The sequence below is a fragment of the Collinsella aerofaciens genome, assembly GCF_032584215.1.
Classification (GTDB): Bacteria; Actinomycetota; Coriobacteriia; order Coriobacteriales; family Coriobacteriaceae; genus Collinsella.
The window spans coordinates 1-57,671 of sequence record NZ_JAWHPN010000011.1 but is presented as its reverse complement, the minus strand read 5'-3'; the positions used below and the strand labels follow the sequence as shown (position 1 = coordinate 57,671).

The following is a 57,671-nucleotide window of genomic DNA, read 5'->3' as shown; positions in this document are numbered from 1 at the left end:
ACAGCATGTAGGGATCTTCATTATTTTGGTTGGCAACTTCCCGTGACATCGAATCGGGATTCAGGAAATTCCGCATGAGGACAAGCTGACGCTCGGGAAGCCCCGCTTCAATAAACTTGTTCCGCATGAACTCACTCGGGCAGATGATGCGATCGAGACGTGAATAGGTTTTGTGCCGTTTAAGCCACTCCGCCTCAGCCACCGCTAACGCGCTTTTTGCGATCGAACCCTTTACGCACTTCTTCTTAAGGCAATTGCCAAAATGACCCCCGAGACACGAATCGCAAACGTTGCCCTCGGAATCAAGCATAAGATAGCTCGGGCAAGCAAGAATCAAGTCGTGCGAGGTATACACAACCGGCGTTGGATGCTGCTTTAGCCAAGGAGCGTCCAAGATGGAAAACGTAATCTGCCTATGAGTGAGATTGAGATGGATTACATCGGGCTGGAATTCACGGCACAGCGCATCGAACTTCTCGCGCGCCTCTTTGGAATACACAAGTGCCTGCGCGGCCTTCGCCTTATCGACAATAGAGCTCGGTCCGTTATAGTCGCGATTCGTTACAAAGTAACGCGACCACTCAGTCGGCTCATTACGCTCATCCTCCATGCTGAAGAAGGCAACTTCATGCCCAAGAGCGCGAAGACCATCGGCAAGAGCAAAGTAGTACGTCTCGCTTCCACCCTTGCGCCAATGAAACTTATTTACAAGAAGGATCTTCATTACGCAACACCCTCATACAAAGCAAGCGTCCTTTGGACGACGCTGTTCCAGTCATAGCCATTAATCGCGCGGTCACGTGCCATGGCGCCCAGCCTCTCCGCTTGGGCAGAATCCGCTATCAGGCCTTCAAGCACGTCGCGCAGCGCCCCCGCGTCTCCGTGTGGGAACGTGAGCCCGCAACCCTGCAGAACATCCGCGCACTCGGGAATATCCGAGGTAACGCATGCCGCACCGTGAGACATGGCCTCCAGCAAGCTCATGGGCAGGCCCTCAACGTCGGAGGGGAGCGCGTAGCAATACGCGTTGGAGTACAGCTCGGAGAGCAGGTTGCCCTCAACGTGGCCGGTAAAGAGCGCGCGGGGGTCGGACGCGGCAGCCTCTTTGAGCGCCACGGCGTAGTCGTCCGTATCGGAGGAGTCGCCCGCGATAACCAGGCGCTTATCCGTCTTTACCTGCTTGTACGCCTCCACCAACAGTTCCGGTCGCTTCTCGGGCACAATGCGACCGAGGTAGAGGACATAGGAGCCCTGGGTGAGCCCCAAGCGCTCGGAGATCTCCTTCGCGGGAAGATCCGCCTCGGGAGTGATGCCGTTGGGAATGAGCGTAGCCTCGCGGCCGTAAGCCTCCTTGAAGTACTCCTGATTGCCCCGGGAAAGCACGATGAGCGCATCCGCGCACTTGGCCGCCGTCGCCTCACCGAACTTGATGTACTTGGAAGCCAAGCCGCCCCATTTTGCACGCTGCCAGTCCAGGCCGTGGATCGTTGCCACGGTCCTGATGTCCGCGGAACGCGCAAAACGAAGGGGGACACACGGCCCCTCTGCGTGATAGTGAATTACGTCTGCCCCGTCTTTGATGGCGGCCCTTGTTGCGGCAAAGCTGCTCGTGAGCGCAGAGAGCCCCTTGATGTCCAGAGCCTTTACGGGAACGATGCGGTAACCATCCTTCTCGTAGGGCTCGGAAGGAGCTCCTTCGCCCATACGGTCGTAGCAGGTTACTTGGTGACCAAGGTCTGCCATACGGCGAGCAAGCTCGCCTACCACCACTTCTACGCCGCCCTCGCGCGAACCCGTTCTCTTTTGGCCTATCATGGCGATGCGCATGCTACACGGCACCTTCCCCAGAGAACATCGTCTTCAGCGTGCCGAATATCAACCGCAGGTCCTGGCGCAGGCTGCGATTCTCTATATAGCGAAGATCCAGCTCAACCATTTCGTTGAAGCCCAGGTAGCTGCGGCCCATTACCTGCCAAGGACCGCTGCAGCCGGGTTTTACCGCCAGGCGCTTCATGTCGTGCTCGCTGTACAGGGCAACCTCGCGCGGCAGGCCGGGGCGCGGGCCAATGAGGTTCATTTGGCCCAAGAACACGTTGATGAGCTGGGGCAGCTCGTCGATGCTGTGCTTGCGAATGAAGTTACCCACACCGGGAATAATGCGCGGGTCGTGCTTCATTTTAAACATGGGGCCAGTGGCCTCGTTTTGGGCCTGCAAGTCCTTGAGCATTTGGTCTGCGTTGGGAACCATGCTGCGGAACTTGTAGATCTTAAACAGGTAGAACGTGCCGTCTTTGCGCACGCGGCCCACGCGCCACTGTGAATATAGGGGGCTGGCGCCCGGGCTCTTTATGCAAATGACCACGCTCAGAATTACCCCGGGAATAAAGAGCAACACCAGGGCTCCGCCGGCGGCGACAATGTCCACCGTACGCTTAACAACGCGGTAGAGCCTGTGCCCAAGCTCGGGCTTCACGCCGGAGTTGGCACCGCGCAGCATCTTGTACGCTTCTTCGTTTGTAAGGTAATCCCCCGCAGCACCGGCTGCGGCAGTGACGGAATTCGCCGTGGCGGCCGTGCGCGTCTCCCGCGCGCCCTGTGCCATGGTCATCATCGTAGGCTCCATGAGCTCCTTCCCCGATACTTTTTGCCTTCGGTTGTCCGCTTGCGAGCTTGCAGCTAGGCGATCGCTCTTCTGTGATTGCGCATAACGCGCTGCTCTTTTGAAAGCACCGCAAGGCCAACGCGGGTGGTTACGCGTCGGCCGCACAAGTCGAGCTCCAAAAAGGCAGTGCTCTTGCGTCTGTTAATGGTTTTGATAAGGGCCTCGTGCCCCAGCAGCGGGCCTGCCGTTACTACGACCTGGTCTCCATCCTTTAGAGCCTCGCTCATGGGCACCACGCGGTCTCCCCTATTGGTAAAACTGCCAATGAGCTGGGTCTCTTCTTTTGCCAGCGGCACAAACCGACCGTCCTGGGAAAGCACCCGGGCAAAGTCGTCCATGCGCAGCAAATACTGTTGCACGGTGCGCGGATCCGCCGTATCGCAAATGAGATAACCGGGAAAGAGCGGCTTGGTCGTGCTGACCCATTCGTGGTGTAGCTTGATCTCGGTTTGATATTGGGGATAAAAGAGCTCCTGCATGACGCCAGCCGGCACCATGCGCTCGATGCGCTCGCGCATTACGTCTTCGCGACCGTTAATGACCTGGATCACATACCACACGAGCACCACCCCCTTGCTGTCTTACATGTGGCTCACGGGGTTTGGGTATGGCTTCGCCAGGGCGCTTGTGCGCGAAGGCGCTCCATATTCAAACCCTGAGCCCAGTTAGACAAGCACGTGGCTCTGCCCCACCGTGAACGGTATGTATAAGTGCAGTTACTAGAGACGCGGACGTGTATCGCAAAAAGACCGCATCCCCAGCTGACTGCGTGCGAGCCAGTCAAGCGGGTACAAAACTGGACCGCACGCAGTCAGCTGCAGAACTGCTGTGGGTTGCCGTGGCAATTCATTGCACCATCTAATGCAAACTTAAAAGTAGCCATAAAAGCAAGTGCAAAATCGCGCATGACAATCGATATTGGAGCTCGTGGTTTTTCTAACACCGCCGTTACGACCGGATGCTGATCAACCCCGTGCTATGTGGCCTATTAGAGCCGTGAGCACAGTTGAACTCATGTAACGTTACGTATACTAGCACAAGCTGTTAGCGAAACTGATTTGGGCTGCGTTGGACAACATATCGCTCATTTGACGTGCTAAAGGGGGTTGTTTTGGGAACTTGTTCACGTTGGCGCAGGTTATTGGGACGCTAGCGGTGATTAGAGGCGTTCCTGAAGCCCAAATGGAACGGCGATCTACACTGATAATCGCGTTTGGCTAACAAACTGTGTACAGAAATGGGAAAAAATTTGTGCAACTTTTTGTTGCGTAGGTGGGGTTTGTAGCGCATGGTGTTTTGACATGAAAAAAGGCCTTCAGAATTCCGAAGGCCTTTGCATTCACGATGGTGGAGACGAGGGGAATCGAACCCCTGACCTCTTGACTGCCAGTCAAGCGCTCTCCCAGCTGAGCTACGCCCCCGTGACGAAGTAATACTATAGGGGAAGTTGGCGCGACGTGCAAGGACTTTTTTGGTCAGACTCTAAATGCCTAATGATATAGGTAAGCGATGGCGGTGCCGGTGTGAACTTGGATCTTGGCCGTTTTTCTAACGACATTAGAGATGCCGGTGTCGGCCAACAGGCCCAGGGAGCTGTGGTCTAGCTCCCATTCTAGGCCGTGTTCGCTTACCACGGTGTTGGGGGCAATGGCGATGATGGAGAACGTCTTGCCCTCGACACCCTCGATGGTCCAGGATTCGCCTTCGTGCAGGATGCGGGCCGTGGTCTCGTCCTCGGCAATCCAGACTGGGGCATCCTCGTAGCCTGCGAGCAAGCCCAGTACGGAAAGCGCCATGTCCGGGCGGCCGCCGGTGGCGCAGGTCGCAACCACTTCGGCACCCGGCCAGCGACGGCGGACGGAATCGAGCGCCAGCGCCAGATCGGTATAGTCCTTGTACGGGTCGTGGCGCTCAACTTCAAAGTCGGTGGCGGCATCGACCAGCGCGCGACCCGCGTCGCTCACCGTGTCGGCATCCCCCACATACACGTCGCAGCCCAGAGCGGCACCCAAAAGGGCATCAAGGCCGCGGTCCACGGCGACAACGTGATCGCACTCCCCCGCTAGCCTACGCAACAGATCCACGCTCGCCACCACCGGTGAGCCGCAGACTACAAGTACTTTGCAAGCCACAGTCCTCGCCTATCCCTCAAACGAAAGCACGTGGGCCAGGTCAAGCTCCTCATAGCTGTCGATAAAGATATCGCAGTTGTCGCGCACATCGTCGCGCTTCATGCGGCCGTGCGGGTCATAGATGCCCACGCGCTTAAAGCCGGCGCCCCCAGAGCTCTTAAGGCCAAAGACGGCGTCCTCAAACACCCACGAGCGCTCAAACTTGTGCCCATGGCGCTCCTCCAGTCGACGCAGCGCCAGCTCGTACACATCAGGGAACCGCTTGGAGCGCCCGGCCTCGCCCGTGGTGGTAACAAACTCCATGTAGGCATCGAGCCCGGCGCCAGCAAGGGCGGACTGCACCAGCTCGGCCGGCGTGGACGTGGCAACGCACATGGCAATGCCCGCCGCCTTCGCCTGCTCCAGGAACGCCAGAAGCCCCTCGCGCGGCGGCACCTTGGAGTACCCATCGATCAGGATGTCGCTCAGCTCACGGTAGAGCTCCTCGCCATTCGCGCCAATGCCCCACGTGTCGTGGTAGGCCTGGCACTCGTCCTCCAGTGACAGGTGCTCAAATTGGGCAAAGTCATTCACGGTTACGTCAATCCCGCGGCGGTGCAATAACTCGGGCTGAGCATAAGCCCAAACGGGGGTGCTGTTAACCAGCGTGCCATCGCAATCGAAAATAAAAGCAACCTTGGGAGTGGCGGAATGGGGCATAAACGAACCTTTCGATATAAAATGGTAAACATCCTGCTAAAAACGTTTTACCAAACGTCAGATAGACAATTTTGAAACCCAAATTGATAAAACTGTCAAGAGTTTTACCACGGTAATTCTGCCAGTGGTATAAACATGTCGCTTACCGATTAAACGCCCCCGCAAATCCGCTTTCGTCCATAAAACTAACGCACAGGTGTTATCGTAGTTTCTGCCGAAAGTTCCACCGAGCACGCGAGGTGGAACGAATCACAGAAACTTCGCCGTCCCTTCGATTCGTGCAGCCTTGGACCTTTCGCATCTAGTCACCAAGGCAACACGCTGCCGCGTCATGATGGGATCAAACGTGAGCGATACAAAGCTAAAGCCAACGGCTAAAAAGCCCGCAACCCGCAAACCGGCTCCGCACGCACCGGAGCTCACCAAGGACGATGTCTATCTGTTTGGCATCGGCACGTGGGAGCGCAGCTGGGAAAAGATGGGCGCGCATCCCGACACGCAGCAGCGCACGCGCGGCTGGCGCTTTTGCGTTTGGGCGCCCGACGTAAAGAGTGTCCATGTCATTGGCGAATTTAACGACTGGGATGAGGAAGCCAACCCGCTGGTGCCCGTGCATACGAGCGCTATCTGGGAAGGCTTTATTCCTGGCGCCGAGCAGGGCCAGCTCTATAAATATCTCATCGAGACCAACGAGGGCGAAAAGCTCTACAAGGCCGATCCGTATGCCATTAAGGCCGAGTGCCCTCCGGGTACCGCCAGCGTGCTGTGGACCCTCGATGGCTATAAGTGGAACGATGCCGCGTGGCTCAAGCGCCGTGCCGGCCACAACCACATGTCGCAGCCGCTCAACATCTACGAGGTGCATATTGGCTCGTGGAAGCGCCACGGCGACGCGCCGCAGGGCGAGCCGGACGAGTACGGCAACTACCCAGGTCCCATGGATCCCTTCCCCGCGCAACGCGGTGAGTTTTACACCTACGACGACCTGTCGGTGGAGCTCGTTGACTACGTGCGCGACATGGGCTACACGCATATCGAGGTCATGCCGCTTATGGAGCATCCCTTCGACGGCTCCTGGGGCTACCAGACGACCGGCTACTATGCCGCCACGTCGCGCTACGGCAACCCGCAGCAGCTCATGCACTTTATCGATGCGTGCCACGAGGCGGGCATCGGTGTGATCATGGACTGGGTACCCGGCGGTTTTTGCGCCGACTCCCACGGCCTTGCCACCTTTAACGGCCACATGCTGTTTGAGCACGAGATTCACCCCAACTGGGGCACGCACAAGTTTGACTTCGCCCGCGGCGAGGTCCGCTCCTTCCTGGTCTCTAACGTGCTGTATTGGCTCGAGAACTTCCACGTGGACGGCATTCGCATGGACGGCGTGTCCAGCATGCTGTATCTGAACTTTGGCATCGACGATCCGGGCCAAAAGAAGTTCAACAAGTACGGTACTGAGGAGGACCTGGACGCCAGCGCGTTTATCCGCCAGGTCAACTGCGCCGTGGAGGCTCACCACCCCGACGTGATGATGATGGCCGAGGAGTCCACCGCGTGGCCGCTCGTGACCTATCCGCCGCAGGACGGCGGTCTGGGCTTCCACTACAAGTGGGACATGGGCTGGATGAACGACACCCTGCACTACATGCAGACTGATTTTCCGTGGCGCCCCGGCAACCACGGTCTGCTCACGTTCTCCATTATGTATGCCTTTACCGAGAACTTTATTTGCCCGCTCAGCCACGACGAGGTCGTGCACGGCAAGTGCTCGCTGATCGGCCGCATGCCGGGCGACTGGTGGCGCCAGTTTGCCGGCCTGCGCACGCTGGCCTTCTACCAGATGACGCACCCCGGTGCCAAGCTCAACTTTATGGGCAACGAGATCGGCCAGTTTATTGAGTGGCGCTACTACGAGTCCATCCAATGGTTCCTGACCGAGGAGTACGAGACCCACAGGCATCATCAGGCGTTTATCAAGGCGCTTAACCACCTTTACACCGCCGAGCCCGCCCTGTACGAGCGCGGCTACACCGACGACGGCTTCACTTGGATCGACGCAGACAACTCCAAGCAGTCCATCGTGAGCTTTGTGCGTCAGGGCGAGGACGTCGATGACGACCTGGTGATCCTGATCAATTTTGACCCGGCGAGCTACGAGAGCTTCCGCGTGGGCGTGCCGCGCGAGGGTGACTGGGAGGTCATCTTTGATTCCGACCGTCCCGAGTTTGGCGGCAGCGGCTATGCCGGCGAGGAGCCCTACACCTGCTCGAGCGAGCCCTATCCCTGGAACGGGCAGATGGACTCCATCGAGATTAAGGTGCCCGGTCTGGCTGGCGTGGTGCTTAAGCGCCGCGGTCCCAGTAGCTATAAACCGCCCGTGGTCGAGGCTCCCAAGAAGGCAACGCGCAAGCGTGCGTCCTCGGTGAAGCCCAAGGCCGCGGCTGCTAAGAAGGCTCCGACCAAGGCGAAGGCTGCCAAGCCCGCTGCCAAGGCTTCTGCCAAGTCCTCCACGGCTAAGAAGGCAGCCACTAAAAAGGCCGCTACCAAGGCCAAGGCAGCTGCTGTTAAGGCTCCCGCCAAGAAAGCGTAACAAAGGCGTTACCGCTGTAATCACCCGCCCCGCGGGGGCGTAGGATACAAGTCATAACCGTTCCGGGAGAAACATCCCCGGGGGAAAGGAACGTATGAATAAGATCTTCGACAACAAGCAGGAGTTTACCGAGCTCTATCGCGATGCCGTCATGAGCATTAGCGGCAAAAGCGTCGAGGCCGCCAGCGACCTCGACCGCTTTAACGCCCTGGCCAAGCTCGTGGCCGAGAAGGCACGCACCGTTGCCACCAAGAGTGACGCCCGCGCCACCGCCGAGGGCAAAAAGCGCGTGTACTACTTCTCGATCGAGTTTTTGATCGGCCGCCTGCTCGACAACTACCTGCTCAACTTTGGCGTGCGCGACATGGTCGCCGAGGCGCTTGACGACATGGGCTTCGACCTGTCCGTCATCGAGAACCAGGAGCCCGATCCGGCTCTGGGCAACGGTGGCCTGGGCCGTCTGGCCGCATGCTTCCTGGATTCCATGGCAGCCGAGGGCATTGCCGGCTACGGCAACGGCATGCGCTACCGCTACGGCCTGTTTAAACAGGAGATTGTCAACGGCAGCCAGGTCGAGGCCACCGACGAGTGGCTCACCCACGGCTATCCTTGGGAGGTCCGTCGTCAGGACAAGGCCGTGACCATTAAGTTTGGTGGCCGCGTCGAGGGCTTTGAGGAGAACGGCCGCACGTTCTACCGCACGGTGGACACGCAGGATATCCTGGCCGTCCCTTATGACATCCCCGTCGTGGGCTATGCCGGCGAGACCGTCAACAAGCTGCGTGTATGGGCCGCCGAGCCGGTCGAGGAGCACTTCGATCTGGAGGCCTTCAACCGCGGCGACTACGCCCTGGCAGACGCCGAGCGCGCCGAGGCCGAGGCCATCAGCGCCATCCTCTACCCCAATGACGCCGGCGAGCACGGCCGTCTTCTGCGCCTGAAGCAGGAGTACCTGTTTGTATCGGCAGGTATCTACAGCCTGCTCGACACCTTTGAGAAGGAGCACGGCGCTAACTGGGAGCTGCTGCCGCAGTTTGTGGCCATCCACACCAACGACACGCACCCTGCCATGTGCGGCCCCGAGCTCATGCGCATCCTCATCGACGAGAAGAAGCTCGAGTGGGATGACGCCTGGAGCATTGTGACGCAGGTCGTGAGCTACACCAACCACACCATCCTGCCCGAGGCTCTGGAGAAGTGGCCCATCGGCACGTTCTCCAAGCTCCTCCCCCGCGTGTACCAGATCATCGACGAGATCAGCCGTCGTTGGCATGAGTCGTTCGACACCACGCAGGAGGGCTGGCAGGAGCGTCTGCGCCAGACCGCCATCCTGTGGGACGGCGAGATTCGCATGGCCAACCTGTCCGTGATCTGCAGCCATAGCGTTAACGGCGTGGCCAAGATCCACTCCGACATCATCAAGAACATCGTGCTCAAGGACTTCTATGCCCTGACGCCCGAGAAGTTCAACAACAAGACCAACGGCATCTCGCACCGTCGCTTCTTTGCCGAGGCCAACCCCACCTACGCAAAGCTCGTGACCGAGGCCATTGGCGACGGCTGGCTCAAGGACGCCTTTGAGCTGGAGAAGCTTAAAAGTTTCCAGAACGACACCGAGTTCCTGAAGGCCGTGGGTGCTTCCAAGCGCGCCAACAAGGAGCGCCTGGCCGTCTACGTTAAGGCCGAGACCGGTTTGGTCATCGACCCCAACACCGTCTTCGATGTTCAGGTAAAGCGCTTCCACGCCTACAAGCGCCAGCTCATGAACATCATGAAGGTGATGGACATCTACAACCGTCGCATCGCCGATCCTAACTTCCACGTGACGCCGACGACCTTCATCTTTAGCGGCAAGGCTGCCTCGAGCTACACCTTTGCCAAGGAGACCATCCGCCTCATTAACTCCGTCGCCGAGGTCATCAACAACGACGCCCGCGTCAACGAGGTCATGAAGGTCTGCTTTATCCCCAACTTCCGCGTGAGCAACGCCCAGCTCATCTACCCTGCCGCCGAGATCTCGGAGCAGATCTCCACGGCCGGCAAGGAGGCCTCGGGCACGTCCAACATGAAGCTCATGATGAACGGTGCCATTACGCTGGGCACTCTCGACGGCGCCAACATCGAGATTGCCGACCTGGCCGGTCGCGAGAACGAGGCCATCTTTGGCCTGACCGCTCCCGAGGTCGAGCAGCTCTGGGCATCCAACAGCTATTTTGCATGGGATACCCTCAACGGCGACCGCGAGCGTCTGGGCCGCGTGATGGACGAGCTCAAGGACAACACCTTTGCGGGCCTTTCGGGCAACTTCGAGAGCATTTACAACGAGCTTATGAACAACAACGACCCCGACCTGGTCATGGCAGACTTCCGCAGCTACGTGGATGCGTGGGAGAAGCTCACCGGCAGCTACGGCGACCAGGAGACCTGGAACCGCAAGGCGCTGCTCAACACCGCCTCCTCGGGCTGGTTCTCGAGCGACCGCACCATTCGCGAGTACCGCGACGAGATCTGGCACGCTTAAAGGCGCGCGAGTTCCCTTATGCCAGCACGGCATTACTCGACGGGCGCGACCGAGTGCCGCGCCCGTCGCTAATGGGTTTAGGAACATCGATGACAGAAGGAGAAATCGATGAGTAAGAAAGAATGCATCGCGATGCTCCTCGCAGGAGGACAGGGCAGCCGATTGGGGGCACTCACCCAAAAGATCGCCAAGCCGGCGGTTAGCTTTGGTGGCAAGTTCCGCATTATCGACTTTTCGCTCTCCAACTGCTCCAACTCGGGCATCGACACGGTGGGCGTTCTGACGCAGTATCGCCCCTACCTGCTGCATGCCTATGTGGGCTCCGGCGAGGCGTGGGATCTGGACAGCCGCGACGGCGGCGTGTCGATCCTGCCGCCGTACGAGACGCAGACCGGCGGCGCCTGGTATGCGGGCACGGCCGACGCCATTACGCAGAACCTGGACTACATCAAGGCCAACGACCCCAAGTACGTCCTGATTCTTTCGGGCGATCACCTGTATCGCATGGACTACCGCAAGATGCTCAAGACGCACATTGAGAACAACGCCGACCTCACGGTGAGCGTTATGCCCGTGCCTTGGGAGGAGGCTAGCCGCTTTGGCATCCTGACCACTGACCCCGAGGACGGCCGCATCACCAAGTTCACCGAGAAGCCCGATAAGCCCGATTCGAACCTCGCGTCCATGGGCATCTACATCTTCTCGGCCGACGTGCTGATCGAGGCGCTCGAGGAGGACGCTCTGGACCAGCGCTCGAGCCACGACTTTGGCAAGGACATCATCCCCAAGCTGCTCGGCGAGGGCAAGCGCCTGTACAGCTACGAGTTCCACGGCTTTTGGAAGGACGTCGGCACCATCGCCAGCTTCCACGAGACCTCGATGGACCTGCTGGGCAACAACCCCGAGTTCGATCTGTTTGACAAGCACTTCCCCATCATGTCCAACATCACCACGCGTCCGCCGCACTACATTGGCCCGGATGGTCGCCTGGACGACTGCCTGGTCTCCAACGGCTGCAAGATCTACGGCACCGCTCGCCACTCGATCCTTTCGACCGATGTCATCATCGAGGAGCGCGCCGTGGTCGAGGACTCCGTGCTGCTGCCGGGTGCGCACGTTAAGAGCGGCGCGCACATCTGCCGTGCAATTTTGGGCGAGAACTCCACGGTCGAAGAGGGCGTGAAGCTCGGCTCTGTCGATACCACCAAGGATACGGCCGTCGTTGGAAATGACGTCGTTATCGGGAAGGGGGAATGATCCGATGATCAATCGCAAGGCCATCGGTTATATCACCGCTAACTACTCTTCGACCTACGGCAGCGTGCTGCTCAAGGACCGCCCCATCGCGTCCGTTCCGTTTTTGGGCCGCTACCGCCTGATCGACTTCCCGCTGTCCAACATGATGAATGCCGGCATTAAGACCGTCGGTGTCGTCATGCCGGGCAACTACCGTTCCCTGATCGACCACGTGGGCTCGGGCAAGGACTGGGGCCTGGACCGCAAGAAGGGCGGTCTGTTCATGGTGCCCGGTAATGCGTATGGCACCACCAAGGGCGGCATGCGCTTCTTGCTGCGCGACATCATCTCCAACAAGACGTTGTTCCAGCGCTCGGACAAGCCCTATGTCGTGATGATGGGCACCAACATCATCTTTAACATGGACCTCAACACCATCATCGACGCGCACGAGAACTCCGGCGCCCAGATGACCGTGGTGTACTGCAAGGCCACGCGCAACGTCGATGACGAGACCAAGCTGCAGATCAACGAGAACGGCCGCCTGACGGGCGTGAGCGCCGGCGTCGTGTATGGCGACAACGCCTCTATGGACTGCTGCATTGTCAACCGCGAGACGCTGCTCGAGATCATCGACCACTACCAGGCTGCCGACTATCTGGACCCGCTTGAGGCACTCCAGGGCGACTTTGGCAACATCGACGTGTGCAGCTACGAGTACAAGGGCGAGGTCGTGGGCGTGTTTAGCGAGAAGTCGCTGTATCGCCGCAGCATGGACCTGCTCGACCAGACCGTGGCCGACCAGCTCTTTGACCCCGAGCTCCCGATCCTGACCAAGGCTCACGACGTGCCGCCTTCGCGCTACGCGACCGGCAGCCACGCCTGCAACTCGATCATCTCGGCCGGCTGCATCATCAAGGGCACCGTGCGCAACTCGATCCTGTCGCGCGGCGTCGTGGTCGAGGAAGGCGCCTCGGTGACCAACTCGATCATCAACCAGAGCTGCATCATCAAGAGCGGCGCCCGCGTTGAGAACGCCATCCTGGACAAGAACAACGTGGTTCCCACCAACACCGAGCTTCGCGGCACGCCCGAGAACATCTTGGTGCTGGGCAAGGCTCCGTTAACTTCCGACACCACCATCGTACGTTAACGTTGGCACCGCAACATCACTCGTAACATGCAGAATAGCCGCCCGGTTAGCGCCAGGCGGCTATTCTCGAATTGCAACATGGGAGACAATATGGCTGATTCCAGCAAAAAGATGCAGATCGTGTTTGCCTCGGCCGAGTGCGCGCCGTTTGTAAAGACCGGTGGCCTGGGCGACGTGGCGGGTTCGCTGCCTGCGGCGCTTGTGCGCGCCGGCGCCGAAGTCATCGTGATGGTGCCCAAGTACGCCACCATCAAAGACGAGTACAAGGCGCAGATGGAGCACTTCTCCGACTTTTACGTGAGCCTGGGCTGGCGCAATGAGTACTGCGGACTCGAGAAGCTCGAGCACGACGGCGTCACCTATATGTTCATCGACAACGAGCGCTACTTTGCGCGCGACTATCCGTACGGCTTCTTTGACGACGGCGAGCGCTTTGCGTTCTTCTCCAAGGCCATCACCGAGAGCCTGCAGCACCTGCCCGAGGGCTTTGAGTGCGACATCCTGCACTGCAACGACTGGCAGACAGCGCTGGCGCCTGTGTTCTTGCGCGAGTTCTACCAGGGCTTACCGCTGTATGACCGCGTAAAGACCGTGTTCTCGATCCACAACGTGGCGTTCCAGGGCCAGTTTAGCGACACCGTGATGGAGGACATCCTGGGTGTGGCGCATATTCCGGCGGCCGCCTCGCAGCTGCGTTGCGACGCCTGCAGCATCAACTACATGCTGGGCGCCCTGCGCTATGCCGATGCCATCACTACGGTGAGCCCCACCTATGCCAACGAGATCCAGACGCCCGAGTTTGGCGAGGGCCTGGACGGCGTTCTGCGCGAGCGTTCGTACGCGCTGCAGGGCATTTTAAATGGCATCGACGTCGCGGGCTTTGACCCGGCGACCGACAAGCGCATTGCCGCCAACTACACCGTCGAGGACCGTTCCGGCAAGGCCGTGTGCAAGGCCAAGCTGCAGGAAGAGCTGGGGCTCGAGGTTCGCGACGACCGCCCGCTTATGGTGATGGTCACGCGCCTGACGCGCCAGAAGGGCATGGACCTGGTCATGTACGCGCTCGACCGCATCCTGGCCGGCGGTGTGCAGGTGGCGGTGCTGGGCACCGGCGACCGCGACTACGAGGACGGCCTGCGATATTTCCAGGACAAGTACCCCGGCACCATGGCCGCACGCATCGAGTTCGATCCGGCGCTGTCACAGCGCATGTATGCTGCCGCCGACATGTTCCTGATGCCTTCGAAGTTTGAGCCCTGTGGCCTGTCGCAGATCATCGCCATGCGCTACGGCACCCTGCCCATCGTGCGCGAGACCGGTGGCCTGAAGGACACCGTGATCCCGTATAACGAGTTTACCGGCGAGGGCACCGGATTCTCGTTTAGTAACTTTAACGGTGACGAGATGGGCGATGCGGTATTCCGCGCGGCGCGCCTGTTCTGGGATAACCGCGACGCCTGGAACCAGCTGGTCACGCAGGCCATGAGCCAGGACTTTAGCTGGACGCGTTCGGCCGATAAGTATCTGGACTTGTACTTCTTTATGCATCCGGAGATTGAGAGGCCGGCGGCTGTTGTCGACGAGCCTGAGGTTGTTGCTGAGAAGACTGCGGCCGAGCCCAAGGCTGAGCCGGTTGTTGAGGCGCCCGCTGCTGCTGAGGAGAAGCCAGTTGAGGCAGCTCCCGAGCCTGAGGCTAAGCCGGCTGCCGAGGCCGAGGTTAAGCCCGCGGCGAAGCCTGCCGCCAAGAAGACCACGACGCGCAAGACGACGGCCAAGAAGGCCACAGCGACCAAGGCGGCGGCAACAAAGACCACCGCAGCAAAGACGACTGCTGCCAAGGCAACGACCACGCGCAAGCGCACGACCGCCGCTGCCAAGAAGGCCGCCGAAGCCGAGGCTGCTCCCGAGGTAAAGGACGAGGCCGCCGCCGAGACTAAGCCCGCGGCAAAGGTTCCGGCCAAGGCCGCTGCCAAGAAGACGGCTGCGTCCAAGACCACGACCGCCAAGAAGACCATGGCTACGAAGTCGACGACGACCAAGGCTGCTACGAAGAAGACCGCTGCGAAGACGACCCCGAAGGCAGCCGCGAAGCCGGCCGGCAAAGTCGAGGAGACGCACGTCGAGCCCAAGGCCGAGACAGCTGCCGAGGCAAAGCCGGCCGCCAAGACCACCACACGCAAGCGCGCCACAACGACAGCCAAAAAGGCCACGACCAAGGCTGCTGCTCCCAAGGCAGAGGCTAAGGCCGAGCCCACCAAGGAGGCCCCGGTCTCCCCCGCCACTCCGGCCGAGGAAAAGGCTCCGACCAAGAAGACGTCCGTCCGCAAGGCAACGGCCACCCGCAAGCGCCGCTAGCCCACAGACGATCCAAAACCTAATCAAACCCTATGCAAGGGGCGCTCCAACCGGGCGCCCCTTCTCTGTAGGTAGTTGGTAAAACGATTTTCTAGGACAACCGTTCGCCGATGGTAAACGGATGTTGTTTATACAGCCTGTGTACAACAGATATACTTACATCCTGTGCGTAAAGCCCATGGCCAGCATGCCATGATTCTATTGAACTGGACCGTACTATGAGATTGATACACAACAGCCGTCTGCCGCAGTTTCGCACTCCGTTTGGCGCTGTGACCACAGGAACTACCCTTTCGCTCTCCGTGATTCTGGAGGATGCCGATCCCGCGCAGGCAACGCTTACGCTGCGCACCTGGGTCGATGAGATCGGTGAGTCTCGGTATCCCATGACGCACGAGGGCGACGGCATATTTAGCGTAGAACTCAAGTGCACTGAACCATGTCTTATCTGGTACAGCTTTATCTGCAATATCGAAGGCCAGCCCGAGGTCCGCTTGGGCGCACCGCAGGGACGCACCGGCGGCGAAGGCGTAACCTACGACTACGCCGAGGTGCCGTCCTTCCAGATTACCGTCTACAAGCACCGCGCGAACCGCCCCACCTGGTACGAGCGCGGCATGGTGTACCAGATCTTCCCCGACCGCTACGCCCGCGACGAGCACTGGCGCGAGCGCACGCTGGCCGAGGTCGAAAAACCGCGTAAGGGCATTCAGCGCCGCATGGTCGAGGACTGGAACGAGCCACCTGTGTACGAGCGCGTCGAGGACAGCTCCATCAAGACCTGGGACTTTTATGGCGGATCGCTCAAGGGTATCCAGGAAGACCTGCCTCGCATCGCCGAGCTGGGCTTTACAGCCATCTACCTCAACCCCATTTTTGAAGCCGCGAGCAACCACCGCTACGACACCGCCGATTACACCAAGATCGATCCGATTCTGGGCACCGAGCAAGACTTTACTGAACTGTGCGAGGCGGCCGAGAGGCTGGGCATTTCCATCATTCTGGACGGTGTGTTCAACCACACGGGCGACGATTCGATCTACTTCAACCGCTATGGCAACTATCCCGGTGTCGGCGCGTGGCAGAGCGAGGACTCTCCGTGGCGCGATGCGTTTTATTTCCACGAGGACGGCTCGTACGACTGCTGGTGGGGCGTGGGCAATATGCCCGCCATCAATGAGAGCTCCGAACTGGTACGCGAGCGGCTCCTGGGCAAGGACGGCGTCATTCGTAAATGGTTGCGCGCCGGCGCTCACGGCTGGCGCCTGGATGTGGCTGACGAGCTTTCGGACGATTTCCTGACCGAGATCAAAAAGGCCGTACTTGCCGAAAAGCCCGACGCGCTGCTGCTCGGCGAGGTCTGGGAAGACGCCTCCAACAAGATCAGCTACGGCCATCTGCGTCGCTACCTGCAGGGCTCCGAGCTGGACTCTGCTATGGATTACCCCTTCCGCGACATGGTCATCGGCTTTTTGATGGGCTACAAAAACGCCTACCAAGCTGCCGAGGATATCGAGACCCTGCGCGAGAACTACCCGCGCGAGGCATTATCCTGCGCGCTCAATCTGCTGTCGAGCCACGACCGCCCGCGCATTATCTCGGTGCTCGGCGGTGGCCCCGACGAGTCGCAGCTGCCCGAGAGTGAGCGCAGCAAATGGCGCCTGGACGAGAACTCCATGGGCCTGGCCAAGAGCCGCTTTTGGCTGGCGACGCTCATGCAGATGACGTTCCCGGGCGTTCCCTCAATCTATTACGGTGACGAGTACGGCTTGGAGGGTCTCACCGATCCGGGCAATCGCCGCACCATGCCGACCAAGGAAAACCTGCACGACTTCGATACGTTCGCGATCGTCAAAAACGCATCTGCTGTGCGCCGCGCGCTGCCGTTTATGATCGACGGTGAGATCAAGGCCTTCGCGCTCAATGACGAGGTGCTGGCCTACAACCGTATCGGTAAAGACGGCGAGTCCGCGACCGTCATCATCAACCGCAGCCTGCGCAATTCACACCGGGTGACGATTCCGGCGCTCGGCGAATGCGCGAGCGATGTGATCAGCGGTCACGAGTGCGAGATCCACAACGGAACGGTCACGCTCGACCTGTACCCGCTGGGCTCGTCGATCATCTATCACCATGCCGAGCAGCGCCTGCAGGAGCCGCTCGATCACGGTGCGGGTGTTGTGTGCCATATCACATCGGTGCCGACCGACGACGGCAAGCCGGGTACGATCGGCGCGCCCACGCGTCGTTTTATCGACCATCTGGCCGCCATGGGCATGCGCTACTGGCAGGTTCTCCCCGTCAACCCCACGGACTTCTTCCGCTCCCCTTACGCCGGTCCTTCGGCCTTTGCAGGCAATATCGACCTGCTGCCCGAGAGCCACGAGGAGCTGGCAGCCGACTTTGAGACCTGGAAGGCCCGCGGAGGCGAGGATGCCGATCCGCTGTACACCGCGTTTAAGCATCGCAATGCCGATTGGCTCGAGAAGTACTGTGTCTATATGGCCGTTAAGAAGTACTTTGAGGGCGAGTCGCGCCACGATTGGCCGGCAGATGTCGCGCGCTACAACGAGCATCTGATCGACGACAAGCGCTTCCACAACGAGGCCGAGCTTCAGGCGTACATGCAGTACCGCTTTGACCTAGCTTGGTGCGAGCTCATGAACTATGCGCACAAGAAGGGCATCGAGGTCATCGGCGATATTCCTATGTACGTGTCCGACGATTCGGCAGACGCGTGGAGCGAACCCGAGAACTTCTGGCTGTCCGATACCGGCAAAGCAATCGAGATTTCCGGCGCGCCACCCGACAACTTTGCGCCCGAGGGCCAGGTGTGGGGCAACCCGACATTCCGCTGGGACCACATGAAGCAGAACGGCTATACCTGGTGGATGGATCGCCTGTGCCGCGCGTTCTCGCTCTACGACCGCGTGCGTCTGGATCACTTCCTGGGATTCCACAGCTATTACAGCATTCCCGCGGGCAAGGCATGCGCCGACGGTCGCTGGCTAGCGGGCCCGGGCAAGGACCTGTTCCAGACCGCCTACGACGAGCTTGGTCCGCTCAACTTTATCGCCGAGGACCTGGGCTATTTGACGCCCGGTGTTCGCGCCATGGCCTCGACCTGTGGTTTCCCCGGCATGGACGTGCTGGAGTTTAGCGACTACGACGTTCGTTGCGGCGTGCATCCCACGCCCGGCAAGATCCTGTACACCTCGACGCACGATACGTCGACGCTTGCCGGCTGGTGCACGCGTTCCTTTGCGGGCGGCGATGAACCGAGCGGTGTTGAGCTGGCGGCCAAGCTGATGAGCGACGCACTGGCAAGCGACGCTCCCCTGGTGATGATGCCGCTGCAGGATGTCCTGGGGCTTGGCGACGACGCGCGCATGAACGTTCCGGGCGTGGCCACGGGCAACTGGACCTGGCAGGCTGACGAGACGGACATTGCAGCCGCCGAGAACAAAACCGCACAGCTCCTGCGCAACAACCATAGATTCTGGGGCGAAGCGTGATAAAACCCCCGATATAGGGTACAGTTACAGACGTTTGAATTTATGCGGGCAGAGTAATCTGCCCGCTTTGTGCTGAAAAGGAAGTATTATGGCGCGCTACGATTACAAGTGCTCGAGCTGCGGCAACGTGTTTGAGGTTGAGCATTCCATGTCCGAGACTCCCGAGGTCGTGTGCCCCAGCTGCGGTGCCCCGGCGGCCAAGACGTTCTCGGCCAGCGGCATTAAATTTGAGGGAAGCGGTTTCTACAACACCGACCAGCGAAGCGGCGGCTCCAGCACCAGCGCCACAAGCGGCTGCTGCGCCAACTGCCCGCACAGCCACTAGGAACCAAACAGCCCCGCGACCGACATCGATCGCGGGGCCGCTTCTTTTGCTACCCAGGTTTCCTTATGAGTTGCGGTGAAATAAGGACTGTTTGGCGGGTAGAAGCCGATATTCAATCCCTATTTCACCGCAACTTAGTAGTTACTTGTGGACCAGTCTGGCGCAGAAGTGGCCGTCGTAGGAATCGGCGTTTACGGGGACGCTTTGGAAGAGGCCTCGATCGTTTTGGCGTACTGATACGAGCTTCTTGGCCTGATCGAACTCGGGGAGTTGCAGAATCTGTGCTTCGGAAAGCGGCGCCACGCTAAAGCCGGCACCCTCGGGAGAAGCAAGGAACGCGTCCACCACCTGTGTGTTCTCCTCGTCGAAGACCGAGCACGTCGCATAGATGAGCTCGCCGCCGGCAGCCACGCGCGCGGCAGCTTCCTTGAGCATCGTCAGCTGCAGTTTGGGCAGCTCAACCGTCACATCCTTTTCAGTCAGGCGCCACGGGATCTCGGGATGACGGCGCATGGTGCCGGTGCCCGAGCACGGTGCATCGATAAAAACCGTGTCGAACTTAACCGGCTCGCCAAGCATGGCATCAAACGATGTGAGCACCTCATCAAGCTCGCAGGCATCACCCGAAACCGTACGAACGCCCTGAATACCGGCCTTATGCAGGCGAGCGAGATTCAGATCGCACTTGCGATCATGCAGATCGAGCGCCGTATGCTGACGCTCATAGCCCGCACGCTTAGCCTGGCACATCATCACATAGGTCTTGGTGCCACGACCGGCACCAATCTCAAGGCAGCTACCAGGGCGCGTGGCAGCTGTGGCGATAAGCTGCGCGTTGAGATCAGATGCCACCGCGGCAGCACGCTCAAACACACCCGAAGCAACGGTAACCTGGGCATCAACCGGGGCATGGCAGCCCGGGAAGACAGGCGCGACGAGCTGCGAGATATACGGATCGGGCTTGGTTGCAAAGGCGTTCTCATGCAGGGCCAGCGGCGCGGGGGCCAGATTACCGGCAAAGCTAAGCGCGCCCTCCGGTGTGTCAAACGAAGCCATAATACGAGCGCACAGCCACCGCGGCAGACCCATCAGGCGCGACAGACGAACCAAGCGTCGCTCAGACTCGTCTACATCGGACGCAGTGGCAAAGTCCTCAACGTTGTCCGCGACCTTATGCAGCACGGCATTGGCCAAACCGGCGGCAGACTTAGCTCCGCTGCGCACCAGCTCAACGCCCTGACTCACCGCAACGCGGCCAGGCGTATGCAGATAGAGCATCTCGAAGGCCGAGATACGAAGCGCCATGCGAACACGCGGCGCAACCTTTTTAGGCTTATCAAGAAACTGGTCGAGCAGCTCGTCCAAAATACCCTGCGTGGCGGCCACACCAAGCGCCAAGCGGGCGGCAAAAGCGGAATCGCGCTGATCAATAGCCTTGGCCGATGCGCGAGAGGACAGCACGTCGCGCGCATACATGCCGCGGCGATCGGCCTCCATTAGCACATCGAGCGCAAGCTTGCGCGCGGGAGACAACTTGCTCATGACAAAACACCCCACGAAAGATCGGCGCCCTGAAGGCCAGCAGCCCAAGCAGAAGCGGCCATAGCACGCTTACCATCAGGCTTAACCTCGAGCAACTCAACCGAGCCATCGGAAAGACCCAGGTAAACACGCTTGGCCTTAACGAGAACCTGACCCTCGCCAAGCGACACATCAGCCGGCGCAGCATCGAGCACGCGCACGGTCTTGCCGGCAATCACGCAACGAGCAGGCGCGGTATCGGACGAGGCCAGCACATGACGCACGCAATCAAGCGCCGCCATTTGCGGATCCAGACGCATCTCCAGCTTGGAAATCTTGGCAGCATAAGTGACGAGCGACTCATCCTGCTCAGTCCACACGGCGGTGCCATCGGCAAGAGAAGGAAGCGTATCGGCAAGCAGTTTGCCGCCAAGCTCACTAAGCTCCATGGTCAGCGCCTCAGCATGCTTACCGGCAACCGACGTGGAAGCCTGAGCACAATAAGCACCAGTATCCACGCCATGTCCAATGCGCATAATGGAAACGCCAGCAACCTCATCACCAGCAAGAATGGCACGCTGAATAGGAGCAGCCCCACGCCAACGAGGCAGCAAGGAAGCATGAACATTCACAATGCCGAGCGGCGCCATATGCAGCACCTCATCAGGCAAAATGCAGCCATAGGCAGCCACACAGAAAATGTCAGCCTGGGCAGCCTGAAGTGCCTCAACAACCTCGGCCGTCATACGATTAGCCTCAACAACCGGCAACCCCAGCTCAAGCGCCTTAGCCTTAACAGGAGAAGGCTCCAGCTTCTTACCACGCCCACGAACAGCATCAGGACGAGTAACAACAAGCGCAATCTCATTCCCAGCCTCAACAAGCGAAGTCAGCGAAGGCACAGCAAAATCGGGCGTACCCATAAACACAATACGCATAAAAGTTAGTCTCCTCTCAATAACGAGCCGAGACGGCTACAAAAAAGCGTTCCAGGTCGCAAGCGCACCCAGCCGCAAGAACAGTTCAACAAAGACAAATATACCCAAAAACAAAGAAAGAGCCGCATAAAAGCAGCCCTCCCAACAAAGCACCTATCAGCAAAGACGCCCTTCCCCGGCTCGACGGCACCCGGGCGAACCGAGCTAGAACAACGCAGTCCCCGGTGCTGAGTGCCCACATATCGTCCCGCGCGCAGTTTCGCAGCGAAGCGAGAATGTTTGAGCACGGGATGATATGTGGGCACTCAGCACCGGGGACGGTGGGACCTACTCCGTCTCGCCCGGTCGAGCGCCACGGGCCAGGGCGTCCTGGTACTCCTTGACTGCCTTGATCCTCTGCATGGGCTTCAGCCGCTCGAACATAGTGTTGCCGTGCAGGTGATCAATCTCGTGCTGCAGGCACACGCAGAACAGGTCGCCCGTGGCCTCATAGCGAATCAGGTTGGCATCCAGATCGTACGCCTCGACGACGACATGGTCGGGACGCTCGATCTCGCAGCTAATGCCTGGGATAGACAGGCAGCCCTCGCTAAAGGGCACCAGATGCTCGCTCTGCTCAACAATGACGGGATTGATGAGCACGTACGGGTCGTAGTCGTTTTTGTCGCTGTAGTCGCAGTCGATGGTGACGAGCTGAATGAGCTCGCCGATCTGCGGAGCAGCCAGGCCGCAGCCACCGTTCTCGAACATCATCTTCTTCATCTTCTCGGCAAGCGCCTCGATCGCAGGAGTGATCTCCTCGATGACGGCGCACTCCTGGCGCAGACGAGGGTCGGGCGACAGTACGATTCCGTTGGCTTCCATGGCCATCCTTTCGAGTTGTTACATCAAATCATAGGCGTCGACGTCAACGCTCACGCTCACGCCACGCACGGAGCCCACCTCTTTGAGGCAGGCGTCGATATCATCAGAGACATGGTACCCCACGGGCGACTTCACAAGCAGATGGAAGCGGTAACGGTCCTTGGCTCTCTCGATTACACACGAAGCCGGGCCCAGCACCTGCGGCACGGCACTCCCCGCCCGTAAAAAGTCGGGCGCGGCGGCATGCCAGCGTCGCTTAAGAAGCTTTGCAATGCGCCCGATGTAGTCCTGCGCGTCGTCTCGGTTCGTCGACCACACCAAGATGTTGACCAGGCGAACAAACGGCGGGTACAGCGCGTCGCGGCGCTGATCCAGGTCGTAGTCGGTAAAGATCGAACGATCGTGCTCAGCGACGGCGCGAATTACCGGGTCATCGGGCAGGTAGGTCTGGATGATCACCTCGCCAGGGCGATCGCCGCGACCGGCACGGCCCGCCACCTGTTCCAGCAGGTCGTAGGCGCGCTCCCCTGCGCGGAAGTCCGGCAGCTTAAGGGCGAAGTCGGCATTGACCACGCCCACGAGCGTGACCTCGGGAAAATCGAGACCCTTGGCAATCATCTGGGTACCCAGCAGCACCGCGCAATCGGCGGCATCGAACTGCTCGAGCAGCTTTTTGTGCGCGTCCTTGCCACGCGTGGAATCGGCGTCCATGCGAATGATGGCAACGTCCTCGGGCAGCATCTGGTGCAGTGCGTCCTCGATCTGCTGAGTGCCCAGGCCCATTTTTGCCAGGTAGCGACTGCCACATTTGGGGCAACGACTCGTGGGCGCGGGATACGGCTGCACGCGCCAAGACGAACCGCATGTGTGACACTGCAGCGTGTGTGTGCGCTCGTGATACGTAAGCGCGGTGGAGCAGTGGTTGCAGGTGGGGACGCAGCCGCACTCGCGGCACATCAGGAAAGGCGCAAAGCCACGGCGGTTGTGCAACAGCACGGCTTTTTCGCGGCGCTCGACCACACGCTCCAGGCCTTCCATCAGCGGTTTTGAGAACATGGAGCGGCTGCCGTGCGAGAACTCGCGGCGCAGGTCGGCAATGCGGACTGTTGGCAGCACGGCGTGTCCCGGGCGCTCGGGCATCTCGACGCGCGTCCAGGTGGCGCCGTTGTAAGTACCGCGGCGACAGCGGTCGAGGGCCTCGGCAGAAGGCGTGGCCGAGCCCAGCACGAGCGGGCAGCAATAGCGGCGAGCCATCTCGGCCGCCACCTCGCGCGCGTTGTAACGCGGGCTGGAGCCCTGCTTGTAACTGGTCTCGTGCTCCTCGTCGATGATGATGAGGCCCAAGTCGCTGAGCGGGCAAAAGAGCGCCGAGCGGGCGCCGACGACCACGCGGGCCGCACCGCTGGCGACCATATCCCACTGGTCCAGGCGCTCGCCAGCCGAAAGGCGCGAATGGAACACGGCGACCGTCTCGCCAAAGCGCGAGCGGAAGCGGCCGACGGTCTGGGCCGTCAGCGAGATCTCGGGTACCAGCACGCAGGCCGAACGGCCGGCCGCCAGCACGCGCTCAATCGCCGAAAGGTAAACCTCGGTTTTGCCGGAGCCGGTGACGCCGTCGACAAGGACCACGTCTCCGTGGGCGTCAAGACGGGCGCGCTCAATCTGCGCGAGCGCCTGCTGCTGGCCGTTGGTAAGTGCGATCGGCGCCTTGCCGCTTGCCGAGGACAGCGTGGTCTGCTCGCTGCATCCACGCCACGCACGTCGCTCCTCCACCACCACGACGCCGCGTTTTTCGAGCGCCTTGATGGTCGCCGACATACTGTTATAAAGCAGGTTGAGGTCGCGCGTCGTGACCGGTCCGCACTGGAGCGCCTCGATGAGCTGACGCTGACGAACCGCCGTTTTGGGAGGCGTATAGTTGAAGCCCTCGGGCGTAAGCATGACCCAGCGGTTTTGGATGGGTTTAACGGCGGGGCGCTCAACGGTCCACACGCCATCATCGCCCTTGACCACGCGCGGGCTTCCACCCGGGGGCAAGAACAAACGCAGGCACTCGGAAAGCGTCGCGACGTACTCGCGGCTCATCCAGCGTGCGATACGGGCGGCCTCTGCGGTAAACAGCGGCTTGCTGAGGATAGCCTCGATAGGCTTGATACGCGCGGGGTCGAGAGCGCTGTTGCCCTGCAGGTCGGCCAGCTCGGGCGCGATGTCGACGATGTAGCCCGCGGCCGCACGGTTGCCAAAATGAACTAGGACGGTGGAGCCGATCTGGACATCGTTGGCGAGTGGCTGCGGAATGCCGTAGGCAAACGGCTCGGACAGCGCACGCGTCGGGATGTCGAGAACCACGCTCGCATAGGCGGCGATGGGCTCAGGTGCAGGTTTAGGCTGAGCCGAGGCAGCGGCAGACACTGGCTTCACCGGAACCTCCTCCGGTTCCGGCGAACCAAACAGCGAAAGTTGCTCGGCCATGGCCCCAGCACCTCCTATCCCATACGTCTACAGAAACAAGAGCCCCGCTCTGAGTGAACGGGGCTCGGATACATACGTTTGCGCAGCGATTACAGCGCCATCGTGCGGGCGCGGTCGATGCGCGCCAGGCAGTCGTCGCGACCGACGAGCGCCATGGTCTCGCCCAGCGGAGGGCTCACCATGTTGCCGCAGACGGCGACGCGCACGGCCTGGAACACCACGCGCTTCTTGAGGTCCATCTGATCAGGCAGCGGCTCAAGCGCGGTGTCGATGTTGGCAGCCGTCCACTCGTTCACACCCTCGAGCGCGGCCTTGGCGGCATCAAGAATGGCACCCATGCCTTCCTTGGCCAGGCCCTTGTTGACGGATTTCTCGTCATACTCGAGCGTCTCGGCCGTAGCGAAGATGGGAGCGGCGACGGTCACGGCGTCGGCCGGCATCTTGGTGCGCGGCTTAACGATGGCAGCGAGCGCGTCGATCCAATCCTCGCCGTACTCGACATTACCCTCGATCAGACCAGCCTCGTGCAGCTCGGGGACCATGATCTCGTCGGCAAACTGAGCATCGGACATGCCGTTAATGTACTCAGCGTTGACCCAATCGAGCTTCTTGGGATCGAAGGTCGCCGGGTTCTTGGAGATGCGGTCGAGCGAGAACTTGCTGGCCAGGACATCGCGCGGAATGATCGTGGTCTCGCCGTCGAGCGACCAGCCGAGCAGCGCCAGATAGTTGACAAAGGCGTCGGACAGGTAACCGGCGTCGCGGTACTCCTCCACCGAGGTGGCGCCGTGGCGCTTGGAGAGCTTTTTGCCGTCGGCACCCAAGATCATGGAGATGTGGGCGAACGTAGGCACGGGCGCGCCGAGGGCCTCGTAAACCATGACCTGACGCGGGGTGTTGGACAGGTGGTCGTCGCCGCGGATGACATGGGTAATCTTCATCATGGCGTCGTCGACGACGGTCGCGAAGTTGTACGTGGGCGTGCCATCGGAGCGGAAGATGACAAAGTCGTCAAGCTCCTTGGCGTCGAAGGTTACCTCGCCGTGGACGGCGTCGTGGATGACGACGTCGCCGCGGTCCTCGGGCACCTTGATGCGCAGGACGTAGGACTCGCCGGCCTCGATGCGGCGGCGGGCCTCCTCGGGATCAAGATCGCGGCAACGGCGCTGATAACCCTGGAAGGGGTCCTTGCGCTCTTGCGCGGCCTTGCGGTCGGCGTCGAGCTGCTCCTTGGTGCAGAAGCAGGGATAGGCCTTGCCCTCGTCCCAAAGCTTCTGGGCGGCCTGCTTGTACAGGTCCAGGCGCTCGGTCTGGGCGTAGGGGCCAAAGTCGCCGCCCACCTCGGGACCCTCGTCCCAGTCCAGGCCCAGCCAACGCATGGCGCGCAGGATGATCTGCGTGTTCTCGTCGGTGGAGCGGGTGGGGTCGGTGTCGTCGATGCGCAGGATGAACGTGCCGCCGTTAGCACGGGCGAAAGCCCAGTTATAGATAGCGGTGCGGGCGCCGCCGATGTGCAGCTTGCCCGTCGGTGAGGGTGCAAAGCGGACGCGAACGTCTGATGCCATGGAAATCTCCTCGATTGCAGGATGGATGTCTAACCGCACCAGTATAAAGCATCAAAGCAACCTCCGCACAAAGGGCACCGACCCAGTCATTGGGTACTCATTGGGGACAGACTTAAATGACCAGTCGTTGGAGACGTTCTTAGTTTAAGGCTGGTCATTTATGTCTGTCCCCAATGAGTAATTTAAGTCTGTCCCCAATGAGTAGGTGCGGAAAGGGTGTGAATGTTTGATTTACGCGCTATGATGTGCCCTTGCATAGAGAGCCCGGCGGAATGGTAACGGTCGCCGGGACACGTTTTTGAAAGGACAATCATGTCAGAAGAACTTCGTTCCATCCCGCCCCAACACGGGTCCTTTGTTTTTACGTCGGAGTCGGTGACCGAAGGTCATCCCGATAAGATCGCTGACCAGATCAGCGACGCCGTCCTCGACGCAATCCTCGCCAAAGAAATAGAGCTCCAGGAGCAGGGCTACATCGCCCCCAACGGCGTGCCTGCCAACGTGGAGAACGTCCGCTGCGCCTGCGAGACCCTCGTGACCACCGGCACCGTCATCGTCGCCGGCGAGATTCGCACCCAGGCCTACGTAGACGTTCAGGAAATCGCCCGTGGCGTTATCCGCCGCATTGGCTACAACCGTGCCAAGTTCGGTTTTGACTGCGACACCTGCGGCGTCATGAGCCTCATCCACGAGCAGTCGCCCGATATCGCCCAAGGCGTTGACGAGTCCTTCGAGACCCAGACCGGCGCTACCACCGACCCGATCGACCTGATCGGTGCCGGCGACCAGGGCATGATGTTCGGATATGCCTCCAACGAGACCAAGACCCTCATGCCCATGCCGCACTACCTGGCAAGCCGCCTAGCCGAGCGCCTGGCCGCCGTGCGTCACGACGGTACCCTCGCCTATCTGCGTCCCGACGGCAAGACCCAGGTCACCGTGCGCTACGAGGAAGGCAAGCCCGTCGAGGTCACGACCATCGTCATCTCCACGCAGCACGCTGCCGAGATCGAGGACATGGGCAAGATCAAGGCCGACCTCATCGAGCACGTCATCACCCCGGTCATGGCCGCCGAGAACATGCCGTGGGACAACGCCGACATCTACGTGAACCCCACCGGTCGCTTTGTCGTGGGCGGCCCCATGGGCGACACGGGCCTCACCGGCCGCAAGATCATCGTCGACACCTACGGCGGCTACGGCCGTCACGGCGGCGGTGCCTTTAGCGGCAAGGACTGCACCAAGGTCGACCGCTCCGCCGCGTATGCCGCGCGCTGGGTAGCCAAGAACGTGGTCGCTGCCGGTCTGGCCGACCGCTGCGAAGTCGAGCTTGCCTACGCCATCGGCGTTTCCAAGCCCCTCTCAATCATGGTCGACACCTTCGGTACCGCACATGTTGCCGAGGACAAGATCGTCGAGGCCGTAGAGAAGACCTTCGACCTGCGCCCGGGCGCAATCATCCGCGACCTAGACCTGCGCCGCCCCATCTACGAAAAGACGGCAGCCTACGGTCACTTTGGCCGAGAAGACGCCGACTTCACCTGGGAGAAAACCGACCGAGTCGAAGAACTCAAGGCAGCCTGCGGCCTGTAAGCTTACGAGAAAAGCTACAGCCAAATAACAACGCACCAAAAGAAGTACCGGCCCCAACCGGTACTTCTTTTTTATTTAAACGGTGGTGAAGATGCTTCGATATGAGCCTACGCTGCGTCACCAGCTAATGAATTTTGAAGCACACGCGCCTCTACCATGTATCCTTAGTTCCGAGGGCTTTGGTATTTGGTCGATCGCGAGTTCCGCACGAGCCGGAGGCCACTTAATGTGGCCTCCGTGCGAGCAGGACTGTCCGAGCAGGCGACCAAATACCAAAGCCCTCGGAACGGCGGGACAGATTAAAGGAGCACCCATGGCAGGCAAGCCGCAAACACTAGCTACGACCTCGGCATTCGAGATCTTGGGCCCCGTCATGGTCGGCCCCAGCTCATCGCACACCGCCGGCGCCCTGCGCTGCGCCCAGGTTGCCGCCAGCCTGCTGGAAGGCCGCATCACCAAAGTCACCTTTGGCCTGTGGAACTCCTTCGCCCACACCTACCGCGGCCACGGCACCGACCGTGCGCTCGTCGCGGGCATACTGGGCCTCGACACCGATGACGAGAACATCAAGCAGGCCTTCGACCTCGCACGCGAGCAGGGCCTCGAATATCACTTTGACATCAAGGGCGACGACGCCTCCATCCACCCCAATACCGTCGACATCGACATGGTCGACGACACGGGCGCCACGGCACAGGTTCGCGGCGAGAGCCTGGGCGGCGGCAAGATGCGCATCAGCCGCATTAACGGCGTCGGCGTCGACATCTCGGGCATGTATTCCACGCTCTTCGTGGCGCACAAGGACGTCCCCGGTGTACTCGCCGCACTCACCAACCTGCTCGCCTACGCCCACGTAAACATCGCCTTCTGCCGCACCTACCGCACCGAAGTGGGCGGCCAGGCCTACTCCGTCTTTGAGACCGACGGCGCGCCCGACGACACCGTCGTCCCCATGCTGCGCAAGCTCGACAATGTCGATTACGCGACCTTTATCGAGCTCCCCGGTTCTGCCTCGTCGCTCTCTCCCGGCGTCTCGGCCAAGGAAATCTTCGACGACGGCGAGCAGCTGCTCGATGCGTGCGAGGAACTGGGGCTCAGCATCGGCGCCGTCATGGCCGTTCGCGAGGCACGTCTGACCGGCGAGGCCCACGCCGTCGCCGCCATGCGCCGCGTGCTCGACGTCATGCGCGAGGAGACCACGGCCCCCATCGCCAATCCGCAACGCTCGCTCGGCGGGCTTATCGGCGGCGAGGCCAAGCTCGTCGAAGCAACCCGCTGCAACGATTTGAGTGCAAGCCTGATGGGCGCCGTCCAGACCGACGCCGTTGCCCGCGCCATGGCCGTGCTCGAGCGCTCCGCTACCATGGGCGTGATTGTCGCCGCCCCCACGGCAGGTTCCGCGGGTGTTGTGCCCGGCTGCGTGCTGGCGCTCGCCGATCGCCTGCAGCTCGACGACGAGCAGGTCATGGACGCGCTCTACTGCGCAGCCGCCATCGGCCTCAACCTCACCACGAGCGCCTGCGTCGCCGGCGCCGAGGGCGGATGCCAGGCCGAGGTGGGAAGCGCCGCCGCCATGGCGGCCGCCGCGCTGGTGCAGATGCTCGGCGGCACGCCCGAGCAGGCGCTTGACGCCAGTTCCATCGCGCTGAGTAACCTGCTGGGCCTCGTTTGTGACCCCGTCGGTGGCCTCGTGGAGGTGCCCTGCCAAAACCGCAACGCCATCGGCGTGGCAGCAGCCTTTAGCTCGGCACAACTCGCCCTCGCAGGCATTAAGAGCTTAGTGCCGTTTGACCAGATGGCACATGTCATGCTCTCGGTGGGTCACGCGTTGCCGGCCACGCTGCGCGAGACGGCAAAGGGCGGCATCGCGCAGGCTCCGGCCGCACTTTCGGCCTGTGCAAAATGCGGGGTGTGCGGATAGCGGCAAAGAATAACTCAAAGGTGGGACAAATGTCCCACCTCTTTTGAATGCCACCGTTTCCGTACCACAAACAGCAGGGCAATCGCCATAATGCAAGCCCAGTAAAAACACGATGAACCGCAAGGCGAAAATCGAAGGATATGCATACGATGTCGCAAAACGATCGAACTCAACTGATTCCCGATCCGCAGCAGCCGAGCAGGCACACCGGCGGCGTTCAGTCGCCGCGTCCTATCGCGCCGAGCCACGGTCAGCAGCGTGGTGCGGCAAACGCTTCTCAACGCCCGAACCAACAGCGACAGCAGCGTCAACAACGTCAGCAGCGCCAGGCAAACGGCAATGCGCCCAAGCAGTCTCCCACGCACGCTCGAGGCGATCGCGGCCCCGCGCGCAAGCCCGCCGAGAACAATAAGTCGGGCAAAAAGACAACGCTCTTTGTCGTCCTTGGTCTAATCGTCATTGTCTATATCGTAGGCGTCGTAGCGTTTTCGCAGGTAGCCTACCCCAACACCACCATCGCCGGCGTCGACGTCTCGTTCTCCAACGCTTCGTCTGCCGCCACCAAGGTCAACTCGGCATGGAAGCACTATAAGCTCACCGTGACAGGAGATGACTTTAACTGGACCTATCAGCCCGAGTCCGATGAACCCATCGTCGACGGTGAAGCTGCAGCAAAAGAAATCATCAACCACAACGAAGCCTTTATTTGGCCGGTCCGCCTTGTGGAATCCTTAAGCGGCAAGACCAAAACAACTGCTACCTCCAACGAAGTCGATCTTGATCAAGACGTCGACCTGTCCATGCTCTCCGATACCTTTGACCAAAAGAAGTTTGAGGAGGACCTGGGCGCTGCTATCGACGAGTTTAACGAGGGCCGTTCGGGCACGTTCGAGGCCAATAGCTCCTATGACGAGCAGGCCGGCAAGTTTACCGTCGAGAAGGCGCGCTCCAACGAAAAAATCAACCGCGAGCATGTCATTAAGTATGCCGAGCTCGAGCTTGCCTCGCTGGCCGAGACCGTAGATCTTTCCAAGCTCGGCAACGATGCCTATGAACCGCTCAATGGAACGCTAACCGATGATCAGATTCAGGCCGCATGCGATGCCGCCAACAACTTCCTGGGCGTCAATGTGACCCTCAAGCTCAACGGCGAGGATGCCGGAAAGGTCGACGGCAGCTCCGTGTTGCAGTGGATCAGCTTTGCCGATCCGGACAACCCCACGCTCGATACGTCGCAGATCAGTAGCTGGGCAGCCGAGCTCGCCAACGGCTTTAATACCGTGGGCTCCACTCGTTGGTGGACGCGCGCCGATGGCAAGCAGTGCGCCGTCGAAGGCGGCGACTTTGGTTGGTCCATCGACAGCAGCTCGCTCGCCAAGCAGGTCGAGGACGCCATTAACAACAAGCAGACCGGCGAAATCGAGATCAAGTACTCCCAGAAGGCCGACACCTTTACCGCAAAGGGAGAGCCCGACTGGAAGGCATACATCGATGTCGATCTGTCCGAGCAGCACGCGCGCTACTACGACGAGAACGGCAATATCGTGTGGGAGGCCAACTTTATTTCCGGCAAACCGGGCGAAGACGCCACCCCCGAGGGCGTGTGGCAGATCAACAGCAACGACGGCGGCAGCACCCTGATCGGAGCCAAGGACCCCGAGACCGGTAAGCCCAAATACGAGAGCCCGGTGAGCTACTGGATGCCGTTCGAGGGCAATATGATCGGCTTCCACGATGCCACCTGGCAAAACGACAAGAGCTTCGATAATGCCGAGTCGTACAAGTGGTGCGGCAGCCACGGCTGCATCAACCTGCGCCTGGCAGACGCCAAGGCACTGCACGATTGCATCAAAGTCGGCCTGTGCGTGGTTGTCCACTCGTAGTGCAACGCGCGCATTCCTACAATGTGGAACCGCTGCGACCAATCTAACAGTTCCGAAAGAAACCGTCCTATGCGCCCGCCCCAACCGGTGGGCGCATATAATTATCGAGGTTCTTTCTATAAAGGAGACGCTATGCCGAATGTCCCCACGATCACCCCGGGCCCGGATGATACCGAACACACGCCCGAAGATGTCACCGAAACGATTCCTCTGATTACAAACGAACATGCCGACAAGCAGAGCGGACGCACGAACGATACGGTCGAGATTTCCGATGAAGAGGCATACGCCAAGCTCAAGGCAAAACGTGCCGAACGTCGACGCAAAAAGCTGATTCGACGCGGTATTGCCGCCGGCGTCGTAGGTGCCATCGCGCTCATTGCCATTGTCGCAACCCTGGTTATCAATGCGCAGCCACAGGGCACTAGCGGGCCTGTGACCGACATGGTGACCGAGGGCACGTTTACCACAACGGTCGAGGCGAAAGGCCAGCTCAAACCCATTTCGTCCTCAGTGGTCTCGCCTTCTGTCGACGGCACGGTCGATTCTATCAACGTGCAGGCAGGCCAATCCGTCAACGAGGGCGACGTGCTTATGACCATTAAAAACGACGAGCTCGATCGCAACGTTGCCGAGGCGCAGCGTGCAGTTGCAGCCGCCCAGGAAGACCTCGCCAACGCACAGAAAGCCGCAGCCGCCGCGCAGGCCACCCCAACGACGGACGTTGATGGAGCTTCCGCAGCAGCTGGCATCTCCGCCGCATCGGCGGACACGAACGCCGTATCGGCCGCGCAGCGCAGCCTCGCATCGGCCCGGGCAAACCTCGACCAGGCGAACGCCAAGGCCGCCAGCCGTACGGTCACGGCCCCGAGCTCGGGTAGCATCGTGGAGCTCAACGCCAAGGTGGGCGCCACGGTAACAGGCGGCATGATCATGGGCGAAAGCGATACGAGCGGCGGCAAGCAGTGCATGCAGATCGCCGACCTATCCAAGATGAAGGTGACCGTGCGGGTGGGCGAAAAGGACATCGCCAAGATCGCTGTTGGGCAGAGCGCCAACGTCACGTGTCCCGCGTTTCCCGATATCGTGAGCCAGGGAACGGTCACGGCCATCGCTTCGGTGGCAAACTCCGACGCCGCTAACGGTGGCGGCGGCAGCGTGACCTTTAATGTCGACATCCTCATCGAGGCGCCCGACGCGCGCCTGAAGCCGGGCATGACGGCCGAGGTCACGGTGGTGACCGAGCAGCTCGACGACGTGGTGATGGTGCCGACGATGGCGCTCATGACCGAAGACGGCGAACATTATTATGTCAACGTGGCGACTGATGACGAGGGCAAGCAAACCCGTCGCGTGAAGGTGACCGTCGTGACGCAAAACGACAACGAAGCCGTAGTCGGTAAGACACAGGTCAAGCGCGACGACCAGGGCAACGAGATCAACCCCAACGTGCCGGTTACCAAGCTGCGCGATGGCGACACTCTCGTCATGGACACCGGAGCGAACGCAACGGCTGACGGCGGCTACAGCGCGGATTCGGGCAGTATGTCTGACGATGAGGGCATGTAATGCGTCCCGTTATCGACATCCGCAACGTACACCGCATCTTTGAGAGCGAGGCGGGTTGCGCCCACATCCTGCACAACGTGAGCCTGGCGGTAGAACCCGGCGAATTCGTCGCTATCACTGGCCCCTCGGGCTCGGGCAAATCAACGCTCATGAACATCCTAGGCTGCCTGGACAAACCGACGGCGGGCGACTACTACCTGCAAGGGCTCAACGTGGCCGAGCTCGATGATGACGAGCTCACCGAAGTCCGCGCCCTGAGCATTGGCTTTGTCTTTCAGAGCTTCAACCTGCTGCCGCGCCTGTCGGTTATCGAAAACGTGATGCTGCCGCTGGCCTACACCAATGTGCCCCGTAGCCAGCGCGAAATGCGCGCCGTGCACGCGCTGCAGGCTGTCACGCTGCCCGTCGACCACTGGGACCACCGCATATCCGAGCTCTCGGGCGGCCAGATGCAGCGCGTCGCCATCGCACGCGCCCTCGTCAATGACCCGCCCATCATTCTGGCCGACGAGCCGACGGGAAACCTAGACTCCGCCACTGGAGCGCTTGTGATGGAGACCTTCCATAAGCTCCAGAAGCGCGGCAAAACCATCGTGCTTATCACACACGACCCCGGCATCGCCGCCGAGGCCGACCGTGCCGTGACCATCCGCGACGGTCGCATTCACGACGGCGCGTATATTCCACATGCACCGCGGACCCTGCGCAGCGCCGTAGATAGCCTGCCCATGATTTCCGCCTCCGCCAACCCGCCGAAAGGAGAGATGGCATGAGCGCCCGCGATCTCATCCAGGAAGCCCTTCACTCGCTCGAGGCCAACAAGGGACGCAGCCTGCTCACCATCCTGGGCATTGTAATCGGCATCGCCTCGGTTATTGCCATGACTTCGCTCATCGGCGGCATCCAAAGCAGCTTGGTCAACAGCCTGGGCCTCAACGCAGCTCGTATGGTTCAGATTTATTCGTCCCAAGAACTCACCGATTCTGACGTTCAGAAGCTTCAAAAACTAGTGCCGCAGATAGAGCAGATCGGAATTGTCGACAGCGCGTACACCGAGTACAAGACCGGCGATAAAAGCTATACCGTCATGGCACAGGGTGTCGATAGCGACATGCTCGACGCCGTGGGGGCCAGCAAGCTCGTTGCGGGGCGCACCTATTCCCAGGCCGAGTCCCAATCAGGCTCGCGCGTGGCGCTCATCAGCCGCGGCGGCGCCGATCAGCTTTACGGCAACGAACATGATGCGCTGGGGAAAACCATCAAGGTGTCCAACGGCGAGGTGCAGATTGTAGGCGTGATTGATGGCGGCAGCGACTCCATGGGCTCGCTCACGCTGTATATGCCACGCGAAACCATCTCCGGGCTGTTTGGCGACGAGAATCCTTCATTCCCCAGCGTGACAGCACTTGCCGCCGAGGGCACGGACATGGATGAGCTTTGTAAGACCATCGAGTCAAAGGTGCGCGCGATGAAGGGCATCGAGGAGGAGGAGGAGTACGACAGTGTATCGGCAACATCCATGAAAAGCGCCATCGATACACTCAACTCCTTTATGGGCGCGTTCTCGCTCATCATGGGCGCTGTCGCCAGCATCTCGCTGCTTGTCGGCGGTATCGGCATTATGAATATGATGCTCACCAACGTATCTGAACGCATCCGCGAGATCGGCATCCGCCGTGCTCTGGGCGCCAGTCGTCGCGATATCACCGCGCAGTTTTTGGCCAAGTCTTCGGCGCTGTGCGTCACCGGCGGACTGTTGGGTGTCCTGATTGGCTATCTGCTGGCCTGGGCTCTTGCGATGTTTGCCTCCGGATCCGGGATTCTTGGCGAGCTCGGTGCCAGCGGGCAAATCACACCGAGCTTTTCAATCGCCACGGTATTGCTGGCCTTCGCCGTCTCCGTCGGCATCGGCGTAATCTTTGGCTTCTACCCCGCTCGCCGTGCAGCAAAGCTCGACCCGGTGGAATGCCTACGCTACCAGTAAGCCACCACCAACAAGTTTCGGTGAATTAGGGACTGAATATGCTATTTAGCAGCAAAAACAGACGCTATTTCACCGCAACTTATTGAAGGGCTGCTTGCGCCAGTTCCGTGCGTCGTCCTCGAGCGATTGACGGATGACAGGCTTGTACGGGTCGAGCTTGCTCGGGGCGCTCCTCCTCGCAGGCGGGAGGGCACGCATGCGCGGCGAGCGCCTAGCGCGCGAACTCCCGTAAGAGCGCGTCTTCCACTTCCCTAAGCGAAAGGGCCCCGCCTCCCTCGGCGGGACGGGCGACCACGATACAGCGCGCTCCCACGTCGCGCGCGGAGGCGATCTTCTCGGCCGTGCCGCCTACGGTTCCCGAGTCCTTGGTCACAAGCCACTGGGCGCCCACCTGCCGAAGCATCGCCTCGTTGAGCTCGCGGGTGAAGGGCCCCTGCATGCCGATGACGTGCGACGGCGAAAACCCCGCGTCGATGCACTTCGTTATAGCACCGGGCAGAGGGAGCACACGCACGAAGAAGCGCTCCGCGAAATCGGCGACGCGCGTGTAGGGAGCAAGCTCCTTGCTCCCCGTCGTGAGAAGCGCGCGACCCGGGTTCTCGGAGAGAAAGCGCGCCGCGCAGGCGATCGACGCGACCGACACGACGCCTTTGGGCAGCGCCTCGACCGGGCGCGTAAGGCGCAGGCATCGTGCACCCACGGCGAGCGAAGCGGCCCGGATGTTGCCGCTTGCGAGCGTAGCGAAGGGGTGCGTGGCGTCGACGACGATGCGCGCGCCGGAAAGCTCACGCTCCATGTCGGCCTCGTCGAGCCTGCCCGCATGCACCTCGATGCCCGGAAGCTCGCCCAAAAGTTCGCCTCCGTACTCGGTTGCCGCGTAGGCACGGGCGGGGATGCCCGCCCCGCTCGCCCATTCGCACAGGAGGCGGCCCTCGGTGGTGCCGGCGAAGATGCGCAGCGCCGGCGCGGATGCGGGGGCCGTCACTTCGGGCCGCCTGGGCGCGTGATCTGGTAGAGCAGCGCGTTCATAATGGCGGCCGCCACGGTCGAGCCGCCCTTGCGACCCCTCGCGACGATGGCCGGCACGCGTCGCGCGAGTAGCTCCTCTTTCGCCTCGACCACGTTCACAAACCCAACCGGCACCCCAACGACGAGCGCGGGCGCGATCTTCCCCGCGTCCATGAGCTCGGCGAGGCGCAGAAGTGCTGTGGGAGCGTTGCCGACGGCCACGATGAGCGGACCCTCGATGCCGCAAGCTTTGTCCATGCTCGCAACGGCGCGAGTCGTGCCCGCGGCGCGCGCCGTTGCGGCGACATCCGGGTCGGCCATATAGCACACGGCCTGGCAGCCGATCTTCTCGAGCGCGGGCTTGCTTATGCCTGCGAGCGCCATGTTCGTGTCGGTGAGCACCGTGGCCCCTGCGCGCAGTGCGTCGAGCGCACAGTGCGCGGCGTCATGGGTGAACACGAGGGAATCGGCGTACGAGAAGTCGGCAGTGGTGTGGATGACGCGCTTCACGACGGGCTCTTCGAGCGGCGGGAACGTGCGGCCGCCGAGCTCTTCGGTGATGATTTCAAAGCTGCGCCGCTCGATGTCGCCGGGCGCCATCTCCTTGGAATCCATCTAGTACTCCACTCCTTCCCTTGCACATATCCCCTGCTCGTAGGGGTGTTTCTCGCACCGCATCTCGGTTATGTAGTCGGCCTTCTCCACGATCTTGCGGGAAGGCGCGCGCCCGGTGAGCGCTACTTCGACGCCGCGCGCGGACATATCGAGCGCGCGGTCCACGAGCGCCTCGTCGACAAGCCCCTTCGAAAGCGCGTCGAGCGCCTCGTCGAGCACGAGCAGCCCATCCTGCGCGCCCTCGAGCTCGGCGAGCGCGGAAGCGAGGTTCCCATCGTGCAACTCGCGCGTCGCGGCAAGTTCTTCCGACGTCATGGACCAGGTAAACTTGTCCGACGCCTTCCCCGCGAACACGGGCACGCCGAAATGCTCGGCGAGCAGGCGCGCCTCCCCGCTTTCGCCGTCTTTCAGGAACTGCACGACGACGACGCGGCGGCCTGCGGCGAGCATGCGAAGGGCGAGCCCCATCGCCGCCGTGGTCTTGCCTTTGCCGTCGCCATGATACACGTGGATCATAAGCCCTCCTCGATAATGCGGTAGACATACTCCATGTCGAGCGCCCCGCGCACGGAGTCGGCCAGGCGGTCGAACTCGCGCGCACGGTGATCGGCCGCGGACACCGCGCCCTCAGCACCCACGACGCTCTCGGGCAGGCCGCGCATGCGCGCGAGCGAGCGCGCGAGGGCGAGTGCCACCCCCGGTTCGTCGAACAGGCCGTGGAGATAGGTTCCGAACACGTTTCCGCAGGCCGCGCCTTCTGGTTTGCCGCCAATCGTGCCCGCAGGGGCGCAGGAGACGGTCGTTTCGCCGTCGTGAATCTCGTACCCGCGCGCCGTCATGCCGTTCCACACCGAGAACGCGCCTTGGGCGCCCGTGATGCGCAGCTCCGACTGGGCGAGGCGCTTTTCCTCCTTGAACACCGTACTTGCAGGGATGAGCCCGAGCCCGCGCGCGGTGCCAGCGCCTTCCCTGCCGTGCGGGTCGGAAAGCTCGTCTCCCAAAAGCTGGTAGCCACCGCATATGCCGAGCACCGGCGTGCCCGCGCCCGAAAGTGCGCGTACACAGGCTCCGATGCCGCTAGCCGCAAGCCAGCGCGCGTCGTCGACCGTGGACTTCGAGCCGGGAAGCACCACCAGGTCGGGTCGGCCCAGATCGGTCGTCAAGGAAACGTAGCGCACGCCCACGCCGGGCACGCGCGAAAGCGGGTCGAAGTCGGTGAAGTTCGACAGATGCGGAAGGCGCACGACGGCGACGTCGATGACGCCGCGCGCCTCGCGGGCAGATAGGCGCGGCGCGAGCGAGTCTTCGTCGTCCAGGTCGAGCGTAAGAAACGGCACGACCCCCACGACGGGAACCCCGCACATCTTCTCGAGCGGGGCCAAACCCGGGCGGAGGATTTCCACATCGCCGCGGAACTTGTTCACAACAAGCCCCCGCAAAAGCGCGCGATCCTCGGGCGCAAAGAGCGCGACCGTGCCGTAGAGCTGGGCAAATACCCCGCCTGGGTCGATGTCGCCCGCGAGCAGCACGGGGGAGGACACGGCGCGCGCGAGCCCCATGTTGACGATGTCGTTTTCGGCAAGGTTGATTTCGGCGGGGCTGCCGGCGCCCTCGATGACGATGACGTCGTTTTCCTCCGCGAGCGAATCGAACGACTCCAAAATCTGCGGCATGAGCGCCTTCTTTCGCGCGAAGTAGTCCCTCGCAGCGAAGGCTCCCTGCGCCTTGCCGGCAACGATGAGCTGGCTTCGGTGGTCGCTTTCGGGCTTGAGCAGGATGGGGTTCATACGCACGTCGGGCACGATGCCACACGCCTCGGCCTGCATGATCTGGGCGCGCCCCATCTCGAGCCCGTCGGCCGTGACACCGCTGTTGAGCGCCATGTTCTGGCTCTTGAAGGGAGCCACGCGCAGGCCGTCCTGCGAAAGCACACGGCACAGCCCCGCCGCAAGCAGGCTCTTCCCCGCGTTCGACATGGTGCCCTGGATCATGATGGGCTTCGCCCTACCCACGGGTATCGACCTCCTTCGCCGAGCCTCGGCCATCCGCGCCCGCCATAGCGCCGCTGCAAGAAGCGCCGCCCCGTTCGTCGGGTTCGTCTTCGCCCGATGCGCCTTCCGCCCGAAGCGCGCGGCTTAACGCCATCGCAAGCCGGGCGTTCTCCTTGCGCGTGCGCACCGCGACACGGCACCAGAAACGGGACAGTACCGAAAACGAGTCGCACGTGCGGACCAAAACCCCCTGTTTATACAGGCGCTCGGGGATGTCTTTCGCCGGCGTGCGGACTAAAAGGAAGTTCGCATCCGACGGCACGACGGAAAGCCCGAGCGAGGAGAGCTCGTGGGAAAGCCACGCTCGCTCGCCCGCCAATACATCGCGCGTGCGCGAGACGTATTCGACGTCTTCCAGGGCGGCGATGCCCGCGGCCTCGGCGACCGAGGAGACGGGCCACGCCTGCCCCGCCCGGCGAATCCCCTCGATGAGTTGGGCGTTTCCGCTGATCAGATACCCCAACCGCAACCCTGCCATTCCGTAGAGCTTGGTGAACGCGGAGAGTACGGCCACATGGTGCGAACACGCGGCGCGTGCGGCCACGCTCCTTTCGCGGGCGTCGGGCGCAAATCCGAGGAAGCACTCGTCCACGACGAGCAGCGCGCCCACCTGCTCGCAGTGGCAAGCCGCGGCATCGATCACGCGGGGGTCGACGAGGCGCCCCGTCGGGTTGTTCGGATTGCAGAGGTACGCCACGTCTCCCGGCCCCTCGATCGCGCGGGCGAAGGAGGCGGGCACGTCGAAGTCGTCCGCTTCGGAGAGCGGGAACTCCTGCACGCATGCGCCGTAGTACGATGCCGCCTCCGCATATTCAGAGAACGTCGGCGCGCACACGACGATGCGTTTCGGGCGTACCGCCGCGGCGAGCCGCCAGATGATGTCGGACGCGCCCGCGCCGCAGATGATAGTATCTTCGGGAATGCCCTGGGCGCGTGCTAGGGCGCGAACGAGGGCGAGACTTTCCCTATCGGGGTAGGCGTCGATTCGAGAAAGCGCCTTGCAAGCTGCGGCAACGGCGCGCGGCGAGGGGCCTGCCGGATTCACGTTCACCGAGAAGTCAATGAGGTCGGAGGCGCCCCCTTCGCAAGCGATGCCGAGCGATTGCGTGCTACCCCCATGCGCACGGGCGCGCAGGATTCCCCCGGCAGCCCGGGACGCGGCGTGGTCTTCCCTCATACCATCGCCCCCACGGCGAGCACGACCGCCGCGCGTGCGGCACCGAAGACGACGAGCGCGCATACGGACGCGGCGAGCATGAGCCTAGTCGCCCGGGCGATGTCGCCCCACTCGATTTCGCGGGACGCGTCGCCTATCGTCGGTTTCTCAACGAGCTTGCCGAAATACACCGCGGGTCCTGCCAGGCGCAGCCCGAGCGCGCCCGCACACGCTGACTCGGTCTGCGCCGAGTTGGGGCTCGCATGGCGACGCCTGTCGCGGCGCCAGATGCGCGCCGCCCCGCGAGCATCGAGCCCGACGATCGGGCACACGGCGATCATGAGCAGGGCCGATAAGCGCGAGGGAATCCAGTTCACCGCATCGTCGAGGCGCGCCGAGGCGCAGCCGAAGTCGATGTAGCGCTCGTTTTTGTAGCCCACCATGCTGTCGAGCGTGTTCACCGCCTTGTACGCCATGCCCAAGGGCGCACCCCCGATCATAAGGTAGAAAAGCGGCGCGATGACGCCGTCGCTCGCGTTCTCCGCCACCGTTTCCACGGCGGCGCGCGCGACGCCCTGCTCGTCGAGAACAGACGTGTCGCGTCCCACGATGAGCCCGACGGCTTCGCGCGCCGCGACAAGGCCGCCCTTCGAGAACGCGCGGGCCACGGCCAGGCTCTGGCGGCGCAGCTCGCATGCCGCGAGAATCTGATAGCTCGCCCATGCCTCGGCCACGAAGCGCAAGCCGGAGTGAACCATGCCGCAAAGATGCAGGATTCCCCAGGTCAAAAGTCCACACGCAAGCGGAAGCGCCACGGCGAGCACAAGCCCTGCGGCGCGCGTGCCCGCGGGCGTTTGCGGGAATGCGCCCCGCAGGCGGCCTTCGGCCCACGTGATCGCGCGCCCCATGGCGACGACGGGATGGGGAAGCCAGCGCGGGTCGCCGAAGGCAAGGTCGGCCGCGAACCCGGCGGCGACGGCAAGAATCGTCATCACCGGGCATCGCCCCCCGAAGCGGGGCGAACGTCGCGAAGGCAGCGCCCATCCCAGGTGGCGGCCCATGCGCCGCCCGGCTCGGTATGCACGTCGAAGTATTCCATTTTCGGGACAGCAAGCTCGGAAAGCAGCGCTTTCACGGTACCCGCGTGAACGACGAAGACGGCGCGCCCACTCCCCTGGGCGCGCTCCGATTCGCACGCCTCCCGAAACGCCGCGACGACGCGGCGGGTGAAATCGCTCTTGCCCTCGCCATGCGGGCAGCGCGTCTCGCACCAGGAGTCTACCCAGGCGCGGTAGCGCGCATCCTCTTTAAGCTCGGCGGCGCTTCGCCCCTCGAAGTCACCGAAATCCATCTCGCGCAGACCGGGGCATGCCATAAGCTCCGCATTCGGGAAGAGGATGCGTGCCGTCTGGTCGGTGCGGGCCATGCCACTCGTGATAACACGGAACACGTCACGATCGCACGCGAGCTCGCGCAAAACGCGCTCGCCCGCGCTCGACAGGGGCTCGTCGGTGCCCGCCCCGCTGTAGCGATGGTCTTCCGTGCCCGCCGTGGCACCATGGCGCACGAAGACGACTTCCAAAGGCGCGCCCGCGCCCTGCGTCCCTCGAGGCGCATCGGCAAGGTTTCCTTTGATGACCTGGGGAATCCCGCACGTCATGCGCACGACGACGTCGGCGCGCGCAGCAAGCGAGCATCCTAGGCGCCCCGCGCGCTCGCGCCATTGGGCGTCTTCCGCACGCATGGGGACGACCCCCGAGCCGACCAAGGGCAGAATCACTGCGTCGAAGCCAATCAGCCGCTCGAGCGCCCGGTCAGCGTCGAGCGCGCGTACGAGTTCCTCAGCACGGTACGCGACGCGGCCGGAAAAAGACGCGGGCACGCCGCCCTCCGCAAGCTGCGCCGCGTCGACGAAATCGTCCGCCACGAACCCGAGCTTTTCGCGCACGAAGGTCTTCTTCCCCGAATGTGCGCCACCTACCACGAGCATCATAGGAGCATGCCCCCCGCCACCAGCATGGCAAGCATCGCGAGCTCGGCCCATTGCAGAAACCATCCGGCCAAATCCCCCGTCACCCCGCCGAAGCGGGACAGGGCAACATGGCGGTACCACGCGAGCGCCAAAAGCCCCGCCACCGCCATAAGGGCGCCGACGGCCTGAGCGCACGCGACCATCCCTGCAGCCGAAGCCGCAGCGAAAGCGCAAAGCGGCACGACGATCGCCGCGCGCTTCTTCGAAGGCGAGAGCCCCGCGGCCATGCCGTCCGCCCGCGCGGCAGGCCAGCATTCAACGGCGAGCCCCGAAAGCGCGCGGGAGAACACGAGCGAGCACAGAAGCGCGAGGAACGCCCCCGCCGTAAGCGGCAGCGCGGTGAACAGGGAAAACTGCAGAATAAGGTACACGACAACACCGATGACCCCGAAGGCGCCCGCCCGCGGGTCGTGCATGATCTCGAGCTTTCGCTCGCGCGGGGCCCAACTTGCAAGCGCATCGGAGGTGTCGCAGAGCCCATCTAGGTGGATGCCTCCCGTCACCGCCACAGGCAGCGCCACGAGCACAGCCGCGACGATGGTCGCGGGCACGCCGAGCAGGTTCGCCACGTGCCCCCACGCCGTCATGAGGAAGCCTTCCGCAAGGCCCACCAGGGGAAACGCGGCAAGCGCATGGGTTGATCCGAAATCGGTCCAGGCCGATTTCGGGACGGGGACGCGCGAGAACGTTCCGAACGCCGCGCCGATTGCCTCTGCTATCTTCACCTTGTAGGTCCTTCGCCTTTCATCCACACGGGAATCCCGCATACCACTTCGACTGCGCGGTCGGCCAGCGCCGCAACGCCCGCGTTCACGCACGCGAGCGCGCGCCTCCATGTCTCGGTCCCCTCATCGTAGCGCATCCCATCGGCGAACACGTCGACGGTGACCACCACCGTATACGCAGCGGCCTGAGCGAGCCGTTCGATGCCTCCGAGCACCTCGCGCGCCGCAGCGTCGGGGTCACGTGGGGACAAGCCGCCTTCCGCGAAAAGCTCGTTTGCAACCAGGTTGCCCACGTCCTCCAAAAGAAGCGTGCAGCCGCGCGGAAGCCCGGGCACTGCGGCGCCCACGTCACGCGTGCGCTCGAGGGTGGAAAACCCCTTGCCCTCGCGCAGCGCCCGATGGCGCGCGATGCGGCGGGCGCCCTCTTCCCCGAAGGGCTCCATCGTTGCCAGGTACACGCGAGGGCCGTCGTGCCCGAGGCACAGGGACTCGGCGTAGGCGCTCTTGCCGCTCGCGGCGGCGCCGATGACGAGCGTCACCGCCATTTCCCGGCCTCGAAATGCTCGTAAGCAGCCATGCCAGTCGCCGTGAACGTCTTCCCATCCCGGTACACGCGCAGCGCCGAATCCAGAAGGGGCAGATACGCCATGGCGCCCGCGCCCTCGCCCAAGTGCATGCCTGCGTCGAGGGGTGCCTTTATGCCGAGCTCGCGAAGGAGCTCCTGGCTTGCGGGTTCGCTTGATGCGTGGGTGCCCACGAGGTAGCCCAAGGCGTTGGGGCACAGGCGCGCCGCGCACAGGGCTGCCGTGCAGGATATGACCCCGTCGAGGAGCGCCGGCGCCTTCGAGGCCGCGGCCCCCAGGTAGAAGCCGCACATCGCCGCGATGTCGAAACCGCCCACCTTCGAGAGCACGTCGATCGGGTCGGCGGGATCGGGCGAGTTCGCGTCGATAGCGCGCTCGACCACGTCGCGCTTGCGCGCGAGCGAGGCGTCCGAGAGCCCCGCGCCGCGCCCGACGAGGCTCCGCGCGTCCGTCCGGATGAGCACTGCGGCCACCGCCGCCGAGGTGGTCGTGTTGCCGATGCCCATCTCGCCCGCGGCGAGAAGGCGCACGCCGGCGCGGGCAAGCCCGCACGCGACGGCGATTCCGACCTCGATCGCGCGCACGGCCCCATCGCGAGACATAGCGGAGCCGTGCGCGATGTTGCCGCTCCCCCGCCGCACGTTCGCGCGTACCATGCGCGCGTCTTCTATGCCCCGGGCCATACCCACGTCGACGGGCACGACATCGGCACCCGCGAACGCTGCCATGCGGCAGGCGCTCGTGGCCCCCTCGCACATGTTGCGCGCGACGGCTCGCGTCACATCTTGCCCGCTTTGCGACACGCCTTCGGCAACGACCCCGTTGTCGGAAAAGAATACCGCGAGCGCACGAGGAAACTCGGCCACCTCCGCGCCCCCCTGAGCTGCGGCGATACACGCGACGGCGTCTTCAAAGTCGCCCAATCCCCCCAAGGGGTGCGCGATGGAGTCCCACGCGGCGTACGCGGCGGCGCGGGCGCACTCGTCTGTGGGCGCGATCCGGGAGAGCGCGGCTTCGAGCACGGCGCCTGGCGCCGACGAGAACGCGCGCTCGACTTCCTCGCGGATGCAGGCAAGCACGGTTTCGGTTGCTTCAGCCATGCCGTCTCCTCTCTGCTAACGACGCTGCGGCAGACGCGAACGAGCGCGCAACGTCGGGGTTCGCAGGATAGTACACATGCGGGAAGCCCGCAACCAGGGACGGAGTGGTCGTCATGCACGGCCAGCCCTTGTCGCGCCGGGGCTTCTGCGCCCAGAAGTCGCCGCCCGGGCAGGTGGACTGCCAGTAGTGGAACTCATGCGCGCGGATGCGTGTGCCGCGCGGCCCGTAGAGCCCGTCGCGTTGGGAAGTGAGCTCCACGTACCCGAAATGGGACAGCCTTCCCCCGTTCTCGCTTGCGCCCTCAAGGGCGCCCGCAACAGGCCAGCGCCGCCCCTCGCTATCGGCGATTTCGCGCTGCAGGTACAGAAACCCACCGCATTCGGCAACCGTCGGCATGCCAGATTCCACCGCGCGCCGCACCGCCTCGCGCATCGGCGCGTTCTCGGAGAGCTGCCGCGCATGGAGCTCCGGGTAGCCACCTCCCAGATAGAGGGCGCTTGTCCCCCGGGGCAACTCGCTATCACACAGGGGGCTGAAATAGGCCAGCTCGCAACCCAGATCCTCGAGCGCGCGCAGGTTCTCCTCGTAGAAGAACGAGAACGCCTCGTCACGCGCGACGGCGACGATGGGCCGCACTCCCGCGATCGGCTCCAACCGGTAAGGTTCCTCGCGGATATCGGGTGCCGTCGCCGCTATTTCGAGCAAGCGCTCAACGTCGACGCTCTTTTCCAACAGCTCGGCCATCTTGTCGATGCGCGCGGAGAGCTGCTTGACTTCGTCGGCGGTCACAAGCCCCAGATGCCGGCTTTCGAGCGAGAACGCCTCGTCGGCGGGAATATTACCCAAAACCGCGACGCCCGTGTGCTTCTCGATCGCAGGCGCCGCGTAGGCGCAGGCAGCGGCGCTCGTCTTGTTCAGCACGACGCCGCGCACGTTCGCACAAGGCAGGAACTCGGCGATGCCGCGAATTACGGCGGCGAGCGATAAAGACGCCCCGCGCCCGTTCACCACTAAAACGACCGGCGTTTCCGTGTCGCGCGCAACCTGGTAGCTGCTCGCGTCGGCCACGCCGGGCGCCATGCCGTCGTAGAAGCCCATGACCCCCTCGAGCACCGCGACATCCGCGCCCGCCGCGCCGCGTGCGAGCAGGGCGCGCAGCGTCGGGGCGTCGGTGAAGAAGCCGTCTAAGTTGCCCGAGCGCGCGCCCACGACGCGACGATGAAAGAGCGGATCAATGTAGTCGGGGCCGCATTTGAAGGCCGCGCATGCGAGGCCGCGGTGCGCGAGCGCGCGCAGGAGCGCGCACGTAACGACCGTCTTGCCGCTCCCGCTCGAGGGCGCAGCGACCATGAAGCGCGGGATGGTCGTGCTCACCGGGCGCCGCCTTCCCCACCTGCACCACGCGCGCTGACGAGGAACACGGGGTTTTGCGCCTTCATGAGATGGTGCGAGCCTACAGCCTCGGCGCGGGCGGCCGACACCTGGCACGCCTCGAACCCCTTAAAGCGCGAACCCGAGAGGAGCGCGCACGCCTCGGTGAGCGTCTCAACGGTGACGCATGGCACGCACAGGCGAACCTGCGAGTTCTTCTCGAGCGCCGCCTCCACGATGAAGGGAAGCTCGCCCGCGCTCCCGCCGACGAACACGGCGTCGGGGACAGGCAGTTTCGCGAGCGCTTCGGGAGCGACACCGGGGACCGCATGCACGTTGCCGCACCCGAATGCATCCGCGTTCTCTCGGATGAGCCGCACGCCGGCCGCGTTGCGCTCGACCGCCCATACCGACCCCGCTCGCGCGACGAGCGCTGCCTCGATCGACACGCTCCCCGTGCCGGCGCCGACGTCCCACACGGTGTCGGTCGCGGTAAGGCGCAGCTTCGCGAGCGCGACGGCTCGCACCTCCTGCTTGGTCATGGGAACGTCACCGCGAATGAAGAGCTCGTCGGGAATGCCCGAGGAAGTGTACGGCCAGCGGGAGCTCGCGGCGCGGGATGCGCTCGCAGAGTCCACCGCGGAAGAAGCCGCCGCGGGCGCAGACGCGCCGGCCGGCGCCTCGGAGGCTGCGCTAGAGCCCGCAGGCGACCCGGCGCCGCCTGCGAAATCGATAAGCATCACGTTCAAGTCGTCGAACGTCTGACCTGCGATTTCACTTGCGGTCGTACAGGTGATGCGCTCGTCGGGGTACGACAGGCGCTCGGCCACCGTCACGCGCGCGTCCCCGAAGCCCGCCTGCACAAGCTCGCCGGAAAGCCGCGAGGGGTCTTCCCCGCCCGACGTGGCGAGGAAGAGCTCACCTGCGCGCTCGGCCTCGGCCACGATGTCGCACGCCACGCCGTGAGCGCTCGCAAAGCGCCAATCCTGCCATGGACGCGCGAGGCGCGCGGCGAGATACGACGCTGAGCTTATGCCGGGAATGACGCGCACGTCCACCTGCGCGTTGCCGGAGAGCGCCTCCACCAGGCGGCGCGCGCCGCTGAACAGCCCCACATCGCCCGTCATCACGACCACGGCGCGCTGCCACGACGCCGCATCGGTGAGCGCGGCGACGATGTCCGCCGTCTTCACGAGCTCGCATCTCACAACGTCGGGCGGCACGTCGATGCCGGCAAGCGCGCGATGAGCGCCGATGACCACGTCGGCGATGTCGATCGCGTCGAGCGCCGCGCGCGAGAGCAAGTCGGGGTTTCCGGGCCCCGCCCCGATGATCGTTACCTTTCGCATGGAATCTCCCGATACCCGCGCGGCGTGACCATACGGCCGTCTACGCGCTTCGTGTCCGCGTTGCCGACGAACACGGTGGTGAACATGTCGGCGTCGATCTCCCCCAGCTCAGAGAGCCTGCACATGCCCGACTGCTGCCCCTCGCGCCCGATGTTGCGTACCCAGCCGCAGAGCGTGTCGCGGCCCTTCCATTCGAGCATAATCTTCGCCGCGCGCGAGAGCCTGTCGGCGCGCTTTCTGCTGCGCGGGTTGTACAAACAGATGCAGAAGTCGGCGCTCGCCACGGCGGCGAGCCTGCGCTCGATGACCTCCCATGGCGTGAGCAGGTCGGAGAGCGACACGACCGCGAAGTCGTCGGCAAGCGGGGCGCCGAGCACCGCCGACCCGCTCTGAGCCGCGGTGGCCCCGGCGATAACTTCCACGTCTACATCGGGGTAGTCCTCCGCAAGCTCCAGCACGGGGCTCGCCATGCCGTACACGCCCGCGTCACCGCTGCACACGAGCGCCACGGCCTCTCCGCTCTGCGCACGCGAAAGCGCCAGGCGGCACCGTTCGACCTCGTGCATCATCGGCGTCGCGAGATGCGCCGCGTCGGGCACGGCGGCGAGCGCGAGCTCCACGTATTTCGTGTACCCCACAACGATGTCGGCCGCCTCGAGCGCGCGCCGGGCCGCAATCGTCATGCCGTCGGGGCCGCCCGGGCCGATCCCCACCACGAAGAGCTTTCCCATCACCGCTCCTTAAACGAAAGTTCGATAGTTACCTTGGAAAACGCGACGGTCACGCCGCCGTGAGCGAGCTTCGGGAAGATAAGTTTGCCCCCGTCCGCGAGCGCCGCGCGCTCGCACACGTTGTCGACCCCCACCGTCGCACGCACGAAATCAGATGGCGAAACGCTGCCTTCGACCTGCGACAACTCCTCTGCGGAATACGTCGCAAGCGGGATATTGCGCGCGCGGCAGAAGGCGAGCAGACCCTCCTCGTGCGCCTTCACGTCGATCGTCGCCGCCTCGCGCACGGCCGAAGGCGAGATGCCCGCCTGCCCGCACGCGAGAAAAAACGCCTCCCCGATCGCTTCGACGCACGCACCGCGACGGCACCCTATGCCCGCAACGATGCAGGGCACAACAAGGCGAAGCGGCTCGGGCGCAGGCGCCTGCGCCCGCCCGCCCGCCGGCTTCCCCGTCTCACCGGCGGGCACGACCTCGCCCGTTGTCTCCGCCTCGCGCACGGACGCACCTGCATTCGCGCCAGCGAACGGCGACACGACGATATCGGCCCGAGCGCGGTCGGACGCAATGTCAACCCCCTCAGGCGGCTGTCCCGAAATCGGCATGTCGGAATAGAGCGCCACGCGCCCGCCCGAAAGAAGCCGCGCCGACACTCGCTTGATGGCCTCGGGATTCGAAACGGCGAGCCCCGCACAGCGCGCCCACGTATCCACCGCCCACACGCCGCGGACGTCGGTCGCCGTGGTGATGACGGGGATGGCCCCTGCCGCGCGTGCCACAGTTTGCGCAAGCTCGTTCGCACCGCCCAAATGCCCCGACAAAAGCGAGACGGCAAAGCGCCCCGCCTCGTCGATCACCACAACCGCGGAATCGGTTGCCTTTGAGGCGACATGCGGCGCGATCGCCCGCACGGCGATGCCCGCCGCGCCCACGAACAAAAGCGCATCCGACGCTTCCCACGCGAGCGCCGTCCATGCGCGCAGGTCGGCCTTCCCCTCGCCGAACCCGCGCGAAACGGAAACGTCCCAGCCAGGGTCATCTTCACCTGTCTGCGCGCAATCGGAAAGCGCGCGTGCGGTGCGCTCCGCCAACGCATATCCCCTCTCAGTGAACGCTATACAGGAAACCCTCATCTAGCGCACCACCATCGTCGAGAAGTAGCTGCCCCGATCGGGCACATCGTCGACCGAGCGGTACACGCGCTCGCCAGGAAGCCCACAGTCCTCTACGAGCTCGGCACCGTCGAAGGCGCCCTCCTCGCGAAGGATGCGCTTCGTGTCCGCAAGCGAGCGGCGCGCCTTCATGACCACCTTCGTCCCCGGCCAGCCGATTGCGCGGCCCACCCCGTACAGCGCGCCTTTACTCATACGTCGCCCCCAATTCCCCGATAACTGCATCGGCACCCGACGTGCGGAAAAGCTCACGGCGCTCGGCGTCGAACACGACCGCGGCGATGTCGCATGCGCCCGCCGCGCGGCGGCGCAACCTGTCCTCGATTGCCGCAGCGAGCGAGGCGCGCGCAGCGTCCCCCACGCCGGCGGCCTCGATTACCTCGAGCGCCACCGTGGTCGTGACGGACGTCATGATCTCGCGCACGGTCTTCGCACCCGCGCCGGCCATGGCCGCGTGGGCGGCCAGAATCTCCGCGCGGCAGTCGGCGGTACGCGAATGGGTGTCCATGATGCCGCCCGCGACCTTCACCAACTTGCCGATGTGTCCCACAAGAAGGACATTGGTGAATCCCTCGCGAACGCAGCAATCAATCGCATCGCCCACAAAGTTGGAGATGAAGACCACCGGCGCACCGTTTAGGTGGAAATGCCCCGAGATGAACTGCCCGCCGTAGTTGCCGGGCGTGAGCACGACTCCGCGCCGCCCCATAGCCGCATGCTGCCGGATCTCGAGCTCGATGCTGTCGCGCAAGGCAGCGAGGCTGCGCGGCTCGACGATGCCCGTCGTGCCCAGGATGGAGATGCCGCCCTCTATCCCCAGGTGCGGGTTGAAGGTCTTTTCGGCAAGGGAAACGCCCTCGGGTACCGAAATCGTCACAGCAATATTTCCAGAAAAGCCGTGCGCGGCGCACACCTCGCGCACCGCCGAAGTGATCATCGCGCGCGGCGTCGCGTTGATGGCGGCCGCCCCCACCGGCTGCTCGAGCCCGGGCAACGTCACGCGCCCCACGCCCACGCCGCCATCGACGGAAACTTCCGATTCGTGCGCGGGCACGTCCTTGCTGTCCGCAGCACCCGTGCCCGACCCCGAATGTTCCACGCGCGCGTACACGAGCACGCCGTCGGTCACATCGGCATCGTCGCCTGCGTCCTTACGCACGGCGCACTGGGCGCACCCCTCGCCGATGCATGCGTCGACCACGTCCGTCTCGACGGGCAGCCCGCCGGGGGTGACGATCGACACGAGGCCGACGGGCTTTCGTGACAAGAGCATCTCGCAGGCTGCCTTCGCCGCGAGCGCGGCGCAGCTCCCCGTGGTATAGCCGCAGCGCAGGCGGGTCGTCCCGGTATATATGTAGTGCTCGAAGGCCACGCTAGCTGCTCGCCTTCCGATACCCCGTGGCAAACGAAGGGTCGTAAAGCTTGCTGCGCTCGTACGACTCCGCTTGCGCGCCGTTGTGCGCAAGCCCGCCGCGAGCCCCGAGCACGCGGCCCACCACCACGAGCGCCGTGCGGTCGATGCCCTCTCGCGCGCCCGCATCGGCGAGCGTGCCCACTGTGCATCGCACCACGCGCTCCTCAGGCCAGGTCGCCTTGTACACGAGCGCCGCCGGCTCGTCGGAGCTGCGGCCCGCGGCCAAAAGCTCGGCGGAAAGCTCGGCGAGCATACCCGAGCTCAGGAAGATGACCATAGTCGAGCCGCTTTCCGCCATGGTGCGCATGCCCTCGCCCGCGGGCATGGGGGTACGTCCGGAAAGCCGCGTGATCACGACCGACTGGCTGATTCCCGGCAGCGTGTATTCCTGGCGAAGCGCCGCCGCGGCACCGCAAAAGCTCGACACGCCGGGCACCACCTCGTAGTCCACGCCGCGCGCGTCGAGCGCGTCCATCTGCTCCTGGATGGCGCCGTACAGGCACGGGTCGCCCGTGTGCAGGCGCACCACGTCCTCGCCCCGCGCATCTGCCGCGCACATCACGTCGAGCACTTCCTCCAAGGTCATGTGCGCGCTGTCGTAGACGATGCAGGATTCCTTGCACTCGGCGAGCAGCTCGGGGTTCACAAGGCTTCCCGCCCAAACGACCACGTCGGCTGCGCGTAGAAGGCGCGCCCCGCGCAGCGTGATAAGGTCGGCGGCGCCCGAGCCTGCGCCAACGATATGAATCATCAGAGCCTTCCCTTCCCGTTTCTCATCGCAACCGTTTACGCCGCCATTCGCGCAGCGGGCAAAACACGGCGCCTGCGGCGGCAATCGGCGCAAATACGCAGGCAGGAGGCGCAATGCCGCCCGCCCTGGCTTTGACACGTTCACAAGTGCCCACTATCATAGTAAAAGATTCGGCAACGAGCATATGACAATCGGATAAAAGGAAATGACCGGCGCGGCGCCCGCACAGCCCGCGCTGGCTTGCGGAGGGAACCAGGTGGGAATCCTGGGCAAGGGACATTACTGTATAGGACGCGCGGGCGAACCGCCTCGCGCCCCAAGCCAGACTGCTTCGCCTTTTCCTCACGGCATCGCCGTGGCGTTAGCTCCTTGTGAACCCCGAGGGGTGCGCTTTTCTTTCGCTTGTGCCGACAAGCAACTGTCGCCGGGGGACCGGCAAACCGAGGAAAGGAAAAACCATGTCCGACCAGATGTCACGCCGCGGCTTCATGGGCGCCGCAGCAACCGGAGCCGTCGCGCTCGCCGGAATCGCGCTCGCGGGCTGCTCCAACACCTCCGCGAGTTCCGAGAAATCGAGTGAAAAGGAGAAGGCCGTGAAGCCGGTCATCCTCGTCACGAGCTTCGGCACGAGCTACAACGACTCGCGCCACATCACCATCGGCGCCATCGAAGACGCTATCCGCGAGAAGTACTGGCAGGACTACGACATCCGCCGCGCCTTCACCGCGCAGATCATCATCGACAAGCTGAAGAAGCGCGACGGCATCACGATCGACAACATGACCGAGGCGCTCGACCGCTGCGTGGAAGACGGCGTGAAGGAAATCGTCGTGCAGCCGACGCATCTCATGGGTGGCCTGGAATACACCGACGTGAAAGACGAGCTCGACAAGTACGCCGACAAGTTCGACAAGATCTCGCTCGGCGACCCGCTGCTCACCTCCGACGACGACTACAAGAAGGTGGCCGCAGCCATTAAGGAGAACATGGCGTCCTTCGACGACGGCAAGACGGCGCTGTGCCTCATGGGTCACGGCACCGAAGCCGATTCCAACGCCGACTATGCCAAGATGCAGGAAGTGTTTAAGAACGAGGGCTTGACGCAGTTCTTCGTCGGCACCGTCGAGGCTGAACCGACCTGCGAGGATGTTATCGCCGCCGCGAGCGCCGCAGGCTACAAGAAGGCCGTGCTCGCGCCGTTCATGGTGGTCGCGGGCGACCACGCGAACAACGACATGGCAGACGAGACCGACCCCGACAGCTGGGCTGCGAAGTTCGTGGCCGCCGGCTTCGAAGTGACGTGCCTGCTCCAGGGTCTGGGACAGAACGTCGCGGTCGACGAAATCTACGTCTCGCACGTGGACGACGCCATCGCCAAGCTGTAAACTCGCCGCGCACGGGGGCGCCGGTCGCGTCCCCGTGCAACGGGCATGCGCCTTCCCCGACTGACGGCGCATGCCCGTTGCATTCGCATCCCGTCAGCCCACCGCACGGCGCGGGCGGTCGAAGCGATTGAAAGGAACCCCCTCCATGTTGAAGAAAACCCTCGCCTTCGCCCTGTCAGCGGCGCTTTTCGCGTTCTCGCTCGCCGGCTGCGGCGGAAATTCAATCGACAGCGCAAAGGCAAGCGATGCCGATTCCCAGGAAAAGACCGAACAGGCGGCCGATGCGCCCGAGGGCGCAAGCGCTGCCCCCATCACCGCCGACAAGGTGGCCGACGGCACCTATCCAATCACCGTAGATTCCAGCTCGAACATGTTCAGGATTGTGGACGCCCAGCTCATCGTGGAAAACGGCTCCATGCACTGCGTGATGACGCTTTCCGGCACGGGCTACGGCAAGCTCTTCATGGGCACGGGCGACGAGGCTGCCGCCGCGAGCGAGGCCGACTTCATCCCCTATGTGGAAAACGCGGAAGGCAAGTACACCTACGACGTGCCCGTTGAAGCGCTCGACGAGGACACCGCCTGCGCCGCGTGGAGTATTAGAAAAGAGCAGTGGTACGACCGCACGCTCGTGTTCGAATCCGCCGGCGTCGATCTACGCGCCGACGCACTGAAGTAACGCCATGCGGTCGATTCTTCCCAAGGGGGAAAGCAGGAAGCGTCGCAGCATCGCGGTGCGCGCGATCGCCTGCGTTCTCGTCGCCCTGCTCGCGCTTCCCTTCGCGGGGTGCAGTGCGAGCCCGAACGCGACCGGTGGCACGGCAGGCTCTCAGGAATACACTGTGAGCGTCTCGCTCTCCGGCGGGTCAGGGCGCGCAAGCATCGCCTCACCCACCACAATTGTGAAGGATGGCGACACCTACACCGCGACCATCACCTGGTCGAGTTCGAACTACGACAAAATGACCGTCAACGGCGTGGACTACGCGCCCGTAAACGACGGCGGCAACTCCACGTTCGAGATACCCGTCACGCTCGACGAGGACATCGCCGTGTCGGCCGAGACCGTCGCCATGTCAACGCCGCACACCATCGACTACACGCTCCACTTCGATTCATCCACCATGAAGGAGAAATCGGGCGACGAAGCAAGCGGCGGCTCCCCTGCGGGAACGGCTTCAAACGCCGCGGCCGACTTCCACAACGCCGATTTGGGCTGCGGCTGGAAGCCGACGGGGACGCTTCAGCTTGAATACGCCGAGCACTTCACTGTCGACGAGTACGAAGGCGGCCTGCGGCTTATCTGCATTTCGAACGGGGAGCGCTTCCTCGTGGTGCCGCAAAATGCAAAGGTACCTGATGGGTTGAGCTCCGACATCGCGGTCATAAAGCGCCCCGCCGACAAGGTGTACCTCGTGTCGTCGGCGACGATGTGCCTGGTCGACGCGCTCGATGCGAACGACAATATCCTCATGTCGGGCACGAAGGCCGACGATTGCTCGGTCGCGGGCTTCAAAAGCGCGCTCGAAAGTGGGGCGATCGCCTACGGCGGCAAGTACAGCGCGCCCGACTACGAGCGAATATCGGCCTCGGGCTGCACGCTCGCCATCGAGAACACCATGATCAACCACACGCCCGATGTGAAGGAAAAGCTGCAGAAACTCGGGCTCGTCGTGCTCACCGAACAGTCGTCGAGCGAGCCCGAAGCACTCGGGCGCGTCGAGTGGATTAAGCTTTTCGGCGTCCTGTTCGACAAGGAAGACGAGGCCGCGCACCTGTTCAACGAGCAGAAGGCCCGCGTCGAGCAAACGTCGGGGCTCGCGTCGTCAGGTAAAACCGTGGCGTATTTCTACATTAACTCGAACGGGGCCGCCGTCACGCGGCGGGCGGGCGACTACGTGGCGCAGATGATCGAGCTTGCAGGCGGCAGCTACGCGCTCGATGACGCGCAGACGGCGTCGACGTCAGGTTCGTCAGTAACGCTTGAAATGGAGCGCTTCTACGCGACGGCGAAGGATGCCGACATCATCGTCTACAACGGCGCCATCGACAAATCGATTGTCACCTTGAACGACTTTGTAGGCAAAAACGCGCTATTGTCGCAGTTCAAAGCCGTGAAGAATGGCAATGTCTGGGTCACAAGCGCCGACATGTACCAGCAGATGACTTCTACCGCCGACATTATCGACGAGCTGCACGGGGCGTTCACCGGCGATGACGCGAGCGACTTACATTATCTGAGGAAGCTTGGCTAGCGTCATGAGAAGCCGGCTTTCCATGACATACGACGAATCGGGGCGCGCCGCGCGGTGTCGCGTCGTGACGGCGCTGCTCGCTGTTGCCCTCATCGTGCTCGTCGGGGCCAACCTGTGCATCGGGAGCGTGCTCGTGCCCGCAGACCACATCCCCGGCATCCTTTCGGGCGGCGCGGCCAATTCCATGGAAAGCCAAGTCATCTGGGAGATTCGCCTGCCGCGTGTGCTTTCAGCCGTGCTTCTCGGCGGGGCGCTTTCCCTCTCCGGGTTCCTGCTGCAGACGTTTTTCAACAACCCCATCGCCGACCCGTTCATCTTGGGCGTCTCCTCGGGCGCAAAGTTCGTCGTCGCGCTTACGATGATCGTACTTCTGGGCGCGAACCAGGCCATGTCCTCGCCGGCCATGGTGGCCGCAGCGTTTCTGGGCTCGCTTATCACCATCGGCTTCGTGCTCCTCATCGCACGGCGCATAAGTTCCATGGCCATGCTCATCGTGGCTGGCGTCATGGTGGGATACATCTGCTCGGCGGCGACGAACTTCCTTATCGCCTTCGCCGACGACCAGTCCATCGTGAACCTGCACAACTGGTCTTTGGGTAGCTTCTCGGGTTCGAGCTGGGACGACATCGCGGTCATCGCGGTCGTGGTGATCACCGTGAGCGCATGCGTATTCGCGATATCGAAGCCCCTTTCCGCCTTCCAGCTGGGAGAAGCCTACGCGAAAAGCGTCGGCGTGAACGTCGCACGCTTCCGCGTGGTGCTCGTCCTTCTAGCGAGCATGCTCTCCGCCTGCGTGACCGCGTTCGCTGGTCCGGTGTCGTTCGTAGGCATCGCGGTTCCGCATCTCGTTAAGTCGGCGCTGAAGTCGTCGAAGCCCATCCGCGTGATTCCTGCATGCTTCTTGGGAGGCGCCATCTTCTGCGCGGGCTGCGATTTGATCGCGCGCACGCTGTTCTCTCCCGTCGAGCTTTCCATCAGCGCCGTCACCGCCATCTTCGGCGCGCCGGTGGTTATCGCGCTCATGTTGAAGAAGCGGGTGAGGTAGATGGGGGAATTCGTGCCACGGTCTAAAACGCTCGGAGGGGACATTCCATGCTTAGACAGTCCTGAGCTCGCACGAAAGCGCCAGAAGGCACTTTCGGCTCGTGCGGAACTGCGCGCGGAACGCCTCCTCCGAGCGGAGTCGAACCTCGAAACCCCGGTCGAAACGCAGGCTGACGGAGCACCGCTTTTCCGCATAAGCGACCTGTCGGCGGGCTACGACAAGAAGGTCGTAGTCGAAGGCGTCGATCTGGAGGTTCGCGCGGGCGACGTCGTGGCGCTCATCGGGCCGAACGGCTCGGGCAAGTCGACCATCTTGAAAACCATCACACGCCATCTGGCACCGCTTGCCGGCGCGGTCGAGCTCGACGGGCGGGAGATTTCCCGATGGAAGACGGCGGAGTTCGCAAGGAACCTTGCCGTTATGCTGACAGATCGCCCCCGGACCGAACTCCTCACCTGCCGCGATATCGTAGAGGCGGGAAGGCATCCCTACACCGGGCGAATGGGAACACTCACGCCCGATGACCATAATCGGGTCGACGAGGCCATGAAAACCGCACATGTGGAAGAGCTCGCCGAGCGCGACTTCATGCAGATAAGCGACGGGCAACGCCAGCGCGTCATGCTCGCACGCGCCATCGCGCAGGATCCGCGTGTGCTCGTGCTCGACGAGCCCACGTCGTATCTCGATATCCGCTACCAGATCGACCTGCTGCGAATACTTCGCCACCTTTCGAAATCGCGGAATGTGGCTGTCATCATGTCCATCCACGAACTCGAGCTCGCGCAGAAAAGCGCCGACAAGGTGATTTGCGTGAAGGACGGCCGGGTCTTCCGCGCCGGCGCACCCGAGGACATATTCACGCGCGAGACGATTGGCGAGCTCTACGGCCTTCAACATGGCACCTTCAACGAGCGCTTCGGCAGCGTGGAAATTGGGCACCCACACGGCGATGCGCACACGTTCGTCATCGCCGGCGCAGGTACGGGATCGGCTGTGTTTCGCCAGCTCATCCGGCAGGGCAAGGCGTTCTACGCGGGCGTTCTGCACGAAGGGGACATCGACTGCGAGCTCGCGCGCGACCTGGCGACGGAATGCGTAGCCGAGCGCGCCTTCGAGCCGATCGGGGATAAAACCATAGCCCGCGCCAAAGAGCTCCTCGTCCACTGCGCGCGCCTTATCGTGTGCCCCGCCGCCTTCGGCACCATAAACGCCCGCAACGCAGAGCTCGTCGAGTTCGCACGCTCGCATGGTATCGAGGTCATGCGAGCGTGCGAAGGCGCATCGGAGGATTCCAATGGTGGAGTGGGTATGATGAATTGGACACCTAGTTAAGAGCGAAAGGTGTTCAAGATGACCCAAAGAAGAAAGCGATACGACAGGCAGTTCAAGGTCTCGGCGGCAAAGGTGGTCCTGTCCGGGGAA

General features: G+C 62.8%; 46 protein-coding genes and 1 tRNA gene (1 of these 47 running past the window's edge). 18 read left to right on the top strand and 29 right to left on the bottom strand.

Features of this window, described 5'->3' with window-relative positions:
- From RX395_RS04730 to RX395_RS04700, 7 genes are all read right to left on the bottom strand, one after another.
- On the bottom strand, window positions 1–724 hold the 5' portion of the coding sequence (locus tag RX395_RS04730) for a glycosyltransferase family 4 protein (protein WP_117797925.1). It extends 560 nt beyond the left edge of the window; the window shows 724 of its 1,284 coding nt (coding positions 1–724); the start codon lies at window positions 722–724; the stop codon falls past the left edge of the window.
- Complete coding sequence (locus RX395_RS04725) at window positions 724–1,827, bottom strand: glycosyltransferase family 4 protein (RefSeq protein WP_035138271.1); 1,104 nt, start codon at window positions 1,825–1,827, stop codon at window positions 724–726. Before RX395_RS04725 ends, RX395_RS04730 begins: the two co-directional genes overlap by 1 nt.
- A 1-nt stretch (window position 1,828) precedes the next feature.
- Window positions 1,829–2,623, bottom strand: a complete 795-nt coding sequence (locus RX395_RS04720) for a sugar transferase (protein WP_199576402.1) — start codon at window positions 2,621–2,623, stop codon at window positions 1,829–1,831.
- Window positions 2,624–2,676: 53 nt separating this feature from the next.
- Window positions 2,677–3,222: an antiterminator LoaP gene (gene loaP / locus RX395_RS04715; protein WP_316365845.1), complete on the bottom strand. Its 546-nt coding sequence runs from the start codon at window positions 3,220–3,222 to the stop codon at window positions 2,677–2,679.
- Window positions 3,223–4,007: 785 nt separating this feature from the next.
- Window positions 4,008–4,083 (bottom strand) — tRNA-Ala (locus RX395_RS04710).
- Between the two features lie 69 nt (window positions 4,084–4,152).
- The gene (locus RX395_RS04705) at window positions 4,153–4,794 is read right to left on the bottom strand and encodes a thiamine diphosphokinase (protein WP_316365843.1); all 642 of its coding nucleotides are present in this window, start codon (window positions 4,792–4,794) and stop codon (window positions 4,153–4,155) included.
- 9 nt (window positions 4,795–4,803) lie between these two features.
- Window positions 4,804–5,493, bottom strand: coding sequence for an HAD family hydrolase (locus RX395_RS04700; protein ID WP_316365842.1), 690 nt, complete (start codon window positions 5,491–5,493; stop codon window positions 4,804–4,806).
- Between the two features lie 331 nt (window positions 5,494–5,824).
- Between RX395_RS04700 and glgB the strand changes: the two genes are divergently transcribed.
- From glgB to RX395_RS04665, 7 genes are all read left to right on the top strand, one after another.
- Window positions 5,825–8,086, top strand: coding sequence for a 1,4-alpha-glucan branching protein GlgB (gene glgB, locus RX395_RS04695; protein WP_316365840.1), 2,262 nt, complete (start codon window positions 5,825–5,827; stop codon window positions 8,084–8,086).
- 94 nt (window positions 8,087–8,180) lie between these two features.
- Entirely contained in the window at window positions 8,181–10,607 is a 2,427-nt protein-coding gene (locus RX395_RS04690) for a glycogen/starch/alpha-glucan phosphorylase (protein WP_316365838.1), read from the top strand.
- 108 nt (window positions 10,608–10,715) lie between these two features.
- Window positions 10,716–11,864 carry a glucose-1-phosphate adenylyltransferase gene (locus RX395_RS04685; protein ID WP_006233920.1) on the top strand — a complete coding sequence of 383 codons (1,149 nt, stop codon included), beginning with the start codon at window positions 10,716–10,718 and terminating at the stop codon, window positions 11,862–11,864.
- A 4-nt stretch (window positions 11,865–11,868) separates the two neighbouring features.
- The gene (gene glgD / locus RX395_RS04680) at window positions 11,869–12,996 is read left to right on the top strand and encodes a glucose-1-phosphate adenylyltransferase subunit GlgD (RefSeq protein WP_316365836.1); all 1,128 of its coding nucleotides are present in this window, start codon (window positions 11,869–11,871) and stop codon (window positions 12,994–12,996) included.
- Between the two features lie 90 nt (window positions 12,997–13,086).
- Window positions 13,087–15,351: a glycogen synthase GlgA gene (glgA, locus tag RX395_RS04675; RefSeq protein WP_316365835.1), complete on the top strand. Its 2,265-nt coding sequence runs from the start codon at window positions 13,087–13,089 to the stop codon at window positions 15,349–15,351.
- A gap of 218 nt (window positions 15,352–15,569) precedes the next feature.
- Window positions 15,570–18,866, top strand: coding sequence for a 4-alpha-glucanotransferase (locus RX395_RS04670; RefSeq protein WP_316365832.1), 3,297 nt, complete (start codon window positions 15,570–15,572; stop codon window positions 18,864–18,866).
- An 88-nt stretch (window positions 18,867–18,954) separates the two neighbouring features.
- Window positions 18,955–19,191 (top strand): FmdB family zinc ribbon protein, encoded by a 237-nt coding sequence (locus RX395_RS04665; protein ID WP_316365831.1) that lies wholly within the window; start codon window positions 18,955–18,957, stop codon window positions 19,189–19,191.
- A 141-nt stretch (window positions 19,192–19,332) separates the two neighbouring features.
- On the opposite strand, the gene RX395_RS04660 is transcribed toward RX395_RS04665, so the two are convergent.
- The 5 genes from RX395_RS04660 to gltX form a co-directional block, all read right to left on the bottom strand.
- Complete coding sequence (locus RX395_RS04660) at window positions 19,333–20,733, bottom strand: RsmB/NOP family class I SAM-dependent RNA methyltransferase (RefSeq protein ID WP_316365828.1); 1,401 nt, start codon at window positions 20,731–20,733, stop codon at window positions 19,333–19,335.
- Window positions 20,730–21,650 carry a methionyl-tRNA formyltransferase gene (gene fmt / locus RX395_RS04655; RefSeq protein ID WP_316365827.1) on the bottom strand — a complete coding sequence of 307 codons (921 nt, stop codon included), beginning with the start codon at window positions 21,648–21,650 and terminating at the stop codon, window positions 20,730–20,732. The genes RX395_RS04660 and fmt overlap by 4 nt, the downstream gene beginning before the upstream one ends.
- Before the next feature lie 327 nt (window positions 21,651–21,977).
- On the bottom strand, window positions 21,978–22,514 hold the full coding sequence (gene def, locus RX395_RS04650) for a peptide deformylase (protein ID WP_316365825.1): 537 nt from the start codon (window positions 22,512–22,514) through the stop codon (window positions 21,978–21,980).
- Between the two features lie 18 nt (window positions 22,515–22,532).
- Window positions 22,533–24,986, bottom strand: coding sequence for a replication restart helicase PriA (priA, locus tag RX395_RS04645; RefSeq protein WP_316365824.1), 2,454 nt, complete (start codon window positions 24,984–24,986; stop codon window positions 22,533–22,535).
- An 89-nt stretch (window positions 24,987–25,075) separates the two neighbouring features.
- On the bottom strand, window positions 25,076–26,551 hold the full coding sequence (gene gltX, locus RX395_RS04640) for a glutamate--tRNA ligase (protein ID WP_316365821.1): 1,476 nt from the start codon (window positions 26,549–26,551) through the stop codon (window positions 25,076–25,078).
- A gap of 312 nt (window positions 26,552–26,863) precedes the next feature.
- Here gltX and metK point away from each other — a divergent pair, with 312 nt between their 5' ends.
- The 6 genes from metK to RX395_RS04610 all read left to right on the top strand — a co-directional run bounded on the left by metK (window position 26,864) and on the right by RX395_RS04610 (window position 35,501).
- Window positions 26,864–28,144: a methionine adenosyltransferase gene (gene metK, locus RX395_RS04635; RefSeq protein WP_022094972.1), complete on the top strand. Its 1,281-nt coding sequence runs from the start codon at window positions 26,864–26,866 to the stop codon at window positions 28,142–28,144.
- Window positions 28,145–28,457: 313 nt separating this feature from the next.
- Entirely contained in the window at window positions 28,458–30,065 is a 1,608-nt protein-coding gene (gene sdaAA, locus RX395_RS04630) for an L-serine ammonia-lyase, iron-sulfur-dependent, subunit alpha (RefSeq protein ID WP_316365820.1), read from the top strand.
- A 149-nt stretch (window positions 30,066–30,214) separates the two neighbouring features.
- The gene (locus RX395_RS04625; protein ID WP_316365818.1) at window positions 30,215–31,948 is read left to right on the top strand and encodes a L,D-transpeptidase; all 1,734 of its coding nucleotides are present in this window, start codon (window positions 30,215–30,217) and stop codon (window positions 31,946–31,948) included.
- Window positions 31,949–32,080: 132 nt separating this feature from the next.
- A complete protein-coding gene (locus tag RX395_RS04620; protein ID WP_316365816.1) occupies window positions 32,081–33,517 on the top strand; it encodes an efflux RND transporter periplasmic adaptor subunit in 1,437 nt (478 codons plus the stop codon).
- The gene (locus tag RX395_RS04615; protein ID WP_138340805.1) at window positions 33,517–34,290 is read left to right on the top strand and encodes an ABC transporter ATP-binding protein; all 774 of its coding nucleotides are present in this window, start codon (window positions 33,517–33,519) and stop codon (window positions 34,288–34,290) included. Before RX395_RS04620 ends, RX395_RS04615 begins: the two co-directional genes overlap by 1 nt.
- Complete coding sequence (locus tag RX395_RS04610) at window positions 34,287–35,501, top strand: ABC transporter permease (protein WP_316365813.1); 1,215 nt, start codon at window positions 34,287–34,289, stop codon at window positions 35,499–35,501. The genes RX395_RS04615 and RX395_RS04610 overlap by 4 nt, the downstream gene beginning before the upstream one ends.
- 211 nt (window positions 35,502–35,712) lie before the next feature.
- Here the strand turns inward: RX395_RS04610 and cobK are convergent, their stop codons facing one another.
- Genes cobK through cobM form a run of 17 tightly spaced genes read right to left on the bottom strand, consistent with a single transcriptional unit; the run spans window position 35,713 to window position 51,561 of the window.
- Window positions 35,713–36,486 carry a precorrin-6A reductase gene (gene cobK, locus RX395_RS04605; RefSeq protein WP_055286487.1) on the bottom strand — a complete coding sequence of 258 codons (774 nt, stop codon included), beginning with the start codon at window positions 36,484–36,486 and terminating at the stop codon, window positions 35,713–35,715.
- The gene (locus tag RX395_RS04600; protein ID WP_316365809.1) at window positions 36,483–37,124 is read right to left on the bottom strand and encodes a precorrin-8X methylmutase; all 642 of its coding nucleotides are present in this window, start codon (window positions 37,122–37,124) and stop codon (window positions 36,483–36,485) included. The genes cobK and RX395_RS04600 overlap by 4 nt, the downstream gene beginning before the upstream one ends.
- Window positions 37,125–37,640, bottom strand: a complete 516-nt coding sequence (locus tag RX395_RS04595; protein WP_316365807.1) for a cob(I)yrinic acid a,c-diamide adenosyltransferase — start codon at window positions 37,638–37,640, stop codon at window positions 37,125–37,127.
- Window positions 37,637–39,136, bottom strand: coding sequence for a cobyric acid synthase (locus RX395_RS04590; protein ID WP_316365805.1), 1,500 nt, complete (start codon window positions 39,134–39,136; stop codon window positions 37,637–37,639). Before RX395_RS04590 ends, RX395_RS04595 begins: the two co-directional genes overlap by 4 nt.
- The gene (locus RX395_RS04585) at window positions 39,129–40,352 is read right to left on the bottom strand and encodes a pyridoxal phosphate-dependent aminotransferase (RefSeq protein ID WP_316365804.1); all 1,224 of its coding nucleotides are present in this window, start codon (window positions 40,350–40,352) and stop codon (window positions 39,129–39,131) included. Before RX395_RS04585 ends, RX395_RS04590 begins: the two co-directional genes overlap by 8 nt.
- Window positions 40,349–41,323 (bottom strand): adenosylcobinamide-phosphate synthase CbiB, encoded by a 975-nt coding sequence (gene cbiB / locus RX395_RS04580; protein ID WP_316365802.1) that lies wholly within the window; start codon window positions 41,321–41,323, stop codon window positions 40,349–40,351. The genes RX395_RS04585 and cbiB overlap by 4 nt, the downstream gene beginning before the upstream one ends.
- Window positions 41,323–42,387 (bottom strand): histidine phosphatase family protein, encoded by a 1,065-nt coding sequence (locus tag RX395_RS04575; RefSeq protein ID WP_316365801.1) that lies wholly within the window; start codon window positions 42,385–42,387, stop codon window positions 41,323–41,325. Before RX395_RS04575 ends, cbiB begins: the two co-directional genes overlap by 1 nt.
- Window positions 42,321–43,088 (bottom strand): adenosylcobinamide-GDP ribazoletransferase, encoded by a 768-nt coding sequence (locus RX395_RS04570; RefSeq protein WP_316365799.1) that lies wholly within the window; start codon window positions 43,086–43,088, stop codon window positions 42,321–42,323. Before RX395_RS04570 ends, RX395_RS04575 begins: the two co-directional genes overlap by 67 nt.
- Window positions 43,085–43,633: a bifunctional adenosylcobinamide kinase/adenosylcobinamide-phosphate guanylyltransferase gene (locus RX395_RS04565; protein ID WP_316365797.1), complete on the bottom strand. Its 549-nt coding sequence runs from the start codon at window positions 43,631–43,633 to the stop codon at window positions 43,085–43,087. The genes RX395_RS04570 and RX395_RS04565 overlap by 4 nt, the downstream gene beginning before the upstream one ends.
- Window positions 43,624–44,772, bottom strand: coding sequence for a nicotinate-nucleotide--dimethylbenzimidazole phosphoribosyltransferase (locus RX395_RS04560; RefSeq protein ID WP_316365796.1), 1,149 nt, complete (start codon window positions 44,770–44,772; stop codon window positions 43,624–43,626). Before RX395_RS04560 ends, RX395_RS04565 begins: the two co-directional genes overlap by 10 nt.
- A complete protein-coding gene (locus RX395_RS04555) occupies window positions 44,765–46,147 on the bottom strand; it encodes a cobyrinate a,c-diamide synthase (RefSeq protein WP_316365794.1) in 1,383 nt (460 codons plus the stop codon). Before RX395_RS04555 ends, RX395_RS04560 begins: the two co-directional genes overlap by 8 nt.
- Window positions 46,144–47,493 (bottom strand): precorrin-6y C5,15-methyltransferase (decarboxylating) subunit CbiE, encoded by a 1,350-nt coding sequence (cbiE, locus tag RX395_RS04550; RefSeq protein ID WP_316365793.1) that lies wholly within the window; start codon window positions 47,491–47,493, stop codon window positions 46,144–46,146. Before cbiE ends, RX395_RS04555 begins: the two co-directional genes overlap by 4 nt.
- Window positions 47,481–48,224 (bottom strand): precorrin-3B C(17)-methyltransferase, encoded by a 744-nt coding sequence (gene cobJ / locus RX395_RS04545; protein WP_316365791.1) that lies wholly within the window; start codon window positions 48,222–48,224, stop codon window positions 47,481–47,483. Before cobJ ends, cbiE begins: the two co-directional genes overlap by 13 nt.
- The gene (locus RX395_RS04540; RefSeq protein WP_316365789.1) at window positions 48,224–49,357 is read right to left on the bottom strand and encodes a cobalt-precorrin 5A hydrolase; all 1,134 of its coding nucleotides are present in this window, start codon (window positions 49,355–49,357) and stop codon (window positions 48,224–48,226) included. Before RX395_RS04540 ends, cobJ begins: the two co-directional genes overlap by 1 nt.
- Window positions 49,358–49,591 carry an SAM-dependent methyltransferase gene (locus tag RX395_RS04535; protein ID WP_316365787.1) on the bottom strand — a complete coding sequence of 78 codons (234 nt, stop codon included), beginning with the start codon at window positions 49,589–49,591 and terminating at the stop codon, window positions 49,358–49,360. It abuts the gene before it with no gap.
- Entirely contained in the window at window positions 49,584–50,768 is a 1,185-nt protein-coding gene (gene cbiD, locus RX395_RS04530) for a cobalt-precorrin-5B (C(1))-methyltransferase CbiD (RefSeq protein WP_316365785.1), read from the bottom strand. The genes RX395_RS04535 and cbiD overlap by 8 nt, the downstream gene beginning before the upstream one ends.
- Before the next feature lies 1 nt (window position 50,769).
- Window positions 50,770–51,561, bottom strand: a complete 792-nt coding sequence (gene cobM, locus RX395_RS04525; protein ID WP_271761214.1) for a precorrin-4 C(11)-methyltransferase — start codon at window positions 51,559–51,561, stop codon at window positions 50,770–50,772.
- Between the two features lie 458 nt (window positions 51,562–52,019).
- On the opposite strand from cobM, the gene RX395_RS04520 reads away from it, so the two are divergent.
- The 5 genes from RX395_RS04520 (at window position 52,020) to RX395_RS04500 (ending at window position 57,581) form a co-directional block, all read left to right on the top strand.
- Window positions 52,020–52,946: a sirohydrochlorin cobaltochelatase gene (locus RX395_RS04520; protein WP_316365782.1), complete on the top strand. Its 927-nt coding sequence runs from the start codon at window positions 52,020–52,022 to the stop codon at window positions 52,944–52,946.
- A gap of 145 nt (window positions 52,947–53,091) precedes the next feature.
- The gene (locus RX395_RS04515) at window positions 53,092–53,625 is read left to right on the top strand and encodes a hypothetical protein (protein ID WP_035138217.1); all 534 of its coding nucleotides are present in this window, start codon (window positions 53,092–53,094) and stop codon (window positions 53,623–53,625) included.
- A gap of 4 nt (window positions 53,626–53,629) precedes the next feature.
- Window positions 53,630–55,201 (top strand): ABC transporter substrate-binding protein, encoded by a 1,572-nt coding sequence (locus tag RX395_RS04510; protein WP_316365780.1) that lies wholly within the window; start codon window positions 53,630–53,632, stop codon window positions 55,199–55,201.
- A 22-nt stretch (window positions 55,202–55,223) separates the two neighbouring features.
- Window positions 55,224–56,246 carry a FecCD family ABC transporter permease gene (locus tag RX395_RS04505; RefSeq protein ID WP_316365778.1) on the top strand — a complete coding sequence of 341 codons (1,023 nt, stop codon included), beginning with the start codon at window positions 55,224–55,226 and terminating at the stop codon, window positions 56,244–56,246.
- Window positions 56,247–57,581, top strand: a complete 1,335-nt coding sequence (locus RX395_RS04500) for an ABC transporter ATP-binding protein (RefSeq protein ID WP_316365777.1) — start codon at window positions 56,247–56,249, stop codon at window positions 57,579–57,581. It begins immediately after the preceding gene.
- Window positions 57,582–57,671: the final 90 nt, after the last annotated feature.

Bases quoted from the DNA above. Each gene is read 5' to 3' on its own strand.
- gltX (WP_316365821.1), bottom strand. From the start codon at position 26,551: ATGGCATCAGACGTTCGCGTCCGCTTTGCACCCTCACCGACGGGCAAG.
- def (WP_316365825.1), bottom strand. From the start codon at position 22,514: ATGGAAGCCAACGGAATCGTACTGTCGCCCGACCCTCGTCTGCGCCAG.
- priA (WP_316365824.1), bottom strand. From the start codon at position 24,986: ATGGCCGAGCAACTTTCGCTGTTTGGTTCGCCGGAACCGGAGGAGGTT.
- RX395_RS04540 (WP_316365789.1), bottom strand. From the start codon at position 49,357: ATGAGGGTTTCCTGTATAGCGTTCACTGAGAGGGGATATGCGTTGGCG.
- RX395_RS04660 (WP_316365828.1), bottom strand. From the start codon at position 20,733: ATGAGCAAGTTGTCTCCCGCGCGCAAGCTTGCGCTCGATGTGCTAATG.
- RX395_RS04600 (WP_316365809.1), bottom strand. From the start codon at position 37,124: ATGGATTCCAAGGAGATGGCGCCCGGCGACATCGAGCGGCGCAGCTTT.
- RX395_RS04500 (WP_316365777.1), top strand. From the start codon at position 56,247: ATGGGGGAATTCGTGCCACGGTCTAAAACGCTCGGAGGGGACATTCCA.
- RX395_RS04720 (WP_199576402.1), bottom strand. From the start codon at position 2,623: ATGGAGCCTACGATGATGACCATGGCACAGGGCGCGCGGGAGACGCGC.
- RX395_RS04505 (WP_316365778.1), top strand. From the start codon at position 55,224: ATGACATACGACGAATCGGGGCGCGCCGCGCGGTGTCGCGTCGTGACG.
- glgB (WP_316365840.1), top strand. From the start codon at position 5,825: ATGATGGGATCAAACGTGAGCGATACAAAGCTAAAGCCAACGGCTAAA.
- RX395_RS04690 (WP_316365838.1), top strand. From the start codon at position 8,181: ATGAATAAGATCTTCGACAACAAGCAGGAGTTTACCGAGCTCTATCGC.
- RX395_RS04585 (WP_316365804.1), bottom strand. From the start codon at position 40,352: ATGAGGGAAGACCACGCCGCGTCCCGGGCTGCCGGGGGAATCCTGCGC.
- RX395_RS04665 (WP_316365831.1), top strand. From the start codon at position 18,955: ATGGCGCGCTACGATTACAAGTGCTCGAGCTGCGGCAACGTGTTTGAG.
- cobJ (WP_316365791.1), bottom strand. From the start codon at position 48,224: ATGGGAAAGCTCTTCGTGGTGGGGATCGGCCCGGGCGGCCCCGACGGC.
- RX395_RS04670 (WP_316365832.1), top strand. From the start codon at position 15,570: ATGAGATTGATACACAACAGCCGTCTGCCGCAGTTTCGCACTCCGTTT.
- RX395_RS04615 (WP_138340805.1), top strand. From the start codon at position 33,517: ATGCGTCCCGTTATCGACATCCGCAACGTACACCGCATCTTTGAGAGC.
- RX395_RS04510 (WP_316365780.1), top strand. From the start codon at position 53,630: ATGCGGTCGATTCTTCCCAAGGGGGAAAGCAGGAAGCGTCGCAGCATC.
- cbiB (WP_316365802.1), bottom strand. From the start codon at position 41,323: ATGACGATTCTTGCCGTCGCCGCCGGGTTCGCGGCCGACCTTGCCTTC.
- cbiE (WP_316365793.1), bottom strand. From the start codon at position 47,493: ATGCGAAAGGTAACGATCATCGGGGCGGGGCCCGGAAACCCCGACTTG.
- fmt (WP_316365827.1), bottom strand. From the start codon at position 21,650: ATGCGTATTGTGTTTATGGGTACGCCCGATTTTGCTGTGCCTTCGCTG.
- glgA (WP_316365835.1), top strand. From the start codon at position 13,087: ATGGCTGATTCCAGCAAAAAGATGCAGATCGTGTTTGCCTCGGCCGAG.
- RX395_RS04625 (WP_316365818.1), top strand. From the start codon at position 30,215: ATGTCGCAAAACGATCGAACTCAACTGATTCCCGATCCGCAGCAGCCG.
- RX395_RS04515 (WP_035138217.1), top strand. From the start codon at position 53,092: ATGTTGAAGAAAACCCTCGCCTTCGCCCTGTCAGCGGCGCTTTTCGCG.
- RX395_RS04575 (WP_316365801.1), bottom strand. From the start codon at position 42,387: ATGGTTTCTGCAATGGGCCGAGCTCGCGATGCTTGCCATGCTGGTGGC.
- RX395_RS04620 (WP_316365816.1), top strand. From the start codon at position 32,081: ATGCCGAATGTCCCCACGATCACCCCGGGCCCGGATGATACCGAACAC.
- RX395_RS04520 (WP_316365782.1), top strand. From the start codon at position 52,020: ATGTCCGACCAGATGTCACGCCGCGGCTTCATGGGCGCCGCAGCAACC.
- RX395_RS04725 (WP_035138271.1), bottom strand. From the start codon at position 1,827: ATGCGCATCGCCATGATAGGCCAAAAGAGAACGGGTTCGCGCGAGGGC.
- RX395_RS04610 (WP_316365813.1), top strand. From the start codon at position 34,287: ATGAGCGCCCGCGATCTCATCCAGGAAGCCCTTCACTCGCTCGAGGCC.
- metK (WP_022094972.1), top strand. From the start codon at position 26,864: ATGTCAGAAGAACTTCGTTCCATCCCGCCCCAACACGGGTCCTTTGTT.
- RX395_RS04700 (WP_316365842.1), bottom strand. From the start codon at position 5,493: ATGCCCCATTCCGCCACTCCCAAGGTTGCTTTTATTTTCGATTGCGAT.
- sdaAA (WP_316365820.1), top strand. From the start codon at position 28,458: ATGGCAGGCAAGCCGCAAACACTAGCTACGACCTCGGCATTCGAGATC.
- glgD (WP_316365836.1), top strand. From the start codon at position 11,869: ATGATCAATCGCAAGGCCATCGGTTATATCACCGCTAACTACTCTTCG.
- RX395_RS04560 (WP_316365796.1), bottom strand. From the start codon at position 44,772: ATGGCTGAAGCAACCGAAACCGTGCTTGCCTGCATCCGCGAGGAAGTC.
- RX395_RS04685 (WP_006233920.1), top strand. From the start codon at position 10,716: ATGAGTAAGAAAGAATGCATCGCGATGCTCCTCGCAGGAGGACAGGGC.
- RX395_RS04565 (WP_316365797.1), bottom strand. From the start codon at position 43,633: ATGGCGGTGACGCTCGTCATCGGCGCCGCCGCGAGCGGCAAGAGCGCC.
- cobM (WP_271761214.1), bottom strand. From the start codon at position 51,561: ATGATTCATATCGTTGGCGCAGGCTCGGGCGCCGCCGACCTTATCACG.
- RX395_RS04595 (WP_316365807.1), bottom strand. From the start codon at position 37,640: ATGATCCACGTGTATCATGGCGACGGCAAAGGCAAGACCACGGCGGCG.
- RX395_RS04535 (WP_316365787.1), bottom strand. From the start codon at position 49,591: ATGAGTAAAGGCGCGCTGTACGGGGTGGGCCGCGCAATCGGCTGGCCG.